We start from the raw sequence: 57,671 nt of genomic DNA on the forward strand, positions 1-57,671 counted from the left end.
TTATACAACAATCCAACAATTAATACTGCATCAAAAATTGCATTTTGGAATAAATTATCTCATAATGAGCTTAGTTGTGCCTAAAAACTAAAAGAGCGCCTCAATTATTTTTGAGACGCCCTCTTTTCTTTTTTATACCTACTCCCCAATTATTTCAAACCATATTTCTGCTCATACTTCTCATTCAACTGTTTCTGTTTATTATCCAGGTTGATTTCCCTTCCCTGGATAAATGCCTGGGTAATGACACTCGACTTCATATCCAGCATATCCCCGTTACTCACCGCAATGTTGGCGTCTTTACCGGGTTCCAGCGAACCAGCGATGTTATCAATACCCAGTATTTTAGCTGCGTTTAGCGTAACCGCCGACAGCGCTTGTTCCTTGCTCAGGCCATAAGTAGCTGCGGTACCCGCTTCAAATCCCAGGTTACGTTGCTGCCAGAACCCTTCGTTGCTCAGGCAATACAACACGCCGGCTTTCTGTAGCAGCGCAGCTGTTTTATAAGGCTGATCCACATCATCGTCTTGCATGAGCGGCAAGCTATGCGGCTGGGTTAACACTACCGGGATATTATTTTTCTGCAGGATATCGGCAATCAGCCAGGCATCAGTACCTCCTACAATGGCCACCTCTATATTAAACTCTTTTGCAAAATCTATGGCCAGCAACATTTCCTTTACCAGGTCGCAGTGAATGAACAACTTTTGTTCTTTATTAAACAGGCGACGCATGGATTCAAATTTGAGATTGGTAGCGCTGTGCTTCCCTTCTTTCAGCCAGGCATTGGCTTCCCGGAAAAACGTTCTTACCTTTTCTATCTGCTCCAGGGCTGCTTTGGTTCTGTCGTTAGTGGCGGGACCACTACCGCTGCCCACTGGTATCAAACGGGGCATAAAGAAGTGCAGCGCATTATCTGTTTTATAGGCCGCATCTTCCCAGTTCCAGGCATCCAGCTGCACCACGGATGAGGCGCCGCTAACGATGCCGCCCTGTGGAGTTATCTGTGCCAGTAATATCCCATTGGAGCGCAGGGTATTAATTACTTTGGAATCGGCATTATACGCAATAATGGAACGAACGGACGGGTTGATTTCACCCACTTCCCGGAGATCGATAGTGGCACGTACACTTTCAAATTCTACCAGCCCCACGCTGGTTTCCGGTGCTATGATACCCGGGTATACATGCTGCCCTTTCAAATCTATTACGGTAGCATCGCCGGCAGCTGCAATGTTATTTCCAACAGCAGTGATTTTTCCCTGGCTGAAGGCGATGGTACCATTTTCAATCACCTGCCCATTACCTACATGAATGGTGGCATGAGTAAGGTAAACCGGTTTGCGTTGGGCGGGTGCGGGAGAAATTGTTTCCTGTGCATAGGCGGAATGAAGTCCCATGGCCAGACCCAGCAAAATAATATTTTTATTCATCGATCATTTGCTTAAAGTGTTTCAAAATAATGGGCGGCTAGTAGCCGATTGCCTGTTGGTGTCCTCCCTGCAGATCTTCGCAGTGGTACATTTCATCTGGCACAAAAGTGGCTTTCTGCGTAGGCGTACCTTTCTTCTTTTCCGCCAGCATGCGTTGTATCAGGCGATTTCGCTCAGCGGCAATGCGGGCGCGCAGTTGCAGGTCGTATTCCCTGTCAAATTCCACAATACCATCTACAATCGTTTTTTCCGCTTTCGCATAAATACTCAGCGGGTTATCACTCCACAGCACTACGTCTCCATCTTTACCCACCTTGATACTTCCCATGCGGCTGTCTATATGCAGGAGCTTCGCCGGGTTCAGGGTCACCATTTTGAGGGCATCTTCTTCGCTTACACCACCATACTTAACGGTTTTGGCAGCCTCCTGGTTGAGGCGACGGGCCATTTCTGCGTCATCTGAGTTGATGGCAGTCACTACACCCACCTTATGCATAATGGCGGCGTTATAAGGAATAGCGTCCTGTACTTCCATTTTATAAGCCCACCAGTCAGCGAATGTACCTGCGCCGGCGCCATGAACCTTCATTTTATCTGCTACCTTATATCCTTCAAGGATATGGGTGAAAGTGTTAACCCTGAAATGGAAACTGTCTGCCACATACATGAGCATATTGATTTCGCTCTGTACATAAGAGTGACAGGTAATAAACCGCTGTTGGTGCAGGATCTCTACCAGCGCATCCAGCTCCAGGTCGCGGCGTTTACCGGCGCCTTGCTTTTCGTAGTCACGGGCACGGGTAAACGCATCTATGTATATTTGTTCTACGCCCATCCTGGTTTGTGGAAAGCGAACGGTATTCCGCTCTCCCCAGTTGGATTGCTTCACATTTTCGCCCAATGCAAACTTGATAAACGGGTCCCAGCTGGTTACTTTCAGACCTTCCGCATTTTGCCCCCAGCGGAGTTTAACTAACTGGGATTGTCCGCCGATAGCATTGGCGCTGCCGTGCAGTAAGTGAGAAGCAGTGACGCCGCCGCTGAGTTGCCGGTAAATATTAACATCTTCCGGGTTCAGCACATCTGCAATGCTCACTTCCGATGTCACAGACTGGGACGATTCATTGACACCTTTGCTGATGGCGATATGGGAATGTTCATCAATAATGCCGGCAGATAAGTGTTTGCCTGTGCCATCTATCACCCGGGCGCTGCCGGCAGGCAGCCCTTTGCCTATCTGTGCAATTTTACCATTGCGGATCAATACGTCAGTATTTTCCAGTTTACCGTCTTTTTCACCAGTCCAAACAGTAGCATTCTTAATAAGCAAGTCCTGTTGCTGCGGGAGTTTTTCCCAGCCATAGCCATTGAATGGATAGTACATGGGGCCAACGGTTACGGGTACTTTTGCTTTCGTTGTATCTCCTTTTTCAGGTGTTGCTTTGACGAATACCGCATTCCATTTTACCAGGTTACCACTGGTATCAGATCCGGTGCCCGTCCAGCTATTGTCACTGATAACTCCACTCAGGCGTATGCTGCTTTTACTGCTTTTACTCAGTGGCAGAGACAAGGCTATGAGTTTACCGTTGATATCGATATGTCCGGACAGGGTATCCTGTTGTAATACCGTAAGGGCAGGCGATACCGGGCTCCCTTTGATATTTACCGTATAACTGGCCCCATTGCTGAGACTAACGGTGTACACCCCACGAACATCATTCCATCCATCAGCTTTGATGATATAGCGATTGCCCTGCACCCAGTTTTGATAAAGAATAGTTTTATCGTTGAAGATAGGACCAGAGGCAATGAGGAAATTAGCCAGTTTACCTGTTTCCAGGCTACCTACTTTATCATATGCTTTTATCAGGGAGGCCGGTGTTTTGGTTAATGCTTCCAATGCTTTCTGTTCGCTGAGTCCATAGTCGATGGCTTTACGCACATTGGCCAGGAATTGTTTTACGTCCTTCAGATCCGCGGCGGTGAGGCAAAAAGGGATGTTCGCTTTCTCGAAGGCGGCAGGCGAAGTGGGCGCCATTTCCCAGTGTTTCATATCGGCCAGTGCTACGAAGCGGGCGTCGTTAGGGTCTTCTACATCAATCGCATTGGGGAAGTTAAGCGGCACTATAAATGTTGCTTTGGTAGCGGCCATTTCAGCGATGCGCTGGTATTCGTTTCCACTGGCTTTGATGATATATTGTACACCAAATTCGTCCCCGATTTTATCGGCTCTCAATACATCCCATTTATCGGCGGCTTCAAAAAGCTGTGGTAAGGACTGGTTGGCATTCCATGCCTGCAGGCTAAGGTTGATTCCTTCTTTTGCCGGTTGTGATTTATACCACTGCGCATCCAGGTAAGTCTGCCTCAGCAGGGCTATGCAGCCCATCAGCGAGTTGGGATAGTTTTGTGTAGAAGTGCCTTTATCGAAGGAGTATGCTGCTGCAGCTCTTTCGCGGAGCATGACTTTATTTTCTTTCGCAGTGGCCAACGTTACCAGGGCGGCAGTGCCGCGGGCAATGCCATCAGGTTGCTGTATCAGTACAGTGCCAAAGCCTGCTTCCCGCAGGGGGGCTGCCTTGCCATCGTCTGCTACAAACAGGTCGGCCGCATTGATTTCGCTTCTGATTGCCTGGTTCCAACCGTATGCCCCTTTGGTGTTAGAGAGAAATTGCGGGGCTGCATTCCAGGCAGAGCCACCACGTTTGGACTCGGATAAACCGTAGTTGCTGTATAGATCTACAAAAGAAGGATAAATATACTTTCCTTTACAATCCAATACCACCGCGTCTTTCGGGATGGCTACCGCAGTACCTGCCTCCACAATTTTTCCGTCCCTGATCAACAGTGTAGCGTTATTCAACGTAGTTTGTGCATCCCTGATGATCGTAGCATGTGTAAAGGCAAAACAGCCTTCCCGGGGATCTGCGATGCCATTTGCTGGAAAAGTTTCCTGGGCATGCACATAAGAGCCGGTCGACAGTAACAACAACAGCAGCCATTTGCTGCGATGCCGGTTCAGCGCATAGGTTATACACCGCGATAGCAGAGCGCGCACGGGTTTCTCAAAAGCTTTTTTCATGTAAATCGATAGTTTTCGGTTCAGATTCCGTTGATCGGCTAAAAATAGTAAATCATTGAGGTGGCTGTTAATAAAACGGCATATTTTTTATGAGTGGTAATGCCGGATTCCAAATTTTGGATTCACACGAAAAAGGGATAATTTGACAGGGGATTACACCTTAAGTTTGTTTAAATTCGTATAATACTAGCTGATTATGAAGATTATTTCCGCTTATATACTGTTACTGCTGGTCTGCCTGGTGGCAGTAACCACCGGTGTTCACGCACAGGCAAACGACACGGCTGCTGTTTCAAGAGGCCGCTGGACAATAGAAGGACGCGCCAGCAAGATAACCGATAAAATCTCTCATAAACTGAACCTCAACAGGGCCCAAACAGAGAAGATTTATGTTATTAATGAGGACATTGTTCGCCGGATGGATGCGGTAAAAAAGAATGCATCGCTCTCTAAAAAAGAGCGCATGACCCAGTTTAAAGCACTGGATTCAGAACGTAGCCAACGCTTTAAAACCGTATTTACCGCAACACAATACAAAAAGTGGAATGACTGGGAAATGAATAAGAAGGAGCACCTGGAAGCAAGAATGGAAAAAAAGCGGCAGAAGAAAGAGCTGAAAAATGGACAATAACGCCTGATATACCAGGCAAAAATATACACCGTTGAAGCGAATGATCTTGGCAAGTACGCTGAGATCATTCGCTTCAATAGCTTTTAAACCTATCGTATGGATACACCCGTTCACGATATTCAACAGATTTTCCGGCATGCGGTGGCGGCAGTACACCCGGCCAACCTCGTGCAACAACATGTAGCCGTATTACCCGGCACCAGCAACATCCGGGTGGCCGATCATACCTATGCGCTACCGGCAGGGGGAAAAGTATGGATATTGGGCGCAGGAAAAGCCGCTGCCGCTATGGCCGCGGAGCTGGAAAAGATATTGAGTAAACACTTCCCTCTACAGGGGCTGGTGGTGACCAAATATGGCCATGCATTGCCTTTACAACAACTGTCGCTCCTGGAAGCAGGACATCCTGTACCAGATGAAAACAGTGTAACCGCCACCGTGAAGCTGCAGGAAATAGCCCGCCAGGTGCATGCAAACGACCTGGTGTTCTTCCTCCTATCCGGCGGCGCTTCGGCATTGCTGGCCGATGTACCGGCAGGAAGTACACTTCCTGAAGTGCAACAGCTATTTGAAGCATTGCTTAAAAGCGGGGCAGATATCCGGGAGATGAATACCGTACGTAAACATCTCTCTTCGGTGAAAGGCGGTCAGCTGGCGCAGCTCATTCGCCCTGCCAGGCTATGTACCCTGATTTTAAGCGATGTGGTGGGCGATGACCTGAGCGTTATCGGCTCCGGTCCTACAGTGGCCGATCCATCTACGTTCCAGGATACCTTGTCCATTCTTACACAATACCATTTGCAAAACCAGCTACCGGCATCACTATGGCAATACCTCCAACAGGGCGCCGCGGGCCTCATTCCTGAAACACCAAAGCCTGGTGATGCCGACTTTAGCCATGTGTATAACTACCTGGCGGGTACCAACCGCATTGCCCTGGAAGCTGCGGCTGCCAAGGCACAGGCACTGGGCTACCATCCCTTGTTTTTATCTGATACCGTTACCGGAGATGTACACGCAGTAGCCGCTATGCTCACCGAAACAGCGGAACGTTATCACGGGCCTTTACCCGCCTGTTTACTGGCAGGTGGCGAAACCACCGTTAAAATAACCGGAACCGGCCTGGGAGGCCGCAACCAGCAGCTGGCGCTGGAGGTGGGTATCGCCATTGCGGAAGATCCCAGGCTAACGTTTTTAAGCGGAGGCACCGATGGCGGCGACGGCCCTACTAATGCCGCCGGGGCTATCGTAAACGCATCTACGATAGAAAATGCAGTCCGTCAGCAGCTGGACCCAAATAGTTTTCTGCGTAACAACGATGCCTGGCACTTCTTCTCAAAAGCAGGCGGGTTAATGATTACAGGGCCTACACAAACTAACGTAATGGATCTCATGATCTTACTGATCTATCCGGTCCCGCCTAAAATTTAAAATCAAAGTTTGTATATGTGTAGATAGATTATATTTTTGGGGTTTGGAATTAAAAATTCTGGATTTACAATAAACGTATTGCATTATGCTGAGAATGGAACAGACATGGCGATGGTACGGGCCTAACGATCCGGTTAGCCTGTCTGATATTAAACAGGCAGGAGCTACAGGTGTAGTAACAGCATTGCACCATGTACCCAATGGCGTGGTATGGACGAAGGAGGAGATATTAAAGCGAAAGGCCACCGTAGAAGCTGCTGGTCTTACCTGGTCGGTAGTAGAGAGCGTACCGGTACATGAAGATATTAAAACACAGCGTGGCCGTTTCCGGGATTATATCAGCAACTACCAGCAGACCTTGCGTAACCTGGCCGCTTGTGATATACGTACCGTTACCTATAATTTCATGCCGGTACTGGACTGGACCCGCACCGACCTGTCATATACCGTGGAAGATGGTTCCAAAGCCCTGCGCTTTGAAAAAGCAGCTTTCATGGCATTCGACCTGTTCATGCTACAAAGGCCTGATGCAGAAAAGGATTATACCGAAGAGGAAATTGCCCGCGCCAAAGAGCATTTCGACAGCATGACCGAAGAGGATAAAGTATTACTCCAGAAAAATGTTATCGCCGGTTTACCCGGATCTGAGGAAAGTTTTACCCTGCAACAGTTTCAGGCAGCATTGGATACTTACAAAGGTATAGATGCCACCCAGCTGAAGCTGCATCTCTTTTATTTTTTACAGCAAATAGCACCTATCGCAGACGAAGTGGGCATTAAGCTGGCCATCCACCCGGATGATCCTCCTTTCCCTATCTTCGGGCTGCCCCGTATCGTAAGTACAGAGCAGGATGCCAGGGAACTGCTGATTGCCGCTCCCTATACTGCCAATGGGCTGTGCTTTTGCACCGGCTCTTACGGTGTACGGGCCGACAACGACCTTCCCGGTATGATAGAGCGATTGGGCGACCATATTCATTTTATTCACCTCCGCAGTACACAACGGGATGCTTTAGGCAACTTCCATGAAGCCAACCACCTGGAAGGCGATGTAGACATGTTTGCCGTAGTAAAAAACATCCTCCTGACCATGAAACGCCGCAATGTATCCATTCCAATGCGTCCCGATCATGGTCACCAGATGCTGGATGATTTGCATAAAAAAACCAATCCTGGCTACAGCGCCATTGGCCGTTTACGCGGACTGGCAGAACTGAGAGGCCTGGAAATGGGAATAGCCGGGGCCTTAGGCTCTGATTGACTGACGTCTACCAGCATCAGGTCTGCACAACGAGTAAAGGTGGGGATAAGCAATACCATCGTCGGACTGAGATGCTACACCAGGGCAGAAAGCGTATTTGAACACATACCGTAATGGCTGATTACGCGTACAATTTACACTGCTCTATCTAAAATACTAAAAGACCCGCCGCTGTGGTGGGTCTTTCTTTTATATCCCTGCCAGCAATAGCTTTCCAGAAAGCATAGCAAAAAACCGTTGCTTTTTTGTAGCATTGTACCAGGATACGAGATTTTATCAACTGCACATTTTTACTAAACCTACAATACGATGAGCGCAACAATAGATGCGAGATACGAGGCATGCCTGACTAAAAGACCTGATAGCCTCGCCCGCCTGATCAACCAGTTCAAAAAAGACATGGACCAGCGCATTACAGAAAGAATACAGGAACGCGGCTACAAAAATTTTAAACTCGGCGACATGGTCCTGCTGGTACACATAGATCCACATGGCACCATCAATAACGACCTGGCCAGGAAAGCACGCATCAGCAAGCAAGCCATGAGCAAAGTGGTAAAAAACCTGGAAGCAGAAAATTATATCAGCAGCCGTAAACACGATACCGACAACCGTGCCAGCCTCATTTTCCTGACTGAAAAAGGTAAGGAATTTATGATCAATGTATACGAAGCCGTATATGAAATACAGGCAGGATATGAAGCAATTATCGGAGCCGACGCATTATCCGATCTTAAAACTATTCTCAAAAAATTAAATGCGGGCTTAAACCTTACCTGATACCAACCTACTTAACGGTAACATAATACCTGTTGGCACTGTCTTTTACAATAGGCGTGTTCAATGTTTTATGTAACAGCGCCAGCATTTCAGCGGCTGACTTGTTCTCAAAGTCAGCCGTCAACCGCCGTTTATACAACTGATATGCCGACGGCGGTACGAGGATTTCGAGGCCGTAATAACCATTTACTGCATCCAGTACTTCCTCAAGTGGAACATTCCGGAACTTCAACCGGCCTGTTTTCCAGGCCAGTAAGGAGGCGCCTTTCAAGGTCTTCTTCTGTATAGATTGGTGTAATTCCCGTTTGGCCTGCATATTGGCGGTTAGCTGCAGCTTATTTCCCTTATCCGGGACCAGCATTACACTGCCTTTTATCACATACACCTGGAAAACAGCCGGAGTGCGGTGTACGCTGAATACGGCATTGGCAGTGTATAATACCGTATGTTCATCTAACCTCATCCGGATACGGTGTACCCGGTGTATGTTAAAATATGCATCTCCGGTAATCACGCTTACCTCGGGCGTAGCCTCAAACTGCGCAGCATAGGTAAGCGCAGTACCCTTATTGGTAATAATGCTACTTCCTTTTTCCAATTGCAAGGTATCTATGCGTCCTGTATGATTGGTGTATAACAGCATCCTCGCAGGCTGGTTTTCCCACAATAACCAGGCTCCTGCTATGATCATCAGCACTACGACAGCTGCCGCCAGCCATTTCCAGGGGAAAGACCGATGGCGACTTACCGACATCACCGGGGCGGATGGCATGGGCCTCACAAACCGCCCTTCCTCTAACCAGGCTGAGAGACGGCTTTCCACATAAACAGCCTGCCCAGGATCAGCAGCCACAAAAGCTGCCACCTGTTCCCGTAAAAGCGGATCTTGTGGAGATGCGATAAAACTTGATATCAGTTGGCTGATATCTTCATCAGGTTGATACATATTCACTGGGTACTGTCGACTATAGCTGCTATGTTTGGCAAGATACTTAACTTCCTTGCAAGTTCCACCGCATAGGCATTGCATTTGCTGCTTATCCAATAAATAATTAGGCTACATCGACAAGGTTTAATATTTTTAGTAGAGAGGAACCCGGCAAAAACGATATGTATGTCACCTGAACTAATATCTAACGACCAGGAATATATTGAGGGATTGCTTCGCCATCAACCTGCTGTAATCGAGAATATCTATCAGCGGTTTGCCACCAAAGAAAAGCGGTTTATCCTGCAGAAAAGCGGCCATGTCAAAGATGCCGCTCACATCTTCGAAGAAGCATTGATGGATATTTACTTCTTCGCCCGACGCCACCCGCTTAAAGTGGCAGACTTCGAACCCTTTCTTCAACTGCTGTGTAAGCGCATCTGGGAACAGGAACTGGAAAGACGTGGACAACGTATCCCGGGACTGGAAGCAGAAGAATTGTCGACCATGAGCCGGGACGATATCCAGGATGTGGAGGATGTATTAAAGGAAGGTGAAAAAAGAAGACTGGCTTACCACTACTACCTCTCATTGCCAGACGAATGTAAAGAATTGCTGCGATGGTCGCTCACCGATGGCTGCCTGCAGGCAGATATCTCTGCAGAAACCAACATCCCGCTGGCAGAGTTACCAGCAAGACGGGTTTCCTGCTTTCGCAGCCTGTTCCGGGATATCGACAATAAATTGAAAGCGCATAGCCTGTCAGACCCAAACCTGGAGGATACCGACCGTTTTCTTAGCGGACAAATGAATGAACCAGAGCGTAAAGCGTTTACAGCCAGGCTCCAGAACGATGTAGCCTTTTCGCAGCAGGTAAAACGATTCGATATTATCCGGCAGCTGCTGGCCCAGAAAATATGCCCCGATGCAGACCGCGATGAAATACAACACTTGCTCTTTACCCATCGCAATGCCTGGTATACACTGAAAGATAATTCGGCGATACCTATCCGTAATTATGTAATCCTGACAGCGCTGATAGCTGCAGGCATAGCCATCTTATTGTATATAAGTCCCTGGAGAAAGAATATTTACCGGCAATTTGCTTCCACAGAAATGCAAATCCCGGATATTGACAGCCTGCGTTTGCCGGAAGAAGCTATCCGACAATTCAACCGTGGCCATTTTAATGAAGCTGTTATCCTGCTGAACAATGCGTTGACAACTAATCCCGGCAACCTGTATGCACGATTTTACCGGGGTGTGGCACGCATCGATCAAAACCAGCTGAATGATGCACGGGAAGACCTGCTCACTGTTTTTAACAACAGCCATGATCTCCGCAATGATGCAGCATTCTATATGGCATTGAGTTATCTGAAAGAGGGCCGCAAGCAGCAGTGCCGGGAATGGTTATCAAAAATACCTCCCGAAGCCCCCAATTACCCTAAAGTGCAGAAACTGATAGAAGAATTAAAATAATTAACTCAGGTATTGTCCTTTACTACAATGGATAATGTTTTCTACCTCTCCCTTAATCAACTCGTAAACAGGCGCTTTGTCTGTTTTAATCTGTACCAGCTGTTGTAATACCAGGAAATAAATTTCGCCACGTTTACAACCGTCTATCTGGGCTTTTAAAATGTTATGTTTTACCTCTTCACAACCGGTGGCATCCAGTTTCTGGTAAATCACATACAAGTCATCCATCCAACTCATATCTCTAAAGTTTAAGCATAGTGTATAGTTATCCTAAAGTTAATCATTTATATTAACAAAATAAATCATTTAAATCTTAAATAATTGTAAATTTTAACCGATTCAGAACCATATCACTGGATTACGGACGGGGAGGTTCCGGATCACCTCTTCCGTTGCAGGATCCTGGTCGAGAGAAAGCCATAAACGATAGTAATTCGTTTGGTGTAATGCAGCTGCACCAAATACGAGGAAAGGCTGTGCTACCGGCCAGTTATACCAGTACATCACGTCTTGTGCATAAGGCCAGCGCTGTTTATTTTTTACATAGGGAAACAGGAACGCGATACCTTTTACCATGCTGCAACCCTTGTCAGTAGTATATTGCCACAAGTTGTTATCAGTAGTACTCAGCAGCTGACAGATCGTGCACATGGCATCCAGGTTAAACAACGAGTAGCCGTAAGGTTTAGTACGTTTCAGTTCCCTGGGGAAACTGCCATCCTCCGCCATCTGCATGGGTAACAATACCGTCTTATATCGCTCGCTGCAAAATGTGAGTAGTTGTTGGTCGCCTGTAAACCGGGCAAAAGCAGCCACCTGCATTACCCAGCAGGTACCATGATTGTTGGCCGCATTCATTTCTTCTTTACCATACGGATGCGTAGTAAGCCATTGCAGGTATTCCCGGAACCAGTTTTTAAACGCCTGCAGATCCCGGTCAGGAATAGCTCCTGCCCCTTCCATGATACCCAGGGCCTGCACTACTTCCATCAACTGAATGGTATCAATGATACCTATTCCCCGCCCGGTAGCACGGCCTTTGATAGCCTGTGCGTATAAAAGAGAAGGATTCATGCGGGTAGCCGGATCTTCCAGCCATGCCCGCGCATGCAATAACGCGTGCAGCAGGTAGGTATTGTCGCGGGTAGCGATATACCCTGCTGCCAGTGCTCCCATTACGCGGCTAAACCGGATCATTACCTGCCGGTGCGCTACAAAATTATCGGGGTTGGTTTGCCCGTCGCGCTGAATATAGGGACTATCCGGATGCGCCGGATCCGGCCACCAGTAATCCCCTTCCGAATAAAAGTCATGCAACCCTCCGGCGCTACGTTCACAACGAAACGCCGTGATGGTTTGAGGCGCCTGTTGCAATGCCCATTGCGCCCGGCGCATGATAGCGGGGCGGGTATCTTTCAGTAACTGTTGTACGTCGGGGACCTGCCCCTGTGCCGCTATCGTTATATATAACAGTAACGACCATACGAAATAACGCATCTCACTACTTTTTAGTAATCTTTTTGCTTAGTTCATAAAACCTGGTAAATTTTACCAGGCGCAGTTGGAACATCATACTCAAATACTTTTCCCAACTGCAGCGCTGGCAATTTCGTTGCATCTTTTACGACTGTCTTCCCCGGCGTTTGCAGCGCGTAAAATGGATTGGCATTTTGGCCAGTTGCGGGGTGGGTAGCTTTTCCATTGATGGTAACGGGAACGTGCGTACGAATACGGCAATTACCTCCCAGCAGCGATTTAATGGTAGCATGTGTGAGCTGTCCGTTACGCCACTCCATATCTACTTCAAATCCGCCTCTTGCCTTCAATCCTTTTACACTGCCGGACGGCCATGCGTCGGGAAGCGCCGGCAACAGGTATATTACGCCATCATGGCTTTGCAGCAACATTTCTGTAATACCGGAAGTAACCCCAAAGTTGCCGTCTATCTGGAAAGGAGGATGAGCATCAAATAAATTGGGGTAAGAACCACCGCTGTTATCTGCTACACTTACGGTTTGCCCGCCGGCAAGAAATAATTGTTTATTCAGCATAGTATAAGCGTGGTTACCATCTTCGAGGCGTGCCCACCAGTTTATTTTCCACGACTTAGACCATCCGGTGCCGCCATCGCCGCGCAGCAGTAGGCTACGTTTAGCAGCCGCCGATAATATGGTATCCCTTCTGGGCGTGATAAAGTTACCGGGAAACAGGCCATAAAGGTGAGATACGTGCCGGTGGCTGTCTTCCGGGTCATCCCAGTCTTTGTACCATTCCTGCAATTGACCATATTGCCCGGTGTGGAACGGGTATATATCTGTCATAGTACGACGGATACGGGCTACCAGTGCAGTATCGCGCTGTAATACGGTGGCAGCCTGTATTACATTATTAAACAAGTCGTGGAGGATGGAAAGATCCATGGTGGAGGCAATGCTCACAGTGCCGGCGCGTTTACCATTGATCCTGAAATTATTCTCCGGCGACGTAGAAGGATTCGTTACCCATTGTCCGGCATCGTTTTTCACGAGCCAGTCGAGCATGAATACCGCAGCGTCCTTCAGATCGGGATACGCTTGCAGCAGCATTTTTTTATCGCCGGTAAACAGGTAATGTTCCCATAGGTGGCGACTAAGCCAGGCGCCTCCCATGGGCCAGATGGCCCAGGTGGGATTTCCGCTTGGATCGGCGAAATCGAAGCCCCCGGCAGGATTGGTCATTCCCCATATATCAGCATTATGATGTGCTACCCATCCGCCAGCCCCATAGTTAACAGCAGCGGTTACCCGTCCGTGTTGAGCCAGGCGGTGAATAAATTCAAATAGCGGTGCGCCGCAATCGGATAAATTAGCCGTTTCGGAAGGCCAGTAGTTCATTTCTGTATTGATATTAATCGTGTAGTTGGAGCCCCAGGGTGGTTGCATTTCCTTATTCCAAAGCCCTTGTAGGTTCATAGCGGGGCCATTTTTGCGGGAGCCGGCAATCATCAGGTAGCGGCCATATTGATATAGCAGGGTGGTTAACTGGGGATCGCTGTTACCGCCGCGTGCAGTATATGTTTTCAGGCGTTCGTCCGTAGGATACGCTGCCATACTATCGATGCCCAGGTGCAATGATACCCGGCTGAATAATTCCGTATAGTCTTTAACGTGATTATTTTTCAATTGTGCATATCCGGCGGCTTTTTGCAAGGGAGCTGCGGCAGCCTGGTGCGGGTCTTTCCCATTGGGTTCGCCATCTTTAAAGCTGGTGCCCACAGACAATAAGAGTACGGCGGCTGTAGCGCCTGATACCTGTATACCACTGGTATCGGCTGTTATTTTTCCGCCGGTGCTGCTGGCCTCCAGGTGTACTTCATAGTTGATGCCTTTATCGCCATATACCATTTGTTTGGTTTCATAAGCCCTGGCGGCCACATACTCCGGGCAGCGACCTTTCATTACCAGGTAATGATTATTCACCACGCTATTGGTATGCGGCATGCCATTATCGAAGCGGGTGCGGAAGCTGAGTTGTCCGGCTTTCGTGGAGGTATAGCGTATTACCAGCAATTGCTGAGGGTAGCTGCAAAATACTTCTCTCGTATAGGCGACGCCGTTTACCTGGTAGCTAATGCGGGCGATGCCATCGTTAAGGTCCAGCTCCCGGCGGTACTGTGTGGCATCTCCGGGGATATCGTTGTCAATCAGCAGGCTGCCGAGGGTGAGGTACCGGGCGCTGTAAGTGCCCATCATCTGGCGGGCCAGTTTGGTAGCAGCGGTATAGTCTTCCTGGAACAGGAGTTGCCGCATCTGCGGCAATAACTCTTTTGCCTGGGGATTGTTCCCGTTACGGGGTACGCCCGACCAGAGGAAACCTTCGTTGAGCTGTAGCTGTTCCTGTTGTACGCCGCCAAATACCATGGCGCCGATGCGGCCATTGCCCACCGGCAGGGCTTCCACCCATTGCTGCGCTGGCTGCCGGTACCAGAGTTTCAGCAAGGAGTCTTCCGGCAAACCGGCAAAGGCATGTCCGGTGAGCAACAACAGGGTAGATGCCAATAGATACTTCATCATTAACTGCTTATTTTTTTAACTGCGTGAAATGCTGGTCCAGCAAACGTTTGCAAAATGTATACGTTTTTCATCCGTGGTCTGTTTATCTTCTTCAGGTATATAGTTGCCTGGTTGTGATTATTTTCCGAAAATATGCAATCGATTGTATTAAAACAGATGTAATTTTATCTATTTCAGGTATCTTTTTCAAACCGGGGCACAATAATTAACCCGCTTATTCGTCTGCCTATTATATCGCTATGAGAAAAAACAAACAACCCGTCATTGCATCTTACCGGCTTGAAGATTTACTGATTGACCCTGGTTTGTTGATTGACGTTCATTATAAAGCTACCGGAGAAATAAGTCATGCACCACATGCCGACTTAAACAAAGCGCACCGGCACGAGTTTTACACACTGATTGTTGCCCGTAAGCAACGTAGTCAGCATATGGTGGATTTTCAGCAGGTAGTGCTGCCTCCGGAAAGTGTGTTTCTTTTATCGCCCTGGCAGGTGCACGTGCCGGGGGATATCGAAACAACAGAAGATCTTTTCCTGATTTCTTTCATGCCTGACTTTATACCGGCAGATATAGCTATATCCCCGTTTTCGATGAAGGAAGCCATTATTCCATCCACCGCGGCATTTAACGAAATATGGCATCTATGCGAGGTGTTACGCCAGGAAGTCGGCAACCGTTGCGCGCAACAGGAACAGCTCCTGCAACATTACCTGGCAATATTGCTGATAAAATTTATGCGTTGTTTACCCGATCAAAGCGCCAGTAACGCCCCACCGCCTGCATTGCTCACCCGCTACCGGGAATTGATGGAGGTGCATTTGCGCCACTGGATCAGCCCTGCCGACTATGCAGATGCCTTACATGTGAGCGCAGGTTACCTGAATGAAGTAGTGAAACAGGAAACTGGTCAAACTGCATCCGCCCTGCTGGCTGCCCGGCGTGTATTGGAAGCCAAACGGATGTTATTGCATTCGGCACTGGGCATTAAGGAAATCGCCTGGCACCTGCGATTCAATGAGGTCACTTATTTCAACCGTTTTTTTAAAAAGCATACCCATCAAACACCTATGGCTTTTCGCATCACCAGTCGTGAAAAGTATAATTATAACCCGGAATAGTATAATAATGGGGACCTCCAGGTCCGGTAGCTTTGCTGCCATTAATCCCGCCGGCCCTACCTATTCATTGCCGGTGAATTATTTAACATCCAAAAAGTAGCTTACATGTTTTCAATTAAAGACAGGGCGACTCATTTATTAATGTCTCGTATACGGAAAACCGCCCAAGTAACCATTGCCAAACGAATTGGCAATTTTCTTTTACAACTTGACCTGCAATTACCAGAACCTTTACCCTGCCGCTGTACACAACATCTTAAGTGCGAGGTGGGTACGCATGCTTACCGCGATTATACGGTAGCCAACTGGAATGCCGACACGCAAACGGCCACCTTACTGGTCAATTGCGACCATGAAGGAACCGGTAGCTATTGGGCCATGGACCTGAAACCCGGGGAAGACGTATTTTATGTAGGACCTGGAGGTGGCAGCGCACAACCAGCTACCAGGCATGTGATATGCGTTGGCGATGCATGTGCGGCAGGCCATTTTCATTCCCTTTATCAACATATCAGCCCAGAACAGGATTTCCATTGCTTTCTACAGCTGGATGAACCGAATACTACCCAGGTGTTGCAAATGCCGGTACAGCCGTTATCTAATAACGAACATTATTTTACAGATTTGCAGGAATGGCTGTATCATTATCAATTTCCCGTAACAAACACTACTTACTATGTGGCAGGCAATCATCAGCTGGTCAGGTTGGTACGCGCGTCGTTACGTGGACAAGGGGCCTCCGTAAAGTCGCAGGGCTTCTGGGGCTAGTGCCTGGTGGCCTTACACCAGGTGCTCTTTCATCGCCTTTACAATGGCATTGGAACGGGAGTTGACATCCAGTTTACGGTAAATATTCATGATATGGGAACGTACGGTTCCCACGCTGATATGACATCCATCAGCCACCTGTTTATAGGTGTCGCCATTTACCAGGCATCGTAAAATTTCTTTTTCCCGCGGCGATAACCCATAAGGGTCCTGGTGCACTTGCTTTTCCTTCCGGAAATAAGCCAGTACCTTGTTGACCGCCACTAAATTCGACTGCAAAGCCGTCTCATAGACCTGAGAAATAAACTCTGACAAAGAAACCGGGGGCACATAATCCGGTTCAAATTCTTTTGTAACTGCCGACACCGTTGTTAGTTCCTGTTCCTTCTCATTCAACGTAAGCAATAGTACATTAATGTCAGGGTACGCTGCTTTTACTATGCTGGCGGCTTCTATCGCAGTCAATCCAGGTATCTCTATATCCATAAAAACCAGGTTGCAGATATCTTTTGCTAATTGTTGTAACATTTCTGATGATTCGCTGTGCAATCCAGACACTTCCAAGACGCGCGTTTCTCCCAAACTACCAGGATTTATAGGCCGCACTTTTTTCATAATATTCCTTTTGGGTTATGTATATTCATATGAAATCTCCCATTGATAACTGCAAGTTTTCGGAAGCTGGTATGGTTGATAATTAAAAATGGAAAGATCACACGGTTTCCATACCCGTAACAAATTTGAAACAATTACATGCAGCAGTCAATCGGATAACTATATGGTTTTTCAATAAATATTAATATACAATTTGTTTTATATTACAAATAAAACAAACGTATAACGTGGTACTCTTCAGTTTTTTGTCGGATTAACAGGAATGTAAAGGTTTCTCAATCAACTCTTTAAAAGTTGGCACTCTCCTCATTTAAAACAAATTATATTTAAATACATATATTACTATTGTACCTTTCCGGCTGCTCTCCGCTCTGTTCCTTTCGCGCCGGTAAGGTCATCGCCTAAATCGTGCCGGTATTTTTCTGCTACCGCCAGCAGCGACTTCACCACTTCCGGGAACTGTTGCTGTACATCCAGCGTTTCTCCGGGATCACGACGCATATCGTACAAAGCTAAAGGCACAGCTACCTCCGGTTGTGCACCGGGGAAACCATCATAGCCTGGCAAATTCAACTTATAAGTTCTGGCCCTATGCGGCAATACCAGCTTCCAGGGGCCTTTGCGAATAGCCTGCAAGCTATTTACCTGGTAATATACGGCCAGCTCGTCGCGTGGGTTTGCATCCGGGTCATTAAATAACAATGACTTCACATCTACCCCATCAATTTTTCTAACCGGCAAACTTGCACCGCACAAGTTGGCAATGGTAGGCAGTAAATCGATGGTGGCCGCCATTTTATTGCACACCGTCCCCGCAGGAATCTTACCGGGCCAGCGCATAATACAGGGAACCCTGATACCGCCTTCCCAGGAAGTACCTTTGCCCTCCCGCAGTCCACCAGTATTTCCGGCATGATTGCCATACGATAACCAGGGACCATTATCACTGGTAAACACCACCAGTGTATTATCAGCCAGTCCATTTTCTTCGAGGGTTTTTAACACCTCTCCTACCGACCAGTCAATTTCTGTTATCACATCTCCAAATAAACCATCTTTACTTTTTCCTTTATGCTTATCAGATACGGCAATAGGCACATGCGGCATACTATGCGCCAGGTAAAGGAAAAAAGGCTGCTGCTTGTTGGCTTTAATAAACTTGCAGGCCCGCTCTGTATAGATAGTTGTCAGTTGCGCCTGATCTTCGAGCGTGCGGATGTATTTCAATGGCTTATTTCCTTCTATTAAAGGTAAAGGCGGATAATTTTTACGTGAATTGGTAGATGTGTCTGCATAAGGCTTTCCATCATAGTGTACTGGCCACATATCATTTGAATAAGGCAATCCCAGGTATTCATCAAACCCATGTTGCAAAGGCAGCCAGGGTACTTTACTACCCAAATGCCATTTACCCACCATACCGGTATGATATCCCCGCTGTTTCAGGATGGTCGCAATAGTTTGTTCCGTTGTATCCAATGCAATAGGCGCAGTGGGCCACAAAGCACCATTAATCCCCACCCGGTTGGGATAGCAGCCGGTCAGCAAACCTGCCCTGGAAGCAGAACATACCGCCTGCGCCACATAAAAGTAAGTGAATCGCATGCCCTGAGCGGCCATGCGGTTAATGTGAGGCGTATGCCAGGGTGTACCGGCATAACATTCAAGATCCCCATATCCCATATCATCCATGAAGATGATCACAATATTCGGAGGCTTAGCGGCTGGTGATGGCTTTGTAAAACTAAAGGATACCACCGTCAATAACAGCAATACAGCCGTGCAATAATAAGCTCTTCTCATCCGGGATGTTTGACAATAAAAAATGGTGAGCATAAAAATATACATCTTCCGCAAACTTTCTACAAAAATCTTTCTATGCCCGATTTTAAAAAAAATGGGGAAACAAAAACAGCCGACGCCATTTCCATCTCCCCGATAGCTAACAAAAAACTTTCTATTGCAATACGAGCTCTATTACCGGTATTTCATCATTAGGCTTGCGCACCGGCAAATCCAGCGCCAGGTCTCCTTTATCCGTACCATGCATTTTTATTTCAGAACCATCGCTGAGCAATTGCGCATACTTCACTTTGCCTTTTAAACCCGGCAACTCGAAACGCTGCAAGGGATAATCCAACAGGTGTACATACAATCTTTTTGTGGTAGGATTGTAGGTCAACAGGCTGTTATCCGGACGTTTAAATTCTGCCGGCGCCTCTGTACATCCGTAAATAGCGCGGCCATTCACCTGCATCCATTCTCCCATTCCTTTCAGTCTTTCCTGTGCACGGGCATCGAAAGTGCCGCGGGAAGTAGGACCTACGTTCAGCAACAGGTTACCTCCTTTGCTTACTGATTCAATCAGGAGTACCAGTAATTGTTTGTTGTCTTTCCAGGAAGTTTCATCACGGTAATATCCCCAGGATCCGGAGAAAGTTTGACAGGTTTCCCAGTGAACGCGCTTACCATTACGGGTAGGCCATTCAGATACCTTGTACTGCTCTGGTGTAGCAAAGTCGCCACCATCCTCGTATTCGCCCAGATCGAGGCGATCGTTGATGATAATGCCAGGCTGCAGTTTGCGGATCATTTTAATCAGATCCAGTGAATTCCAGTCGTTATGATCTTTTCCATGCTCGCCTGGGAAAGAGAAGTCCGTCCACAGGATATCAATCTTACCATAGTTGGTCATCAACTCTTTCAACTGATTTTTCAGGTAGGCGCGATATTTTTCCATATCCCGGCCTTTGTTCAGCCTGTCGTAATCTTTCGGATCGTTGGGGCGCTGCGGATGCACATGATCAATCGTATAATCAGGATGATGCCAGTCGATCAGCGAATAGTAGAATCCAACTTTCAGGCCTTCGGCACGAAATGCTTCCACCCATTCTTTTATCAGGTCTTTTTTGGCAGCTGTATTAGTGGCCTTATAGTCGGTAAATTTTGAATCGAACAGACAAAAACCTTCATGATGCTTGGTGGTGATCACCGCATACTTCATCCCGGCCGCTTTCGCCTGGCGGGCCCATTCCCGCGGATTATACAGGTCGGGATTATAGAGATCAAAATATTTTTGGTAAGCACTGTCTGTTATACGCTCATAGTTCCTTATCCATTCATGACGGGCAGGCATCGAATACAGTCCCCAGTGAATAAACATACCGAAGCGGTCATTTACCCACCAGGCCAGCCTGGCCTCTTTTTGTGCGTCTGTTTCGTCAAAAATTTTCTTTTCCTGGGCCTTCCCCTGCAGGAAAAGACTCAGCAACATGGCAACACAAATTGATAGTTTCTTCATAATGATAATTTATACAGATTTGGTTTGATACACGGTTTATTCTGCTACCAGCCAGGTATATCCACCTGCCGGTATCTTCACCTTTACGTGCGCACAGTACTCACGGTCAAGTGTATACGTTTTTAGGGCGCCTTCTTTCTCCCGGATACGTACCTGGTTTGTTAAGCCGCTGTAATACAGGGGCAACACTATTTCCCTAGTGATGTCCTCCCCGGTGGGGTTGTACAACATGGCCAGCGCTTTTTGCGGCAACGTTGGGCTAACATGCATAATGCCATCCCAATCGCGCCCATCCGCCCTGCGCAGGTGAATAACATCCGTGTTCAAAATATCGCGGTACTTTTTATACCAGCTGATCATATTTTTTACCAGGGCTTTTGTACTATCGGTGTCGTATAAACGTGGTCCGCGGTAACAGGCCTGTATCCCGGCGCCGTAGTATTGCGCCATCAGTTGTTCGTAGGTGCCCAGGTGATCTTTCAGCGGTTCCAGCGTAGCCGCTGCGCCACCGCCCTGGTATTCGCTGAGCGGTACAAATCCCCAGCCCATGGGAGACGTTTTTTCCCAGGTGCCATCAAAAATATTTTGCCTGTTGAGAATGAGCTGCTCCGCCCTGGGTAATGAAAAGTTTACTTCCCGATAGCCCAATGCTATTTTGTTGGTACCATCCAGGAAATACCAGTCAGGTGCATTTACATATACGCCTCTTTCATTCATCCAATGGTACAACCCTTTCTGAAGCAGCATTTGCTTCCATTGGGAATCGTCCAGGCCAGTATGCCCGGGGTGGGTCACTGAAGCGCATACATCGCCCGGGTAAGGACCATCGTTTTCGAAAATGTCGAAGCCAGTACTGCCGAAAAAGTACTTTATCTTCTCCAGGTAACTAAGTCCCCACTTACTCCCCAGGCAGGGAGCATTGCCAAAGAATGCGCCACCTGTTTTGCCCGTAACGGGGTTGATAACATCATCTTCCTCACTGATACGCCTGCTTGAAAAGAGCGAGTAACCGCCCAGCATCACCTGCTTACTATGTGCATAATCCGCCAGGGCTTTAAACTTAGCGATATTCGCGGCGCTGGTATCTTCCATATTCAGGCCGCTACCGAAACTCAGGATCACGCCCTCGTAGCCGGTGGCTGCACATTGGTCGATAATATTTTTTACTTTAACCGGGTCGCTGTTGACCAGGTGCATGAAGATGGGATTTTCGGTGGTCCATGGCGCTACGGTACGGTAGAAACGGCGCTTGCTCAGGCCATTGCGTTCCCGGTCGTAACTATCCAGCAGTAATTCGTAGGTACGGATAGATTCATAGTGTTCCCCTGCTGCCATGCTGATACCTACGGGTACAGTGGGATACACTTCCAGCAAACAAGGCGTTTGATAATCGTAATTCACCTGGGATGTATAAGTGCTGTCGGCCTTCCAGTGGGTGGTTTGGTCACTGAGATTGGCCTTCATGGCATTATTGAAAGCGTAGTTACTTTCAATATAAATGTTGTGTGGTACCTGCATTTTGGTGACGCTGCCTACCACCGCCGATTCTTCTTCCGGTGTAGCCAGTATTTCGTTAACTACCTGGTGCAGCTTAATAGGCTGTCCGCTTCCATTGGTGATCTCCAGCCATTTAGCCAGCAAGGGAATGCCATCGAATATTTCGTAATGCACTTTTACCCCGATGCCTTTTAATTCCGGTGCGGCTGCCTGATAACTGAATATCAGCGCCTTCCCGGTAGGTTGATGCGGGTTGCTATTCCAACCGCCGGCTTTCCATTTCAGGTACGGCTGTATAGTGGTTACCTGGTGGCCGGTATACTTAAAATCTTTATCGCCTGCTGTCAGTTTGTCGAGCCATGCGGGTAGCAGGTAAGCCTGCTGCGGCTGTCCATAAGCTCCACCAATCATATAGTCGTGCCCGTTAACCGTAATACGCGCTTCTGGCTTCACCGCGCGCAGCAACTGGTCGCCGTTTACCAGGTTGCGATAGTCGGTGCAAACAACGTTGGGGGTTATACGAAAACTACGGCTCAGCAAACCATTGCTGAGGGTAATTGTCTTATCTTTTTCCGCTACTGTGGCCACATAGGGCCGGTGATCAATCAACCAGTCCTTTGCGGGGGCTTTCACCTGTGCGTGGGCCATACTGGCATGCAGGCCAAACGCCCATCCCAGGAAGAGAATTCTTTTTTTCATGTTCTTGTACTGCTTAAAAATTATTTCACGGGCTGCAGGATTACTTTCCTCAACCAACATAGCTCATTTTTATTCCCTGATACCGGCTTCACCGTCAGGTTTTGTTTACCCGCTTTGTCAATATGTATAATGCCAACCGAATGCTGAATAAAGGGCATAGGCAGGTGACTGTTATAGGTGCCGGTGGTCAGGGTGAGGAAAGGCAGCTGCTGCCCTCCTACCGTTACCAGTCCCTGCTGGGATGCGTTGCCTGGCTCGCAGGCATAGTCCAGGATCACCTTATAGTCGCCTGCATCCTGGATATCGAGTGGGAATACCACTGCATCATCGGGCGTAGTCATACCAGTGATGCAATTATCGTGTTTCCAGTCGCCGAAATAATGTGAATAGGTAAACAGTTTAGTTTTGGCGTTGCCATTGAAAACCGCCCATACCGCGGGAATTTCCGCTGTGGGATATTCACTGCTAACAGTTTGTGTACGGAGCTGGGACAGGTCGGATTGTTGTCCGCTGTATTCCATCACCAATACTGTATTGCGTGTATCCGGGAGCGTTACCGGCAGCTGTACGATAGTTTCTTCCGGTAATTGTTTCCAGGAGAGGGCCGTGTTGCTTCCCATTATCTTCACCGACTTCACTTTTGCCGTAATGCCGGGTACCCGTAGTTGCCTGTTGGCTGGCATTTGCCATACATGCAGGAATAGTTTACCGGGCTTGCTGGTGGTAACACCCCAGGGCTGGGCGGGGATAAGCCCCCAGGTAGTGCCATAAATGCTTTCGCCGTAGGTTTGCAGCCATTTGCCGGTAGCTTTCAGGTAGGCGATAGAATAGGCCGGCCATTTACCGTTGCCATCGGGACCTACGTTCAGCATCAGGTTGCCTCCTTTAGACGCCACATTGGCCAGTAGGCGGATAATTTCTGTAGGGGATTTAAAGTTGAGATCGTGTTGAATATAGCCCCAGGAGTCGTTGTGCGTATAGATCGATTCCCAGGCGCCGGCAATAGGTACCGGTGGCACTTCAGAGTCGCCGAAGTCCCGATAGTCGCCCAGGTCGTGGCCCACGCGACTGCTGAACAGGCAATTGGGCTGTAGCAGGCGAAGGCTGTCGATCATCGTTTTTGTTTGCGCGGAAGAGAGGCCTCCGGGCATATCGAACCAGATAATGCCGAGGGGGCCATAGTTGGTCAGTAGCTCCTTTAGCTGCGGGATGGATTTACTGCGGTAATATTGCTGATAATCTTTCTCGCCTTTAAAATCCCAGTTATTGCCTCCTCCATTCGGCTCGTGCCAGTCGAGGAACTGGGAATAGTAGAACCCAAACTGGATGCCTTTAGCTTTGCAGGCTGCCGACAAGGCTTTCATGGGATCTTTCTTATAAGGCGATGCGTCTACGATATCGAAGTCCGTTACTTTGGAGTCATACATGCTGAAGCCTTCGTGATGTTTGGCGGTGATCACCATGTATTTGATGCCTGCTTCCCTGGCTGTTTCTGCCCATTCGTTGGCATCGAAACCAACAGGATTAAAGGTTTCGGCTACTTTAGCATAGGTAGCTGCCGGCGCCTGGGCCCTGTACATGATCCATTCGCCGCTGCCGTAATAGCTGCTGTCGTTCCAACGGCCGCCCAGTTTGGAGTAAAGGCCCCAGTGGATAAACAATCCGAACTTGGCACCGCGAAACCATTGCAGTCCGGGATGGGTGGCATTGGCCACGGCAGATTTATTCCACATATCGGGCATGTCCTGCGCAGTGGCTGGCAGCGCAGTATACAAGCTTAGCAATAACAACAACCGGGATACGTGGTGGAACATATAAAAGGCTTTATGATAGATGATTAGCCGTAAAAAATATACATATCCTGCCGGATATACAAACGACTGGAAAAATGGTATCAGGGAAAGGGAAAATGGTACAATAACTACCACCGTTAACCAACGGTTAACGAATATTACGGCCAGTATTATCTAATTTAGTTATGCAAGAGGTCAGCCCACTGTCAGAGCAATCAATAGCGTCCTCTTCCACAAAAATTGCATAAAATAATTAACAGGCTATAATGTGTTAAAAGCATCTGACGCTATGTCGCGGATGCCATGTGAATGTTTTATCTCGCCTCTGCTGTATGTCATCAGCAGAGGCTTCTTTTTTTGGATTCACACAAAGTGATCACGCGAAGGCGCAAAGTAAATAAGCAGCAAAGGGATTTAGTTTCTTTGCTGCTTATTTACTTTGCGCCTTCACGTGCCGTTCTCGTTATTTCAATTCTTGTTTGGATTCTGTTAACTCTCCCTGGATCTCCGGCGCCTAATATTGCGATATCAGTTTCATGTCATGTTCTGGAAACTAATCATGCATACAACTAAGAAATATCTCAGCAGTCCCTGTCGGCTTTTCCAGGCCGGCAGGCTATTTTTTTCCATCAACGCTTGTTTAAACAGGTACCCCTTGTTCTGACGAACCAGGGGTTTTTGATTTAATCATCATCTAGCTATAGCGCCTTTGCAGTTTCTACTGCGGAGGTTTTTTTTCATTTTTTAAAATGAATATTTATTCACTTATATTTGTATAGTGAAACTGAAAGATGATAAAAAAGTAGTACAGATATTCCAGGCAGCGCTCAAGCTGGTGGCTAAAAAGGGGTTATCTGGCATTACGATGGGAGACATTTCCCGGGAAGCCGGCATCGCCACAGGTACGGTATATGTTTACTTCAGGGGGAAAGACGAACTGATTAACGCCCTGTTTGCCGCCTGCAGGGAAAACTCTGTAAAGGTATCTTTTAAAGGATATCAACCGCAAATGCCTTTCAAGCTGGCCTTTAAGCATATCTGGCTGAATATCCTCCGCTATAAGCTGCAAAACTTTGAAGAATGCGTTTTCCTGGAGCAATGCTACCACTCCCCTTTTATCACGGCCGAAACCCGTGAAAAGGCCCTGCAGTTATCAGCTCCCTTTTATGAACTGATGATGAGAGGACAACAGGAACAGCTCATTAAAAGTACAGACATCGGGCTGTTACTCACCTTCATTATCGGTACCATCAATGAGCTGGTAAAGCAAACGCACTATGGCGGTATTACCCTCAACCGGAGTAAGATCAACACCTCTTTCGACCTCTGCTGGGATGGCCTGAAAGCGTAAATTAAAAATGAATAATCGTTCACAATAAATACATCGGCATATGTCAGACATTATGATCGCAGTAGACCTGAGCAGCTTTTCAGAACAATTGATCACCACCGGATTGGAATGGGCCCGTAAAATGAATGCCAACGTAACCCTTTTTTCTGTTGTAGAAATAGGGATGGGTATAGGTTTGCCGGAAGGCGGTCCTGTATTTACGGATGATATCCCTGCCCGTATCCGGGAAGTAGAAGAAAGACTGGAAACGTACAGACAAAATTACCCGGACAGCGACCGGATTAAAATCCTGGTAACCGCCGGCAGCCCCAAAAATGAAACATTAGACCAGGCACACAGTAGCAACATTTCCATGCTGGTGGTAGGCACCCACGGCAGAACCGGCCTGGACCACATGCTGCTGGGCAGCAATGCCGAATACATTATCCGGCACTCCCGCATCCCGGTACTTGTGATACCTTACAACCAATATGAGCACTAACGCTTTAACACTCAACAATCAATAAAACAGTTGAACCTGTTACCACATCCCGGCTAAATAAGCCGGGATTTTTTATAGCCCTGGCCAACATCACAAGATAATTTCAAGAAAAAAAGTATGCCGCCACTGCAGTAATGCAAAGGAAGCGCGCCACATTAAAATACCCTTAAACTCCTGCCTGTGCCGGATCTGCTTAAAGAAAGTTGATGTAACTTAGCTGGTTAGTGCGAACAACTATCTACAACGAAACCTAAGACTTTTGAGAACGAAATTTTTTACTGCAGCATTTTTACGTAAGCTCCACCTGAAAGAGCTGTTAGCAGTGCTATTTATACTTTTAGCTATCTATTTCTTCCGTTCCCAACGCCACGAACTTTACTCGCTGATTCCTGCTATCGAAAAAGCAGACCAGGGCTGGGTAGTGATCGGTGTACTGGTAACGGCGGCTTATATATTATTGCAGGCGGGCATGTACGTATTTAGCTTCCGGGCCGTGGGAGCAAGACTGGATACAGTTAAGAGCACGGAACTATTCCTGAAACGCAATTTATTGTCTGTATTCCTGCCAGCAGGAGGCATCAGCTCGCTGGCCTATCTGCCTCAAAGCCTGCGCCGTACCGGGCTACATAAACAACAAATTCACCAGGCTTCCGGTATTTATGGATTTGTCGGCATTTTGTCGGTTTTCCTCGTAGGCATTCCGGTAGTAGGGTATGCCATGTTTCACGCTGCCACCATGAAAGACGCTGCATGGGGGCTGGTGGCCATTTGTGCGCTGCTGGCAGGGGTAGTTTGGCTGGTGCGGTCTATGCAGTCGAAAGGGAAAGCATACCAGTTGCTGGTAAAGTATTTTCCGGGCGCCGCCCACCAGGTGGACGACATCTTTACCTTTCATTTGTCTGTACCCGCTTTCATGAATACGGTATTGGCTTCTGTACTGATAGAAGTGGCCGGTGTGGCGCATTTATACCTGAGTATGCTGGCAGTAGGGGTTACCCCTTCGCTGGAAGCGGCTTGTGTAGGCTATATTGTGGCTACCATCTTCCTGATCATTTCTCCGTTCCTGCGCGGACTGGGCGCTATAGAGCTATCCCTGGCGTATATACTCAACAGTTATGGTTACAGTACATTACAGGCACTGGAAATCACGCTGCTATTCCGACTTTTTGAGTTCTGGCTTCCGTTGATTGCCGGCATCCTGGCATTTGCACTGAAAGGCCGGGAGCTGGTATTAAGATTGGTCCCTCCTGTGCTGATTTTCCTGTTGGGAATGGTCAATATATTTTCAGTGCTTACGCCGCCGTTGTCTTATCGTATGCACATATTACGGGCTTATATTCCCGGCACGTCTATACATGCTACTAACCTGTTGGTGGTTTTCCTGGGGTTGGTACTGTTGGTAACGGCTACCTTCCTGATCCGGGGACTGCGAAGTGCATGGATAGTGGCTTTGTCGGTGTCGTTGTTGTCAGTACTGGGTCATATCGGGAAAGCACTCGACTATGAAGAAGCCTCTCTGGCATTGGTTACCAGCATTATATTGTTGATTACCGCCAAACAGTACCGGGTAAAAAGTAATCCCCAACTGGTGAATATCGGTGTAGTAACGGCATTGGCAACTTTGCTGGCGGTATTGATTTTCGGGACCATTGGCTTTTATTTTCTGAATGTGCGGCATTTTGGAATTGACTTTACCTGGCAGCAATCTATCCGGCATGCGTTCCACTGTTTTATGTTGCTGGAAGATGATGGACTGCAACCTGTAACCCGTTTCGGGAAAGAGTTTATGTCGGCCATCCGCGTATTGGGGGTCAGCTCCTGGGCATTTCTTTTCTATACCATTATACGCCCTTACCTGCATGTAGCGCAGCAAACCAATACCAGCCTGGAGAAAGCACGTTTTTACCTGAGCCAGTACGGCGATTCTCCTATGGATTATTTCAAAGTGGGGCAAGACAAATTGTTATTTATTTCCGAAAAATACGAAGGTTTTATTGCCTACCGGGTAGCGGGCAGCTTTGCGATTGTGCTGGAAGAACCGGTGTGCAGCGAAGATAATAAGCTGACATTGTTGATTGAATTTGAGCAACAATGCCGCAAGATGGGCCTGCGGCCTGCTTTTTACCGGGTAGATGAAGACAGCACCTATTATTTCAGCCACCTGAAAAAGAAAAAGATGCTGATAGGCCAGGAAGCCATCATGGACATCCGCGATTTTACCCTGAGTGGCAAGGACAAGAAATCATTGCGTAATGGACTCAACAGCCTGGCCAATAAAGGCTATGTGACCAATTTTCATGCGGCGCCGCAAACGCCGGCCATGCTGGCGGAGCTCCGGGCGGTGAGCGATGAATGGCTGCACCAATACGAGGTGAAAGAGCTTACTTTTTCGCAGGGATTATTTGACGAGTCCAGCGTTCGTGAGCAGGACATTATTACTGTGAGCGATGCCGAAGGAAAGATCGCTGCCTTTTTGAATATTATTCCCGACTATGCCCCCGGGGAATGCACCTATGACCTGATCCGCAAGCGTTCCGACGCTCCGGGAGGCGTAATGGATGCCTTGATTATTGCATTGATACAAGATGCGCAGCAGAAGGAATTACAGTTCCTCAACCTGGGCATGGTACCTATGTCCGGCATTGTACAACCAGCAAATACCGCGGAAAAAATGGTGAAATATGCCTATGAAAAATTGCGCTTCTTCCGTCATTACCAGGGATTACGCGAGTTCAAGGAAAAATATGCCACCGAGTGGACCAACAAATACCTGGTGTACGAGCATGACTTTGACCTGATACAATTACCTGCTGCCCTGAGCAAAGTGATGCAGCCCTGATGACGGACGAACAATCACGGAATGGAATTTGTTTTATAGACAGGTGTTAATTTAGCGTATGTTATTACCAGGAGGATTGTCCGGATTCCGGAAATTATTGACTTGTTTGCTGTTATTAACAGCTTTACAGGCAAATGCACAAAATGGGACAGGTAACTTGCCCGTGGTTACCAAAGCGCCGGCTACTGCCACTACGGCTCCCTTAATTCTCTACATTACCGGTGACGGGGGTATGAAAAAGTTTTCGGCTAATGTTATTGAGTCATTTCATCAACAAAACTACCCGGTAGTGGCGCTCAATGCGCTCAAGTACTTCTGGAATAAGAAAACCCCTCAGCAGGCGGCCAGGGATGTCGCCAATTTGATCAGCTACTACCAGTCGCAATGGGGTCAGAAGCAAGGCGTCGTATTAATAGGCTACTCACTGGGCGCCGATGTACTGCCATTCATTTATAACAGTTTGCCCGCCAATATCGCCGCGGAGGTGAAGCACGTGGTGCTTTTATCTCCCTCACTTTATACTGATCTGGAAGTACATGTATCGGATATGTTGGGCAAGTCGAGTACCCGTGGCATGAGTGTGCCCGCCGAAATCAATAAGATGACCGGCAAGCCGTTGCTATTGGTTTTTGGGGCAGAAGAAAAGGATTTTAATTTTTCCGCGCTGAATATACAGTATCAAAAGCTGATACTTCCGGGAGGGCATGCCTATGATGAAGATGCCAGTGGGGTGGCTGGTAAAATCCTTACTTCGCTGCAGCCCTGAGCCCTTTCCTTTAATAAGGTAGTTTATACCGTTTGGCCAGTTCATTCCTCATCTCTGTGGTGAGCGCAATCCTGGCGTCTCCGATCATTACATGATCCTGGTCGAGATGTGTAATATGGCGAAAGCCTACCACAAACCAACGATGTACTCTCATAAAGGCGTTGACGGGTAGTTGTGCAATAATCCAGTCCAATGTTTCTGTTGTTACCAGTTTCTGATCTACCATATGCAGGGTAATATGGTCATCCAGTACTTCTACATATTGCAGGTCATCATACACTACTTTTTCGTGGCGATGTTGTGTTTTAAGCATAAAGTAGGAAGCGGGTAATTGAGTGGGGGGCGTAGTTGCGCTCATGTCGATGATATTATAAATGTAATCGAATATGTTATCCAGGTCGGTTTGGGTAAGGGGTGCATGCAGTAATGCTGCAGGCAGCACGTCGTAGCGGAACGACGGTGACGCCTCATACGTCATCAGCATTACGGGTAATACATTCCAATGTACTTGTTCCTTTGGGAGCTGATCGGGGTAATGTCCTACCAACAGTACATGGATAGTGCCGGTTTGCAGCCAGAATGTAGCTTCTTCGATCGTGTTAAATCGTCCGGCCAGGTAAACGTAGGGAATCCGGGACAAGTAATTTTCCAGGTCTTCAAATCCGGCAGGATCATTCCCTATTATGATGCAGTTTAGTACCATAGTGCCTTAGGTTTATTACAGGTACGAAAAAACAACGGTATCAGTTGCCCGCGGCGACGGATGATTAAACAGGGCAGGTGACTGAACAGAAACCCGCGTATTATCTAAAATCTAATCTAAACCGCGTGATGAAAAAAAGGTTGTTTGCATAATACTTTATTAAAGTTGACAAAATCTGTTGGCGTTAAAGGTGGATTTATTTAAGGAGGGAACAGTTAATCGAATGTTAAGTATTCCGGAAAAAGAAGGGTGAGCAGTAAAGTGGTGGCTGTAGCAGCCATACTTTGCCTGTCCACCCTTTCAGGAAGATTACATAAAAGATCCTCTAACAACTGTTGTCCAGTTGTGTAAACGGATCTAAAGCCCGGAAATGGGCAACGATGGCGCAGTGGGAGCTAACGCGAATGCCGGTTAACTGGTCAATGCGCAGACCATGTTTACCAAATGTGCAGGAATAAAAGTAGCATAGTACTCACGGTGATCAGGCTTTTCGAAAACCTGACATTGAAACCACCTTTTTCTGAGTAATAATAACTTTCCTTGTACCGGTCGTACTCAATGGGAGCACCTAACTCCTTCATCATTTTGAGGAATTCATAGAGTGTTCTTTCGGAAATACGAAGCCGCTTGGCTAACTGAGCTGGCTTACCGGTCCCTTTGATCCTGATAAGGTAATCAATGGTCTGTAGTCTGTCAAAATAACGCTTTGGCATGTGGCATAGAGGGGTCTTAACGGTTATTTACTGAATATACGATATGTGCCTTGATTAAACCAGTATTCTCATATATATATTTTAATGTAAATATTAACATTCTGGTTTAAACGGGTTTTCTAAAATTTTAGCTGCGGAACAATGGCGCTGATGCGGTTTAGCTGCGTACTTTTACTAAACGTTTTACTCATCGTTTTATTGGACATTCCACCTAAAAATACTCACTGCGACAATGCTTCATAGATAATGTTAGCCAGCGCGGTACCGTGATCCACTGCGGGATCCGGCGGCCTGGTAGCAAATATTTTCCCGTTCTTTCCCACTACAATTAAGGTAGGATATCTACTGATATTGTATTGCGTAAGTACCTCCCGATGCTGTTCATCCATATGTAGTAACCAACCCGGCAAATCCTTTACAGTATTACCATTGCAGCAGATATTCACAAACGTTACCGCGGTTTCATCAAAGCAGTTTTTTATTTCTGCAAGGGCATGCAGCAGCGGATCGTTACCACTGTAGAAATGCAACAGCACTACCTTTCCGCTGAATTGCTGCAGGCTTACCTGCCTGCCTTGCTGATCAGCGAAACTGAAAGGTGGTGCTACACTTCCCCTGCTGATACCTTTACGTGAACGTCCGTAAAGCTTTGCCACCACCTGTTTACAGGCTTCGTCCTGGACTATTTGCAGGTAGTCGCGCACACAGCCCTCCTGCTCTTCCTGCTGGTTACCTGCCGCAAATCCCAACATCAGTTCATGCGCCAGCAGTTTATCACGCAACCGGCCACTGTAATGGGTTTTAAGCCATTCATAAATAGCCCGGTTACTGCACTCATACCGGTGTTGTACAAAATAATCTACTTCCGCTTTTTGCAACAGGTATCCCAAATAGCGTATAGACGTAGCTGTTATATCTGACGGAACAACATCGGGCCATGCCGGCGCCAGGGCTGTTTTATAAAACAACAGCTGCCGGTCTTCCAGGGTACTGTCGGGGTCCGGTGATAACTTCCAGAACGTGCCCGCCAGTTTGGCCGCCGTTTCGCCGTATATATGCGCACGGATCATTTGCCAGGTTTTCATATCCATACTATCACGGTAACGGTTCAACACCTGCCCGGCCACCTCCAGTTGCTGCCGGTAAGCCGCTGCCAGTTTGCCGGCATTGGATACCACGGGCATGGGTATCCGCTCCTGCTCCCGCTTTGCGTTATAAACCGCCCTGCATACCGCCGCGCCGGCGCCGCTAAAGGCCAGGCTATCGGCACGCATTTTCATACATATGCTGTCGCCGCTGCGGATCAATCCATAAAAGTTATAGCCCGTTCCGGCATCTGCATAAAAAAACACGGCCGCACCTGCCGGCAGCGGTATCCGGAAATAAAAGGAATCAGGAACCAGTAAGGTATCCTGCGTAATGGCAGGGGAAATACCGGGGTCCGTCCAGTAAGTAAGGGACACCCGCGGAATATGGCGATCGGCTACCTTGCCGGTAATAACTGCCGTGGTTTGGGCGGCAGCGCCACTTGTCAGTACCAATAATATGCAGCATAGCCCCAGCAGCTGCTTAAAGGGATGAGGGTTCATAAAAAATAATTTAAATGGTAAAATCCCCATGGTAAACACCACAGGGAGATAAAATTCACAACGATAGTAAATGAAAACTTCCTAATATTTGATAACAGGTATAACTGCCCTTTTACTCGCACATTTAATGCAATGATACCGGGAATAAATATTGGAAGTGTTAATGCATTCTTAACAGTTAATACAAAATCGGATTATCAGATATTAAACCAGTATACCAACTTGAGCACCAGCGCCCTGTTTTTCACATAAAATGGCTCAGGAAGGTAGTTATCCGTATATACGATAAAAAGGTCGGAAGCGGGTTTATAACGCCATTGAAAACGGGTATTAAGGTTCATGTTCTTCTGCTGACCGTTATACTGCATAAAACCGGTAAAAAACAGGGTATTGGTCATGGTAACATCCAGGCGGGGGCCTACCAGCCAGAACGAGGTATTACCCCAGGGTTTGGGCAAATCAATCTGGTTATAATTAGCGCTGAGTGCAATGCTCACGTAGGGTTGGAAGCGGTAGCCCAGCTCTGTATTGGTCATTAGCCGGGTTCCATCTGCATAATAACCTCCATAGCGAGCCGACAGTGCATACGTAAATAAACTCTGGGGCTTGGATACATAATCCACCCCCACCGTATTCCAGTTGTGCCGGGTGCCATTGCCCAGGCTATCTTTATGTGAATTGGTAGGATCAAAGGGTTGCAACAGCTGGATATAGGTATTGGAGGCCCATATATTCAGGGTGTTGCGCTTACGGAATACGATACCATAGTTCAGCATGGTTTCATTGTCGGTACGGTGCAGGTCTTTTTCATCGAAGAACCAGGTACTGGTTATCTGCGGTCCATGGCTCAACACCTGGCCCGACAAAGGGAAAAATAAGCGGGTTACCTGTGGCACGATCTTCACATAACCCTGGCGGGGTACATATCCGACTTCCGCATTGTAATTACGGCCCACATATTCATGCTGCCAGCTTACATTCCATACCTTACTGGTGTACTGCAGGTTGGTGGCATGTGCAATGTCGTGACCGGATTTACCGGGACTATACGACTTCAGGAACATGGCTTTGCCGGTCCAGAAATTGTTAGACGAGGCCAGGTTGTACTCCAGCCCCATATTCCGGTTATATTTATTATACACCGGCATATCCGTTACCTTTCCGGGATCGTAGTTAACGGATTCCTTGTTAATAAAAATGAAACCTACATTAGACCGGGAAAATACCCTACGCTGTAATGCCGCTACGGTGAAGTTCTGCGCCGGCAGGCCGGTTTCTTCCTGCTTACCGGTTTGCATATTCATGATGCCTAAACGCCAGTCCTTATTCAGCTTCCCACTCAACCTGGCGCCGAAGCGGATAGGTACCCCTCCCAGTCCTATACGGCGGGAGAAAAAAGGCCGGATCGTAGCATAGCCGAAATTGGACATCTGGTCCCCGTTTTCCAGGAAAAACTGCCGTTTCTCCGGATAAAATAATTCAAACCTATCCAGGTTGGTTACCTGTTTATCCACATCTACCTGCGAGAAATCAGGATTTACAGTGAGGTCCAGGTTCAGGGAGGAAGTTACCGCTACTTTGGCATCCAGTCCTGCATCCCGGCGGTATTTTTCGCTGGTTCCCTTCTCATAATCTTTGGCGATACCGCCCAGCAGGTAAGGAACCAGGGATACATTGGCGCCTGCTTCCGGGGGCGCAACATCCCATAACAGGTTGCCGGTATACGCCAGAGAAGCGGTAGGAAATTGCCGGGGGACCGGCGCCCAGGCAGATTTTTCAGTTGTTTTCAGGTCATTGCGGCTGAAATTAATACCCCATTTGGTAATTCCTTTTTTATAGCGAATGGTTTTAAACGGAATGGCCGCTTCAAACACCCATTTATCGGGATAATTTTTAACAACGGATACCCATTTGTTGTCCCAGCTCAGGTCTACTTTTCCACCATCATACATTAGCCCGTCCCATTGTGCACCGGCGGCATTAGCGCCGAAAGAAAAGCCATTGGTCTGATCATCGAAAGGATCCATGAACAAGAGGAAGTTGTCGTTTTTCAGAAATGCAAAGTCCCTCCTCAGCGATTCTACCATGTATGGCCCCTCCCCGGTAGTATAGTTTTCCACTACCAGGTACAGGTTTTTATCATCGTAAGTCATGCGAACATCTGTACGCAGCCTGGCCATGCTGGTATCCATGGGCAATACCATGTAAAAATTGGTAGCCACACCGGCCTGTATCCAGGCAGCTTCATCGATCACACCGTCTATCTTCACCGGGGAAACAGCCTTGCGTATTTGCAGCTGATACGATTCGTTTTTCTTTTGTGCCAGTACAGTTACAGTGATGAGCAGCCCGCACAGCAATAGTGGAATTTTGCGAAACATCGGGTCCTTATGGATTTAACGAACAAAATACAAAAATCAAAAAAGCAGGGGGTAAAAAATGGATGAAGGGTAAATACCCGTGATACAACATCTCTATAAAATAAAAATGACCAGATGCAGGTACTCACTGCCTCTGGTCATTTTTATTTTATAGAGATGTTTTACAATTTATTATTCTTCAGCTGCGTGTCTGCAACCGGTACTTTCACGGTAGTTGTTCTGCTGCTGCGGCCGCGCGGGCTGAACACTTTCAGCTTTACTACCTTGCCGCCTGCCTGTACAGGGCCATTATATGCCGGGCTTTTCAACGTAGGCTCTTCACCGTTAGTCGTATACCGGATAATCAAACCGGGCATTTGCACATTGGCTGTCAGCACACCGTTATCAACAGTAGCGCCGGCAGTAGGGATCCGCCAGTTAAATCCTCCTTCATAATAATCCAGGCGGGGCATTTCGCGTTTACCCATTACGTTGCTGAAAACGCTCCAGGCCTGTGCATACATGGCATCTGCTTTGGTGGCGTCTTTTTCAGTAGCCCATGCCGGGTCCTGCGCCCAGGCACGTTCAGCGAGCCCCAATAACTTAGGCAGTATCATATATTCCATACGATCGGAGCTGGTCACCGTTTCACTCCACAACAAACCCTGTATACCAGGAATATTGGAAGCACCAAAACCGGTTAAACGATCCTTACCTACAAACAGTTCCGGCGTTACAGGATTACCTCTGCCATCTACTTTTTGATTTTTGTAGTAGTCGAAAGGAATAAAGTAAAATGGCTTATCCACATCTACGAAACCGCCCCAGTAGAAGCCCGGTTCATCGAACGACTTCATGTAAGCCATGTCAAAATAAAAGTTACTCACGCCTGATAATACTACTTTGTAGCCGGCATTGGCCAGTCGATAGGATAAATCTTCCTGTCCTCCGCCAATTACGTTGTTCCATACATTGAGCTGGAAATTGTCATTCACGAAGTCAGGATTCGGAATGCTTTGTGCTTCCCCATTGATGGATGTTTTACGCATACCAGCTTCCTCCCAACCCGCTACCGATAAGCCATGGGCTTTGAGCAGGTCGTTTACCTTACGGTAGTAATAATACCAGAGATCATTCACGCCGGTGAGCGATTTATCCTGCTGCATCAGTGCCAGGCAGGCAGGCGATTTTTCAAACACGCCGCCGGGAACTTCATCCCCACCCATATGTACTGCTGCCAAAGGTGCGCCGGCCTCTTTGTACATGGCCTGCAGTTCTTCCACTACTTTATCCAGGAAGTGATAGGTAGAAGGCAGGGCTACGTTCATTACGTTGTCGCTCCAGTTTTGCACAGAACTATAAGTCGATTTATCATCGAGATCGGTGAGTAAGTACTCCCTGGCCTCCTGCTCTTTACCAGCTGCTTTCAGCCGGTAGTAGCGCGACTCCATCGACTTCACCGCAGCGCGGGCATGGCCGGGAGATTCAATTTCCGGTAATACGCGTATATGCCTGGCCGTTGCATAGCGTAGAATTTCGATAAAGTCGTTGCGGGAAAAATAGCCGGTACCGGCAGTATTGGTGGTATCGGGGCCGGAGCCATAGGAAGGTGGCAGCATATTTTTCCAGTCGGTGCTGTGTCCCCGTTTTCCGCCAACGCTGGTGAGTTCAGGCAGGGAAGGTATTTCCAGGCGCCAGCCTTCATCATCGCTGAAATGGAAATGTAATACGTTTAATTTATAGAGGGCCATGAGGTCCAGTATGCGCAGCATATCGCGTTTGTTATGGAAGTTACGGGCCACATCGATCATGAAGGCGCGGTAGCCGAAGCGGGGAGCATCGGTTACATCCACACCGGGAATGGTAACGGATTTCTGTGCACTGGCCCAGGCGGTAGGCGGGATCAGCGTTTTCAGAGACTGGATACCATAAAAGGCGCCTGCTTCCGTACCCGCGGTAATTACCACGCCTTCGGGATTTACCTTCAAAGTATATCCTTCCGGTTTATCCTGTGTCATGGCAGCATCAAACACAAATTTCACGGTAGTTTTACCCGTTGTTTTTTTGCTGAGGAACTTTTGCAAATCTGCTTTCAGCATATCGGCGCTGGCCGCCAGCTGCGGATCTGCGCTGATCACCGGTAAATCGGTCAACACCAGGTTGTTGCCGGTAGCTGCATAAGATAGTGGCGTAGGGAATACCAGCGGCAGCTGGGATGCGGGAATGTCCTTCACCGCGGCATTCTGTTTAAATATATCCGTTGGCGTTATAACGGCGGTTTTATCGCCCGGGTAACGCATCAGCTGTTTGGCCGTGGTAGAGGGGCGGATACTATAGTCTTTGATCGAAAAACCTTTTTCCGGCATTTGTTCCCATACCAAGTACAAACCGGCCGGGGCGTCGGTAAAGTTTACCGCCCAGGCATCGCCGGTAATGGCCAGCTTGAGCGAATCGCCGGGTGCGATGCCGGCAAAACCTTCCGCGGGAGTAAAGCGGTACAAGTCACCATTGATATGATCCACTTTCACATGACCGGGTAACTCGCCCGGAGTCACCATTCGTATAAAGTTGAAATACAGCTGCCATCCTTTGGCCGGGAAGGGCTTATTGGAGGTATTCACAAATGTGAAGGCAGACAGGAAGTTGTCTTTTCCCTGGTAGTGGTTTTCTACCACTTCCCAACTGGTTTTAAGGCGGGACGCATCGTATGGGGTTTGTTGTGCCTGGGCCCCTGCTACCGTACCAAACAGGAACATGCCCGTTGCAATCATCTTACCAAGATAGTTGTATCTTTTCATGTGGTGGATTAATTAGAAAATTGGCGATTTTGAAAGATAATAAAATAATTTAAAAACTGATCGGAGAAGGGATGATTAATTTCTTTTTTCAGGATGAACGGAAGCGGGGAAAATTCCACCGGGAGAAAAACTACCGCGAGGCGAAAGATATTTAACAAATTTATCTGGCAGAGGTTAAGTAGATTTATACACTAATGGATAAGGAAGCTATAGCATCAAAAAAACTCAAATCTCACAGCCATGGTTAAAGCATTTATCGGATTTTCATGTATTAGTTTAGGCATTGTCATCGTATTAGGTTTATTTTTTCCCTGGGTTTTCTGGTTATTAATCCTCGTAGTACCCATTGTCATTATGGGCGTGTTGGACATGCTGCAAACCAGGCATGCCATTATCCGCAACTACCCGATCGTAGGTCGTATGCGCTATTGGATGGAAGCGTTGCGGCCCAAGATCTACCAATATTTTGTAGAAAGTGATATCGACGGCAGTCCCATTAACCGGGTAGACCGCTCCACCATTTACCAGCGCGCCAAGCGGGAATTGAACTCACAACCTTTTGGTACGCAGTTCAACGTATATGCGGAAGGGTATGAATGGATGGCACACTCTATCCAACCACAGGATTTCGGTAACCTGGATAAGGATCCCAGGGTCACCTTCGGGGGGCGCGACTGCCAGCAGCCCTATTCCGCCAGTATCCTCAACGTAAGCGCCATGAGCTATGGCTCATTGAGCAACAACGCAGTACAGGCATTAAATGGCGGCGCTAAAATTGGCGGGTTTGCACACAACACCGGGGAAGGCGGCATCAGCGATGCACATCTGACCCAAGGCGGCGATATCATTTGGCAAATTGGTACCGGCTATTTCGGATGTCGCGATGAAGACGGAAATTTTTCTGACAGCCTGTTTGCGGAGAAAAGCGCCTTACCTGCTGTTAAAATGATAGAGCTGAAAATATCACAAGGGGCCAAACCCGGCCATGGTGGTATTTTACCGGCCGCTAAAAATACGCCGGAAATTGCGGCGATCCGCCATGTAAAACCGCATACCACAGTATTTTCACCTCCCTACCATAAAGCCTTTGGCACTCCGCGGGAAATGATGTTGTTCATTCAGCGGCTGCGTCACCTGAGCAAGGGTAAGCCTGTTGGTTTCAAACTATGTATAGGACAGCCCAGGGAATTTTACGCGCTATGTAAAGCCATGATAGAAACAGATATCTACCCCGACTTCATCACCATAGATGGCGGAGAAGGTGGAACCGGTGCGGCGCCACCAGAATTCTCCAATTCCGTGGGCATGCCATTAATGGATGGACTTTCTTTTGCCCATGATACCCTTACCGGCTTTAATATCCGGCATCATATGAAGTTGATCGCTTCCGGGAAAATCCTGACAGGGTTTCATATTTTACGGGCCATGGCATTAGGTGCAGATACCTGCAACAGTGCCCGTGCTATGATGATGGCCCTGGGCTGTATACAGGCATTGGTGTGCAACACCAATAAATGTCCAACAGGCGTGGCTACGCAGGACAAATGGCTGGCGGCCGGCCTGGTCATCGATGATAAAAAACAACGGGTAGCCAACTACCACCGCGATACCATTGAAAGCGCCATAGAACTAGCCGGAGCGGCAGGGTTAAGAGATCCGCACGAAGTAACCAGGCGGCATATATTCCGCCGGGTATTTATGAACCTGGTAAAAACATTTGAAGACATCTATCCCAGCGCAGCGCCTGGCGTATTGTTGAATGGTCATATGCCGGAGCATCTGAGGAAAGAAATGGAAACCGTGGCGATTGATAGCTGGAATTAAATTTAAAGTATAGTGCATAAAGCAACAGCCCCTCCGCTTATAGCAGAGGGGCTGTTGCTTTTATAAGTTGCTGGTTTATGCCTGTTGCCTGGGCTGGTACAATGCCAGGGCATTCTCCCTGCATATTTTAGCAGCTATATCTGCCGGAAAATTTTCCAGGACCAGTTGCAGGTCTTTTACATCAAATGGCCTGGGTGCACGGGTAGACGGCAGATCGGTGCCAAATAACAGGGCGCCTGGATTAACGGCGGTAATCTGCCGCATGGCAGTGAGCACATCAAAATCGCAGCGACTAAACCCCGTAGCTTTTACGCGGGCACCTTTTTCCACCAACTGCAATAAGTGTTTAAATCCTGATTTGGACAGCCCCAGGTGATCAATCACTACTGCAGGCAACTTTCGCAACGTGGTCGATAATCCCGGTAGCTGGCGGGAATCTACATATAATTCCACATGCCACTTTACCAGGTCATATACCCGAAGTCCTAATTGCTCCAGGTATTTTACACTTTCAGAACCACCGCGTTGTACATTAAATCTAACGGCGCGAACGCCTGCTTCGTGCAGGGCTATAATCTCTTCATCGGTTGTACTGGCGGGTATCTGCGTAACACCAACGTAAGCCGGACCTAATTGTTTCAATGCCTCCAGTAAATACTGCTGGTCAAATCCCTGGAATGATCCTGACACCACTGCGCCGCCACTTACATGGAGGGGGGCTACCTGTTGCTGGTAATCTGCTACCGAAAATTCGGAAGGCAGAAATCCCTGGTTAGGTTGCAGTGGAAACCGGTGATCAATAATATGTAGGTGTGCGTCAAATATGGGCTTATCAAACATAATCTCATCGTTGTTGTTACCATCACAAGCTACTGAAAATAGGTGAGAAAAAGCCCTCTTTTTTACACTTCCATCGCTCCTGCAGCCGCTTCATCTACAAACCAATGCAGTTCGCCTTCTTCCGGGCGAATGAGTTGGGATGGGAACTTTTCCGCATCGAAAGTACCTTCTATTACATTTTTGAGTGTAATGGCTTTATTGGCGCCGGTAGTCAGGAACAGTACACAGGCTGCCCTGTTAACGACAGGGGCTGTTAGGGTAATACGGTACATGTTCTGTGCTTCCAGGAAGAAAGAAGTTACCCAGGCTTTCTTTTCATGCACTACGGGCGTACCAGGAAACAGGGACAGGGTATGTCCATCATCTCCCATACCCAGTAATACCAGGTCGAACGTGGTATTTTCTTTTCCGAAATAGGATTTCAGCGTTTGCTCGTAAGCAGTTGCCGATGCTTCCGGACTGATGTCGGTACGCATTATATGGATATTGTCCGGGTTTACGGCCACTTTATCCAGCAGTTCTTCAAACGCCATACGGGCATTATTCCGGTCATCTTCAAAGGGTACATCTCTTTCATCTCCCCAGAAAAAATGAATTTTCTCCCAGGGAATCATCATGTTATAAGGTGCTTTGGCCAGCAGGCTATAGAGCTGTTTAGGCGTATTACCTCCCGACAACACAAAAGTGAAACGTTCCTGTGTTTGTAATACTTCCAGTATGTAGTTACTGATCCATGCGGCTACGTTTTCACTGAGCTGGGCAGGATCTTTGGCGATATGTAGTTCCATAAGATAAAAGAATTACGGACCATGGTGAGATGGTCCGTAATTTTTATTTAGTAGGTAAATTAATCCAGGTATGACCATCGCGGGCCACGAGTGCATCGGCATCGTCAGGGCCCCATGAATCCGGTGCATAATTCGGGAAGTCTTGCGGTGTGCGGTTTTCCCATGTTTCCAGGATAGGCATAATCACTTTCCACGCAGCATCTACCTGGTCGCCACGCATAAACAGGGTAGCATCGCCCTCCATCACGTCCAGCAGCAATGTTTCATATGCTTCCGGTGCATGCTCGCCGCTGGCGGCATCGTAGTTGAAAGTCATATCTACCGGGTCCAGCGTCATGGTTTGTCCGGGACGTTTTGCCTGGAAGCGGATACGGATATCCATTTCCGGCTGTATGCTGATGGTGAGCCTGTTAGGGCGCCATGTTTGTGCCGCTTCTATCGGGAAGGAATAAGGAGGCGCTTCTTTGAATGTGATAATAATATTGGTCGCCTTCTGGTGCAGGTATTTACCGGTACGTACATATATCGGAACGCCTTGCCAGCGCCAGTTATCGATGAAGAATTTCACCGCGGCATAAGTTTCCACATTCGATTTGGGATCAACGCCCTTTTCTTCGCGGTAACCTACTACCTTATCACCTTTCATCCAGCCGGATGAATATTGGCCACGTACGGCGTATTCATGCACTTTTTCGGGTGTAAGACGGCGGATGGCATTTAGCACATCTACCTTTTTATTACGTACCTCGTTGGCATCAAACGAAACAGGAGCTTCCATGGCCAGGATACACATAATCTGCAGGATATGGTTCTGCACCATATCACGCAATGCGCCGGCCCTTTCATAGTAGCCACCGCGACCTTCCAGTCCCACGCTTTCAGCGGCAGTAATCTGGATATTATCGATGTAGTTGCGGTTCCATACCGGCTCAAACAATGCGTTGGCAAAGCGGAAGGCCAGGATGTTCTGTATTGTTTCTTTACCGAGGTAGTGGTCAATACGGTAAATCTGTTCTTCTGTGAATTTCTTCGCCAGCAGCTCATTCAGTTCATGAGCACTTTGCAGGTCATGACCAAATGGCTTTTCCACCACAATACGGGTGCAGTGTTTATCGCTGCACAGGTTCAGTTCCCCGAGGCGGGTGGCAATATTAGGCACCAGCTGTGGCGCTACTGCGAGGTAAAAGATCACCGTAGGGTGTACGCCCCATTCTTTTTCTTTTTCTGTTACAAAATCGGTGATTTTGTTATAGGCAGCCGGATCTTCTGCATCCATTTGCAAGTAGGAAACATGGTTACTGAAATCTTTCCAGTGACCATTTTGTTCACCTTTACGGCGGGAAAATTTACTAATTCCTTCCAACAGGTGTTTATTGTAATCCTCGTTGGTATAGGGACTACGTCCTAAACCCGCAATGGCAAATTGTTCCGGCATCCACTCATCCAGGAAAAGATTGTATAACGCAGGCGTTAGTTTCCGGTAGTTTAAATCGCCACTGCCTCCGAAAATGAAGAGTATGGAAGCAGGAGGGCGTTTATGGATCTGCATATATTTAATTGAAGATGAATATTTTTTAGTGCTGTTGCCATTCCGTATGGAAGGTACCCGGTATATCAATACGCTGATAGGTATGTGCGCCAAAGTAATCGCGTTGTGCCTGGATCAGGTTAGTAGGCATACGACCGGTACGGAAAGCATCGAAATAAGACAGTGCCGACATAAAGCCTGCTATTGGTACGCCGGCTGCTGCTGCTTGCGCTACTACGCTACGGGTGTTGGCAATGACAGATTCTACGAGGTAAGCAATATTTTCATCGAGCAGGATATTGCCCAGGTCTGCATTCTTCTGGTAAGCCTGTGTAAATACTTCCAGGAGGGTAGAACGGATAATACAGCCGCCTCTCCATACTTTCACCACTTCCGGTAATGGAATTTCCATTTTCAGGTCGTTGGAAGCTTCGCGAAGCATGGCCAGTCCCTGTGCATAGCTCAGGATGGTAGCGAAATACAATGCATCGTGTACCTGTTTGATCCACATATCAGCGGGAACGTGCAGGGCATTTTCCGGCGCTTTATATAAGGTTTCTGCCTGTAAGCGTTGCTCTTTGTAACCGGAGAGGGTACGCATGGCTACCGCTGTATCAATCACGGGTACTGCCACCGGCAATTCCATGGCATCCTGGGAAGTCCACTTACCAGTACCTTTCGAACCGGCTTTATCGGAGATAACATCTACCAGGCGTTTGTCTGTTTTATCGTCGTTCTGCAGGAAAATATCTGCTGTAATTTCTACGAGGAAAGACTGTAAAGCGCCCTGGTTCCAGTTTTTAAACACTTCGTGCAACTGGTCGTTGTTCAGGCCAGCCCCTTTTTGCAACAGGGCATAGCTTTCACTGATCAACTGCATAATGGCATATTCGATACCGTTGTGCACCATTTTCACGTAGTGGCCGGCGCCTTCTTTACCGAGGTAAGCTACGCAAGGTACTCCCTTTACTTTGGCGGCAATAGCCTCCAGCATAGGTTTTACCTTGGCATATGCATCCAGGTCGCCTCCGGGCATAATGCTGGGGCCTGTACGAGCGCCCTGCTCGCCACCGGAAACACCCATACCCATAAAATGGATACCTTTCGGACGGAGTTCCTGTACGCGGCGTAAAGTGTCGGTGTAGTGGGAATTACCACCATCTATCACCACGTCGCCCTGCTCCAGCAGCGGCAACAGGGATGCTATCACGTCATCTACCGGCTGACCGGCAGGTACCAGCATCATCAATTTGCGGGGACGTTCGAGCAACTGAACCATAGTGGCCAGCTCTGCTACGCCTTTAACAGTAGTACCGGGGGTAGCGGCTGCTTCCAGTGCGCTGTTCTTAGCAGCGTCTTTGTCAAAGCCGATAACGGAAAAGCCATGATCTGCCATGTTGAGTAACAGGTTTCTGCCCATTACGCCGAGGCCGATCATTCCAAAGTCATATAAGCTGTTTGCCATATATAGAGAAGTTACTTAAGGAGGTGTAAAAGTAGGGAAGAATTAGGAAAAAGATTGTCTGAAGTATGTTTTTTGTCGGGAACCAGCGTTTATCCACTCCCCAATAAAAAGAGGCTATATCAGTTGTTGATATAGCCTCCAGCTATTTTTGACCCTAAGCAGAATTCCTGCCGGCGTTGATAATTCCGAAGGAACAACGCATGATGAGCTTTTCATAAGTTTCGCGCTCTTTACCATTGTCGGCGTGTGAATCAAGTTCGCGGATACGGGTCAGTGCATACTGTTGTGTAGTGAGCAATGGTAGTATCATACGTTCTCTCATTTGTATCGACAGCTGGTCAATAGGACTGCCTGCCATCAGCTCCGATTCGTTGGTGAGGCGGAGCAGGTATTTTTTAGTCAGTTCAAATTCATCATAGATCATCTGCCATACTTCTCCATATTGTGGATGCTTGGCCAGGTAGGCAGTGAGTGGGAAATAGCTTTTCTTCATCGCCATTTCGCAGTTGTCGAGCAGGGTTCTGAAAAACAGGGAATGCCGGTACAATGCGGCTACGGCTTCCCATTTGCCTTGTTTATCCAGCGCCTGTAATGCGCTACCCACACCATAATACCCGGGAACATTTTGTTTCAGCTGGCTCCAGGCGCCTACATAAGGCACGGCTCTCAGATCGTTCAGGTTCAGCTTGGCCGAAGAGTTGCGCTTGCTCGGGCGGCTGCCGATATTGGCTTCTGCATAATAGCGCAGCGGGCTGGCGTGATCCAGGTAGGCCAGGAAGTGCGGATGCGTTTTCAGTTTATTATAAGCGGTATATCCTTCGTCCGACAAAGATTGCAACAGGTCTTCCTCGGCTTTGCTGAGGGTTACCTCCCGGGAAGAAAACAGTTCGTTGCTGATACCTGCGTGAATCAGTTGCTCCATGTTGAACTGTGCAGCATCCACGGTCCCAAAGTTGGAGCTGATGGTTTGTCCCTGGATGGTTTGCTGGATTTCCTGGTTGGCAATATTCCTTCCCATGGAAGCGTAGAACTGGTGCGTTTTTCCACCGCCGCGAGCTGGGGGACCTCCCCTGCCATCAAAAAACACTACGCTGATACCATATTGTTCAGAGATGGTAGTCAGCTCTTCTTTGGCTTTATAGATGCTCCAGTTGGCCATCAGGTAGCCACCATCTTTGGTGCCGTCTGAGAAGCCAAGCATGATGGTTTGTTTGCACTGGCGGCGTTGCAGGTGCTGGCGATAATCTGCATTTTCATATAGCAGCTTCATTACCTGCCCTGCGTGGCGAAGATCGTCGATGGTTTCGAACAGCGGCACAATGTCTACTGTCATTTCTTCCCTTTTCCAGCCACTCAGCAGGAACATGCCATATACTTCAATTACGCTGAGCACGCTGGTACTGTGACTAATGATATAGCGGTTGCAGCCTTCTTCTCCGTTGGCTGCCTGTATTTGTTTAATTGCTGCGATGGTTTGCAGGGCGTCCTGGTGCAGGGGATTTTCCAGCTGCTGTGGATCTATGGCTTGTTGAATGTTCAACAGCGCCTGGATCTTATCGGCAGCGGCGAGTGAGGTATAGTTATCCGGCAGGGCGGATGTTTTAGCTGCCACGGCTTCGAGTAAGGCTTCATGCACAGAGCTGTCCTGGCGGATATCCAGCGATGCGAAGAACAGGCCGAATATTTCGACTTTGCTGATCAGATTTTCTACCAGGTGTACAAATAATCCATTGTGTTCTTCGAGGATTGTTTTTCGTATGCCCGCCAACGTATCCAGGATTTCCTGGCGGCTGATATCGGCTTTATGGCCGGGCACAAAGAGGTTGCGGGATAATTTGGCTTCCAGTAGGGCCACCACGTTTTCCACTCCTTTAAAGGTGAGGCGGCGGCGCAGGTTGCGTACTTCACGAAAATAGCATTTCATCACAGAAGAACGCAGCGCAGCAGCCACTTCAATAGTGGTAGGCGCTTTCACAAAAGGATTGCCGTCCCGGTCGCCGCCAGGCCAGAAGCCCATGCGGATCAGGGAATTATCGCTGCTGATGGCGCCGGGAAACTGTGCCCGGATAAAGGACAGGATACGGCCGGCGGACTGATAAAATATATTTTCCAGGAACCACACCAGGCTGATGGCTTCATCATATGGGGTGGGTTTTTCTTTTTTGAAGAAAGGTGTTTTACCCAGCTGTTGCAGGTACATGTTTACCTGGCTGGTATTTTCATCGATGAGGGCTTTAGACAAGTCATTGATAATGCCTAACACCTCGCCGGGATAAAACTGCGTAGGATGCGCGGTAAGCACCAGTCGTACGGAGAAGTCCTTCAGTTTTTCTTTCAGTGCATCCTGGGCTTGCTCCTGGATAACTTCCGACTGGAGATGGCGCAAGGTACCAGTCCCTTGCAGGTCGCGGATATTCCGGAAGGCGGCGTCTTCAAGTGCATCAAATAATACCACCTGTCTTTCTGCATACTGCACAAAGCGGAACAGCAAGTCCGTTCGCTGCTTATCGTCTGTATAGGTAGTATACTGTTGAAAGAAGGAGTCCATGATTTCCTGGGGGCTGCTGCCTTTGGCGTATCCTTCTTCGCAGTGAAGCAGGAACAGCGACAGGAATACCCCTGTCTTTTCCACCCGGTGGAAAGGCAATGAAGTGAAGAGGCTATTGTATAGCTGAAACTTTGTACCAACGAGGTTCTTGAACTGTTGCAGCGAGTTATTTACCGGCGCTTCCATACTAATTATCCGTTTATAGTGCTAAAGAAGAAGACTAAGCGGCCGTTAAATTAATAATTATTATATTAATTTCTTAGTTTTTTGATTTTTGTTTTACATAAATAGATAAAATTTAAATATTATCTAACAAACAGCTTTAAAAAAGCCAATCCCGGCCACTTTTGGTGAACCGGGACTGTATTCAGGATTAGAATGCGCGGTTAAATGGATGCAGGCCGGGGATAAACAGGCATTGACAAATTCTGACGGGGTATGATATCATGATGGATTACTGCTGCCCCAGTACAAACCGGATGGGCAGATTAAAGAGTACAGGAACACTTTGGCCATTTTGCCGGCCGGGTTTCCATTTTGGCATGGCATTCACCACCCGCTTTGCTTCGTCTTCCAGGCCGGCGCCCTTGGCAGCGCCTACTGTTTTCACATCTGTGATGCTGCCATCGCGGTTTACTACAAACTGAACGAACACCGTGCCTTGTACATCATTGTCCTGGGCCTGCGACGGGTATCTCATGTGGTTTTTGAGATATTTGGCCAATGCTGCGTCTCCTCCGGGAAACTCAGGCATAATCTCTACAAAGATCCGGGGGCCTTTATCCTCTTCTGCAGGCGCTTCCACTTTTACCACGCCGGAGCCGCCAATACCGCTGGCTCCCAGGTCTACCTGCGCTCCATCTTCTACGCCATCAGCGGTCTTAAACCCGATCACCTTATTTTCCATGTCGGTTTGTTTTGGAGGCATTTCATCCGGTGGCACATCTTTGTCAACAATCACCGGTGTGGTATTCCTGATGGAAGCAGCCATAGGTGGTGGCGCAGAAGTTACCGGCGGAGGTGGCGGGGTAAATTTTTCTTTTTCCGGGATGTCGATGGGTTTCAACACGGTCGGATCTTTGGTAATCACAAGTGGACGTACATTATCAGCGGCTTTCAGGGTGTTGTCCAGTACGTAACCACCTATTACGACCAGTATAACAGAAGCGGTGCCGATGATTGAATTACGAACGCGCCTGTCGTAACGGTTGCGCAATTCATAGGCGCCATAATCTTTATTCCTTCCGGAGAAGAGAATGTCAAGGAACGGTGTTCCCTGGATTTTAGTTGAGTCCATGGCAATTTGTTTTTTAAATAGATGTAGCAGTAAAATATTTTCCATACGCTTCCGGAAAATATTTTTTTGGAGAGAAGGAGATATAAAAATAGAAGTCCCGACTGGACGTCGGGACTTGCTGGCACTGGGGACCTAACCTGGAAACAAGTGGTTCCTTTTTTCAATCAGGCTTTCCGAAAATAGTATATACGTGTACGTTAGTATACCCGGTTCCGGATCAATGTTTTTATTGTAACAGCTATATCAGCCGGTATTTATTTTATGTTACTTCAGTCGTTGGGGCTACCGACCAACAAAACCCACCAGAATTGTTTGAGGCAGCGCCCCTTTGAACTGAAGTTGATTTTACATTTTCATTGGATAGTAATACGTATAATCGTTTACGTTATATTTTAAGCACTGTTATCAACAGTTGCCTGGTATTCTTTTATAAGATTAAAATGAGAAGGTATCTGATACAGGTGTTGGTTGAAATGCCAGGAGGATGCGGGTAGATATGTTACGGATAAATTTACCACCAATAAATTTTTGCAACACACCTATCCCGCAGGCCCAACCGGGCATTCTATTTACAGCTTACAGAACGCAAGATCTTTTCAACAACAGCCCATGGCTGTTTTATAATAACGGGAACAGGTGATATATATCCTTGACAGTTGCGTTTGGGAACGCCCTCCATTTAATAGCGTGTGCCTTTTCATAGTGTATGTTTATTTACACGTTTTCGATAATGATGGCAGCAACACCTTGCTGGTGGATCAAAGGATGCCGGAAGCGTTTGCCTGATGCTTCCCTGGTGGCGGTAGACTTTATTAGTCTACTTAATTGGTAGACAAATATACATCCAGTTTTATTAATTCCAAATAATCAGCCTACTTTTTTTCTGGTTTTTTTATATCTCCTATCCGGTTGGGAAGTGATGGGAAGCAGGACAAAAGCTTATTTTTGCGGCATGAAAGAGCATGTGAAAAACATTTTACTCCTCATGGCGGGTGCGCTGATCTTTGCAGCGGGCATTAACTACCTGGCTATTCCCAACAAATTATCGGAAGGTGGCGTGATTGGTATTACCATAGTAACCTATTATTATTTTGGATGGTCGCCGGGTATTACCAACCTGATCATCAATGCCATCCTGATTGTTACGGGGTATAAACTGCTGGACAAACGGGGCATGCTATATACGTTACTGGGCATATTCTTTTGTTCCCTGTTCCTGTATCTCACGGAAAACAAACTAACCCCGGTAACAACCAATCCCCTGCTGGCAGCCATCTTTGCCGGTTTATTAGTGGGTATTGGTATTGGCCTGGTATTCCTTTCCGGGGGCACCACCGGCGGATCGGCCATAGTAGCCCGCATGGCCAACAAATACCTGGGCTGGACCCTGGGCAATGCCATGCTTATTTTCGACATCGTTGTCATCCTCGCTTCCTCCTTTATTATCGGAATTGAAAAAACCATGTACACTTTTATCGCAGTATACATTGGTGCAAGGGCGGTAGATTATATCGTAGATGGCCTCAATACCAAAAGGGCTATTACCATTATTTCTAATCATACCACCGCCATTGCTGATAGAATTACCGGGGAAATGAAACGGGGCGCTACGGTACTACATGGCCATGGCGCCTATACCAAAGCCACCAAGGAAGTGTTGTATGTAGTAATTGGCAAACAGGAACTGATGCGGCTCAAATCGCTGGTACAGGAAACCGATCCCGAAGCCTTTGTGGTCATCCACGAGGTACACGAAGTACTGGGACGCGGCTTTTCTATGTAATATTGCCCGAGGTGGGCCTGTATGGCCCACCTGTTAAGACTTTCCGGATCTGGAAACAACTTTTGTTACTGCCACCGCATTATAACCTTTTGCACTCTTTTCTTTTATAAAAGAAACACTATCTCTCTCTTTAACAGGTTCAGATAATTGGTTAACATGGAAGAATACACTTTCACCGGACTTATCGTCCGTAATGAATCCAAATCCCTTTAAGGTATTGAAGAACGTGATAATTCCCGTTCTGGTGTTATCCTCGGGAGGCCGGGGGGTGGCGCCAATCCGGATGTCCTTCGGATCTATTTCTGCTCTATGCGTCTGTTTCGGGGGCTCACTACTCAGGTTGCCATCTTCGTCTACATACGCCAGCATATCTTCCAGGCTCTTACCTTTGCTATTATTCACTTTCCGTTCTTCCTTTTTTTGCGCTTTATCTTCTTTCGCCTTCATTTTCTTGTTCCTGTTTTCTTTTTTTGAGAAAGACTCTCCCATAATTATGTCATTTTAGTTAAATCGCATTATTGCGTAGTTATTTCACTTCGTATATATTCAGAAACTGATTCATAAAATTGAGATTATTCAGCCCTGTAATAGCAGATCTGCCCTCCTTGTTGTCTTTCATGTATACATAACCATACCCCAACGATTTCCCGTTAGCATCGGTATACATTTCTATCCATAGCACCATACCGAATGCAACAAAAAGATCATAGAGTTCTTTTTCAGAAGCCTTACAATGCAAGTTTCCAATATAAATTTTCATTGTACATAACAAAAAAACATAAGGAATGGCCTAATATCTTGGTTTTGGGAAACGCTCTTTTTCTGTCCGTGGCCTGGCTTCATTGACTACAATTACCTGTGCGTCCATCAAAGTGCTGTTCAGCTCCCTGATAGCCCGTTCTGCTTCAGCATCAACCGGCATCTCCACAAAACCGAAGCCTTTAGAACGTCCTGTATAATTATCCATAATTACTTTAGTACTCCGTATCATACCAAACGGAGAAAACAGCGCCGTTAACTGTTGTTCAGTAGTCTGGCTGCTTAAATTGCCAACAAAAATGTTCATACAATAAAATTTAAACGTGAGAAATGCGGCGGCTGGGAAAGCGAAGACTGAGGGAGAAAAGGAATAATCCAAACTAAGTCAGAAGAAGCTAAGGCAGAGCCTAGTGCTTATGAAGATAGGCTTTAAAATCGAACAAATGCGGGATTATCTTAAAATTGCCTGAAATATCCCGGTAAGGGTACCCAAAAGATGAACTACTCATCCTTATTTTAAATGATTGCGGCAAAGGATATTTGGATTTTGCATTTTAGATGTATATATTGTAGGCAGCTCAACGCTCTTTCATTCCTTACCATCTTATCAACCAATAATAATTAAAGGGAAATGACACAAAGCCCACAACGCTTTTTACCGCTGGATGTACTCCGCGGCATGACCGTCTGTTTCATGATCATTGTGAATACAGGCGGCACAGGTGGTACCTATTGGCCCCTGGACCATGCAGCCTGGCATGGATGGACCCCCACCGACCTGGTATTCCCTTCCTTTCTCTTTGCAGTGGGTAACGCCATGAGCTTCAGCATGAGAAAGTACGAACAGCTTGGAAATTCCGCAGTGCTGGGAAAAATTTTCAAACGTACGTTGATTATTTTCCTGCTCGGCTTCCTCATGTACTGGTTCCCGTTTGTGCACCTGACTGATCACGGATATGAACTAAGACCCTTTGATCATACCCGTATATTGGGCGTACTACAACGTATTGCACTCTGCTACTGTATTGCCTCCCTGCTGATTCATTACTGTTCTAAAAAAGTGGTATGGGGTATCAGCGCCCTGTTCCTGTTGGGATATTGGCTGGTGATGTGGCAGTTTGGCATTCCTGGCCAACAATATACCATGACCGGTAACGCCGGTATCCTGCTGGATAAATTAGTGATGGGAGAAAACCACATGTATCATGGTGAAGGCCTTGCCTTTGACCCGGAAGGTATTCTCAGTACTATCCCTGCGGTGGTAAACGTGGTTGCCGGTTATTACACCGGGTTGTTTGTTCAGCAGCAAGGCCGCACCAAACAAGGCATTCAACGCATGATACTGGCGGGTATCGTATGTTTTGCCCTGGCCTATGCCTGGAATACCGTTTTCCCCATCAACAAAAAACTTTGGACCAGCTCCTATGTGCTATTAACCGTTGGTATAGATTTATTATTATTAGCACTGCTCATCTTCGTTATTGACATCGCCGGTTTTACTAAGGGCACGGGCTTCTTCACCGTATTCGGGAAAAACCCGTTGTTCCTTTACCTGCTATCAGAGATATTGGCCATCCTGTTCTATTTCTTCCAGGTAGGCAATGTATCGCTGTATCAATGGATCAACGACACCGTGTTCCAGGCATTGTCGCCGGGAAAATTCGGGTCGTTGCTATTTTCACTGGCCTTCATGCTTACCTGCTGGCTGGTGGGCTTTATCCTCGATAAAAGGAAAATATACGTCAGGGTGTAAATAGCTGTTGAGCAGAAAGCAAAAAGCTATTACGGAGAATGATTAAAGCGAATTTTAAATACTCGCTGAGTTCTTCTCCGTAATAGCTTTTCGCTTTCTGCTTTTTTCCTAACTTGTCCTTAAAAAAATAGCATGGACCTTTCACTCAAAGGGAAAACGGCACTGGTGTGTGGCAGTACCCAGGGCATAGGCCTGGCAACAGCGGTAGAGCTGGCCCTGCTGGGCGCTACCTGTATATTATTAGCCAGGAATGAAGACCGGTTAAAAGCAGTATTACCTACATTGGCTACCGGGGAAGGACAACAGCATCGTTATGAAGTAGCTGACTTTTCAGACATGGCACAGGTAACAGCCGTTGCCGCAAAAATAGCCGCCAGCGGACCTGTACATATACTTATTAATAATACCGGCGGACCGGCAGGAGGTCCTGTCATCGAAGCCAATACGACTGCTTTTACAGCCGCGTTTTCCCAACATTTACTTTGCAACCAGGTGTTGGCGCAAGCCCTTGTACCAGGTATGATACAGGCCCGCTTTGGCCGGATCATCAACATCATTTCAACTTCCGTAAAAACGCCGATAAAAAACCTGGGAGTATCCAATACCACCCGCTGGGCGGTTGCTGCCTGGTCTAAAACCCTGGCTACAGAGTTGGCGCCGCATGGCATAACGGTCAACAATGTATTGCCAGGATCCACTTCTACGGCACGATTGGAAGGATTATTCAACAGCAGCGCTGTTACCAGGAATGTTTCGCGGGAAGTGGTAGAAGCCGAATGGCTGAAAGAAATTCCTATGCAACGGTTTGGCGAAGCCAAAGAAATAGCCGCTTTAGCCGCGTTCCTGGCCTCTCCTGCCGCCGGGTACATTACCGGTACCAGTACCGCGGTAGACGGAGGGAAAACACCGGTGATGTAATGATACGCGGGCCGGCTTAAAAAGTATTTTTCCCGCCTTCGCGAGAAAAAAAACTTTTTAAGCCGGCTTCCGATTTAATGAATGTATCCCTGTAATTATCAACAGGGGATAAAGTTGACCACGCGGGCCAGCCTTCCGTTTTCGAAATACAATTGTACCTGGCTATCCCCATCTTTCAGGAAAGAGTCCCTTAGTTTAATCACATCTGTTCTGCCTTCATTCTCTGCCTGGATGGCCGCATGGGGAAATATCTTCCGGATATCTTCCCAGGTGGTATTCCCGGTCAGCGTAATATTATCCACCGTCAGGGAGTTACTGGTAGTAAACACAAACTCATCGCAGGCGAGCGAATCGCGGCAAAGCTCGAATGTAGCGCCGTCTTTATAAAAATAGTGGAAGTCTTCTACAAACTGGGAACCGCTTACATCACCATCAGCAATAGCAACAATACTGTCGGCTTTTCCAATAGCCGCTTCCAGGTGCTGGCGTGTAGTAAACAACGGCACTTTATGATTAATGAGGGCCCGGGAAAAAGGGAACACTTCAATCTGATCCCAATTAATATCCCGGCGAGGTTCCGGCAGGGAATCATCATCTTCCATCAGTGGTTTTACAATGACACCAGGCGCCGCTACCGCGATGGTGTCCAGCTCATCTTGTTTCTGTTGCTGACAGGCTGTGAGCAGGGTTACTGCACACGCTAAAAGGACGTTTTTCATAGGCTGTATAGCTTCGTATGGCTAATACCGTATAGGGATAGTTATTAAATCACATGCTAACACATAGTTAAAATAATTTATATTAATTCCCAAGAAAATTTATGCAATCGTTTGCATTACAGCCAGGATATTGCTATATTGTTGGAATAAACCACGTACCCGTTATGAAAAAACTCAACTTCCTGTTAGCCCTGGGATTGGCGCTTCCTTTTCCCGGTTACACCCAGGCTCCTCCTGCCGATGCAGATGTGGTAAAAAAGATGGCCGACTATGTAATAGCCCATGCCGCCTTCACCTTTACCGGCAATAATCAAACCTATGCTACCAGCAAAGAAATCCCGGTTGGCGTAAATGCCACTATTTCCGACCATCTCAGCGCCTGGCACTATCCCAACGGGGTTTTAAATATTGCCATGATAGACCTGGGTAACTATCTCAAAGAAGAAAAGTATAGCGCCTTCGCGAAGAAGCATGTGGCGTTTGCCTTCGACAATGTGACTTATTTTGAAGCCCTCAGCAAAAAAGGCGTGAAGTACAAAGAATTTCCGTTCAACCAGCTAATCCACACCCGGGTGCTGGACGACTGCGGCGCTATGGGCGCCAGCTTACTGGACGTATATCAAACCGTAAAAAGGGCCGATTACAGGGCTTATATCGACAAAGCGGCCAACCATATCAGCAAGATACAGGAAAGACTGCCGGACGGCACGCTATGTCGCCCTAATCCCTATAAATGGACACTCTGGGGCGATGATCTCTACATGAGTGTGCCCTTCCTGGCCCGTATGGGAAAACTGACAGGCGACAACGCTTACTTCGATGATGCCGTAGCACAGATCAAACACTTCACCCATTATCTCTGGGATCCGGGAGCCGGTCTATATGTACATTACTATTACGAAGACCTGCAACGGCAGGGTGTAGCCCACTGGGGCCGGGCCAATGGCTGGATTATGCTGGCCAAAGTACAACTGCTCAATGATCTCCCCGCCAATCATCCTGGCAGAAATGAAGTGATTGCCGATCTGACCCAGCAAATACTGGGTGTAGCCCGCTACCAATCTGCCTCCGGTCTGTTTCACCAGGTACTCGATCGTACCGACTCTTATACAGAAACCTCCTGCACCGCCATGTTTGTGTATTCCATTGCCCGCGCCGTCAACGAGGGCTGGCTGGACAAACGCTATATCTCCATCGCAGAACAAGCCTGGAATGGACTGGTAAGAGAAAAAATTACGCCCGATGGTCAACTGAAAGATGTGTGTATAGGCACTAATACCGCCGCCGATCTTACGGCTTATTATAACCGTCCCGCTGAACTAAACGATTTTCATGGATGGGGCCCCATGATAGAAGCAGGTATTGAAATCATGCGGTACAGGGAGAGCAAAAAGAAATAAAGGTGCACGCAAAGAAGCGAAGGAGCAAAGCAGCCAAGATGTTATAAATTTCTTAGCTGCTTTGCTCCTTCGCTTCTTTGCGTGCTAACGCCGTTTAATATATATCAAACCATACTTTGGTCGTCAGTAAGTCGGCACCCTGGCGAGCTACTGCTGCTTTATAGTTGGCGCCATTCAGCGCCTGTTCGCTGGAAGGATAAGTTAAACGCAATGGCATCTTGCCTTGCAACGCGCCGGTATAAGCGGGTGTAAGTCTAGGATAATCCAGCCTTCTCCATTCTGCAAACGCTTCCAATCCTTCACTGAAAAGGGCCAGCCATTTCTGTTCGCCAATAGATTTCTTGTAATTAGTGGGATCGTAGGCTATTGCCGGCTGCGCCAGGTAATCATCTACCGACTTGCCGGTAATGCCATACTGTTTAAATGAAGCACGGATGGCCTGTGCATACAGATCTGCTGCGTTGCCGCTGATCAGGCCCCGCTGCGCGGCTTCTGCCAATATAAACAGCTGCTCGGCATAAGTAAATACCCAGGCAGGCGACTGAGAAGCGGTAAAAGCGGCCCCTACATCGGATGTTCTGCTGAAGCCCAGCCTGGACGCTGAATCGGCCGACAGGCCATTGGTTACGCCCACGTAATCGGTGGAACCCGGCTCTGTAGGCAATGCAGCGTATACACTTAACCGTGGGTCTTTTAACGCCTTCAGTTTATCTACAATTGTTTTGCTGATACGATAATCATTACGCGTTTCGCGGTTACGTCCTACCGGGTTCTGGTTAGGAGAAGTGAGATAATTCAGCTTCGCTTCCCGGTCGCCCGCACCCAATAAAATATTTCCTTCAGCTGCCAGCTCAGTAAATACCGCTTTAGCAGCTGCCGGATCGCGGTCGGCAATACGCAACGCAATGCGGGTACGCAAGCCATTGGCAAATTTCTTCCAGCTGTTCATGTTGTTGGCCAGCAAAGAATCTCCCTGTATGGCATTATCAGCCGGGGAAATAATTTGCACAGCGCCTTTCAGCTCCGACAGCAACCCACGATACACAGTAGCCTGGCTATCATATACCGGCGTCAGGTAACGCTGGATATTGGCTGCCTGGGTATAAGGAATATCGCCGTATAAATCGGTAAGCACCTGGAATATCCATGAGCGCATGATAATACCTACCGCTTTATAGTTGGGATTATGCAGGCTATCTCCCAACTGCGCCAGGGTAGTAAAATCTTCTATCCCCTGGGCATAAAAATTATTCCATACGTTTTGAATGTTGGTACTGGCCGGGATGTAACGATCCGGGTCGGGATACTGGATTTTAGCCCAGTACTGAACATACAGCAGCGATGTTTCCATGGTTGCATCGGTACCCCAATAGGTATCCACATTGGCCTTGATACCGTTGCTCAACAGGTAATCCGGTTGTACTTCGGTGGGCTCGTTCGGATTGATATTAACACGCTCCAGTTCTTTCTGGCAGCTCGCCAGCAAGGTAGCAGCAAATATGATATAGAAAGGAATCAGCAACTTTTTCATGATCGGTCAATAGTTAAAATGAAACATTCAGGTTAAAGCCA

The 57,671-nt window shown here is 47.6% G+C and carries 45 protein-coding genes (1 of these 45 running past the window's edge); 17 read left to right on the top strand and 28 right to left on the bottom strand.

Annotation, left to right across the window (positions count from 1 at the left end; genetic code table 11):
- Positions 1-149: 149 nt before the first annotated feature.
- Both HGH91_RS29110 and HGH91_RS29115 read right to left on the bottom strand, forming a co-directional pair.
- Positions 150-1,433, bottom strand: a complete 1,284-nt coding sequence (locus HGH91_RS29110; protein WP_168742766.1) for an amidohydrolase family protein — start codon at positions 1,431-1,433, stop codon at positions 150-152.
- A 37-nt stretch (positions 1,434-1,470) separates the two neighbouring features.
- Positions 1,471-4,518 (bottom strand): amidohydrolase family protein, encoded by a 3,048-nt coding sequence (locus HGH91_RS29115; RefSeq protein ID WP_168742767.1) that lies wholly within the window; start codon positions 4,516-4,518, stop codon positions 1,471-1,473.
- Positions 4,519-4,714: 196 nt separating this feature from the next.
- Here HGH91_RS29115 and HGH91_RS29120 point away from each other — a divergent pair, with 196 nt between their 5' ends.
- The 4 genes from HGH91_RS29120 to HGH91_RS29135 all read left to right on the top strand — a co-directional run bounded on the left by HGH91_RS29120 (position 4,715) and on the right by HGH91_RS29135 (position 8,621).
- Positions 4,715-5,149 carry a hypothetical protein gene (locus HGH91_RS29120; protein ID WP_168742768.1) on the top strand — a complete coding sequence of 145 codons (435 nt, stop codon included), beginning with the start codon at positions 4,715-4,717 and terminating at the stop codon, positions 5,147-5,149.
- Between the two features lie 96 nt (positions 5,150-5,245).
- Complete coding sequence (locus tag HGH91_RS29125; RefSeq protein ID WP_168742769.1) at positions 5,246-6,580, top strand: glycerate kinase; 1,335 nt, start codon at positions 5,246-5,248, stop codon at positions 6,578-6,580.
- An 85-nt stretch (positions 6,581-6,665) separates the two neighbouring features.
- Complete coding sequence (gene uxuA / locus HGH91_RS29130; protein ID WP_168742770.1) at positions 6,666-7,841, top strand: mannonate dehydratase; 1,176 nt, start codon at positions 6,666-6,668, stop codon at positions 7,839-7,841.
- A 309-nt stretch (positions 7,842-8,150) separates the two neighbouring features.
- Entirely contained in the window at positions 8,151-8,621 is a 471-nt protein-coding gene (locus HGH91_RS29135; RefSeq protein WP_168742771.1) for a MarR family winged helix-turn-helix transcriptional regulator, read from the top strand.
- 7 nt (positions 8,622-8,628) lie between these two features.
- Here HGH91_RS29135 and HGH91_RS29140 read toward each other — a convergent pair whose 3' ends face one another.
- Complete coding sequence (locus HGH91_RS29140; RefSeq protein ID WP_168742772.1) at positions 8,629-9,567, bottom strand: FecR family protein; 939 nt, start codon at positions 9,565-9,567, stop codon at positions 8,629-8,631.
- A 168-nt stretch (positions 9,568-9,735) separates the two neighbouring features.
- Here HGH91_RS29140 and HGH91_RS29145 point away from each other — a divergent pair, with 168 nt between their 5' ends.
- Entirely contained in the window at positions 9,736-11,031 is a 1,296-nt protein-coding gene (locus HGH91_RS29145) for a hypothetical protein (RefSeq protein ID WP_168742773.1), read from the top strand.
- Here the strand turns inward: HGH91_RS29145 and HGH91_RS29150 are convergent, their stop codons facing one another.
- The 3 genes from HGH91_RS29150 to HGH91_RS29160 form a co-directional block, all read right to left on the bottom strand.
- Complete coding sequence (locus HGH91_RS29150; protein WP_168742774.1) at positions 11,032-11,268, bottom strand: hypothetical protein; 237 nt, start codon at positions 11,266-11,268, stop codon at positions 11,032-11,034.
- A 102-nt stretch (positions 11,269-11,370) separates the two neighbouring features.
- Positions 11,371-12,528 carry an alginate lyase family protein gene (locus tag HGH91_RS29155; protein ID WP_168742775.1) on the bottom strand — a complete coding sequence of 386 codons (1,158 nt, stop codon included), beginning with the start codon at positions 12,526-12,528 and terminating at the stop codon, positions 11,371-11,373.
- A 32-nt stretch (positions 12,529-12,560) separates the two neighbouring features.
- Positions 12,561-15,083 (bottom strand): glycosyl hydrolase family 95 catalytic domain-containing protein, encoded by a 2,523-nt coding sequence (locus HGH91_RS29160; RefSeq protein ID WP_168742776.1) that lies wholly within the window; start codon positions 15,081-15,083, stop codon positions 12,561-12,563.
- 239 nt (positions 15,084-15,322) lie between these two features.
- Here HGH91_RS29160 and HGH91_RS29165 point away from each other — a divergent pair, with 239 nt between their 5' ends.
- Together HGH91_RS29165 and HGH91_RS29170 are read left to right on the top strand one after the other, a co-directional pair.
- A complete protein-coding gene (locus HGH91_RS29165; RefSeq protein WP_168742777.1) occupies positions 15,323-16,204 on the top strand; it encodes a helix-turn-helix domain-containing protein in 882 nt (293 codons plus the stop codon).
- Between the two features lie 105 nt (positions 16,205-16,309).
- Positions 16,310-16,972, top strand: coding sequence for a siderophore-interacting protein (locus HGH91_RS29170; protein WP_211092467.1), 663 nt, complete (start codon positions 16,310-16,312; stop codon positions 16,970-16,972).
- A gap of 12 nt (positions 16,973-16,984) precedes the next feature.
- Here HGH91_RS29170 and HGH91_RS29175 read toward each other — a convergent pair whose 3' ends face one another.
- The 5 genes from HGH91_RS29175 to HGH91_RS29195 form a co-directional block, all read right to left on the bottom strand.
- Positions 16,985-17,500 carry a response regulator transcription factor gene (locus HGH91_RS29175; protein ID WP_168742779.1) on the bottom strand — a complete coding sequence of 172 codons (516 nt, stop codon included), beginning with the start codon at positions 17,498-17,500 and terminating at the stop codon, positions 16,985-16,987.
- Between the two features lie 429 nt (positions 17,501-17,929).
- The gene (locus HGH91_RS29180; RefSeq protein WP_168742780.1) at positions 17,930-19,390 is read right to left on the bottom strand and encodes a sulfatase; all 1,461 of its coding nucleotides are present in this window, start codon (positions 19,388-19,390) and stop codon (positions 17,930-17,932) included.
- A gap of 154 nt (positions 19,391-19,544) precedes the next feature.
- A complete protein-coding gene (locus HGH91_RS29185; protein WP_168742781.1) occupies positions 19,545-20,888 on the bottom strand; it encodes an alpha-L-fucosidase in 1,344 nt (447 codons plus the stop codon).
- A gap of 36 nt (positions 20,889-20,924) precedes the next feature.
- Positions 20,925-23,084, bottom strand: coding sequence for an alpha-galactosidase (locus HGH91_RS29190; RefSeq protein ID WP_168742782.1), 2,160 nt, complete (start codon positions 23,082-23,084; stop codon positions 20,925-20,927).
- Between the two features lie 20 nt (positions 23,085-23,104).
- Positions 23,105-24,898, bottom strand: coding sequence for an alpha-L-fucosidase (locus tag HGH91_RS29195; protein WP_168742783.1), 1,794 nt, complete (start codon positions 24,896-24,898; stop codon positions 23,105-23,107).
- A gap of 19 nt (positions 24,899-24,917) precedes the next feature.
- Between HGH91_RS29195 and HGH91_RS29200 the strand changes: the two genes are divergently transcribed.
- The 5 genes from HGH91_RS29200 (at position 24,918) to HGH91_RS29220 (ending at position 30,314) form a co-directional block, all read left to right on the top strand.
- Entirely contained in the window at positions 24,918-25,055 is a 138-nt protein-coding gene (locus tag HGH91_RS29200) for a hypothetical protein (protein WP_168742784.1), read from the top strand.
- 600 nt (positions 25,056-25,655) lie between these two features.
- On the top strand, positions 25,656-26,228 hold the full coding sequence (locus HGH91_RS29205) for a TetR/AcrR family transcriptional regulator (RefSeq protein WP_168742785.1): 573 nt from the start codon (positions 25,656-25,658) through the stop codon (positions 26,226-26,228).
- Between the two features lie 40 nt (positions 26,229-26,268).
- Positions 26,269-26,709, top strand: coding sequence for a universal stress protein (locus tag HGH91_RS29210; protein WP_168742786.1), 441 nt, complete (start codon positions 26,269-26,271; stop codon positions 26,707-26,709).
- Positions 26,710-26,968: 259 nt separating this feature from the next.
- Positions 26,969-29,548 carry a phosphatidylglycerol lysyltransferase domain-containing protein gene (locus tag HGH91_RS29215; protein WP_168742787.1) on the top strand — a complete coding sequence of 860 codons (2,580 nt, stop codon included), beginning with the start codon at positions 26,969-26,971 and terminating at the stop codon, positions 29,546-29,548.
- A gap of 58 nt (positions 29,549-29,606) precedes the next feature.
- Positions 29,607-30,314 (top strand): AcvB/VirJ family lysyl-phosphatidylglycerol hydrolase, encoded by a 708-nt coding sequence (locus tag HGH91_RS29220; protein WP_168742788.1) that lies wholly within the window; start codon positions 29,607-29,609, stop codon positions 30,312-30,314.
- Between the two features lie 10 nt (positions 30,315-30,324).
- Here HGH91_RS29220 and HGH91_RS29225 read toward each other — a convergent pair whose 3' ends face one another.
- The 5 genes from HGH91_RS29225 to HGH91_RS29245 all read right to left on the bottom strand — a co-directional run bounded on the left by HGH91_RS29225 (position 30,325) and on the right by HGH91_RS29245 (position 38,477).
- Complete coding sequence (locus HGH91_RS29225; RefSeq protein ID WP_168742789.1) at positions 30,325-31,017, bottom strand: LytR/AlgR family response regulator transcription factor; 693 nt, start codon at positions 31,015-31,017, stop codon at positions 30,325-30,327.
- 437 nt (positions 31,018-31,454) lie between these two features.
- Entirely contained in the window at positions 31,455-31,730 is a 276-nt protein-coding gene (locus HGH91_RS29230; RefSeq protein ID WP_145674224.1) for an HTH domain-containing protein, read from the bottom strand.
- Positions 31,731-31,951: 221 nt separating this feature from the next.
- Positions 31,952-33,319, bottom strand: a complete 1,368-nt coding sequence (locus HGH91_RS29235; RefSeq protein ID WP_168742790.1) for a TlpA family protein disulfide reductase — start codon at positions 33,317-33,319, stop codon at positions 31,952-31,954.
- 197 nt (positions 33,320-33,516) lie between these two features.
- Positions 33,517-35,700 (bottom strand): DUF5916 domain-containing protein, encoded by a 2,184-nt coding sequence (locus HGH91_RS29240; RefSeq protein WP_168742791.1) that lies wholly within the window; start codon positions 35,698-35,700, stop codon positions 33,517-33,519.
- Between the two features lie 161 nt (positions 35,701-35,861).
- On the bottom strand, positions 35,862-38,477 hold the full coding sequence (locus tag HGH91_RS29245) for a family 20 glycosylhydrolase (RefSeq protein WP_247651875.1): 2,616 nt from the start codon (positions 38,475-38,477) through the stop codon (positions 35,862-35,864).
- Positions 38,478-38,717: 240 nt separating this feature from the next.
- Between HGH91_RS29245 and HGH91_RS29250 the strand changes: the two genes are divergently transcribed.
- Positions 38,718-40,301, top strand: a complete 1,584-nt coding sequence (locus HGH91_RS29250; protein ID WP_168742792.1) for an FMN-binding glutamate synthase family protein — start codon at positions 38,718-38,720, stop codon at positions 40,299-40,301.
- 75 nt (positions 40,302-40,376) lie between these two features.
- Here HGH91_RS29250 and HGH91_RS29255 read toward each other — a convergent pair whose 3' ends face one another.
- The 6 genes from HGH91_RS29255 to HGH91_RS29280 form a co-directional block, all read right to left on the bottom strand.
- Positions 40,377-41,141 carry an amidohydrolase family protein gene (locus HGH91_RS29255; protein WP_168742793.1) on the bottom strand — a complete coding sequence of 255 codons (765 nt, stop codon included), beginning with the start codon at positions 41,139-41,141 and terminating at the stop codon, positions 40,377-40,379.
- 62 nt (positions 41,142-41,203) lie between these two features.
- The gene (pgl, locus tag HGH91_RS29260; RefSeq protein WP_168742794.1) at positions 41,204-41,929 is read right to left on the bottom strand and encodes a 6-phosphogluconolactonase; all 726 of its coding nucleotides are present in this window, start codon (positions 41,927-41,929) and stop codon (positions 41,204-41,206) included.
- A 43-nt stretch (positions 41,930-41,972) separates the two neighbouring features.
- Positions 41,973-43,478, bottom strand: a complete 1,506-nt coding sequence (zwf, locus tag HGH91_RS29265) for a glucose-6-phosphate dehydrogenase (protein ID WP_168742795.1) — start codon at positions 43,476-43,478, stop codon at positions 41,973-41,975.
- 25 nt (positions 43,479-43,503) lie between these two features.
- Positions 43,504-44,922: an NADP-dependent phosphogluconate dehydrogenase gene (gene gndA, locus HGH91_RS29270; protein ID WP_168742796.1), complete on the bottom strand. Its 1,419-nt coding sequence runs from the start codon at positions 44,920-44,922 to the stop codon at positions 43,504-43,506.
- A 154-nt stretch (positions 44,923-45,076) separates the two neighbouring features.
- On the bottom strand, positions 45,077-47,656 hold the full coding sequence (locus tag HGH91_RS29275; protein WP_168742797.1) for a phosphoenolpyruvate carboxylase: 2,580 nt from the start codon (positions 47,654-47,656) through the stop codon (positions 45,077-45,079).
- 268 nt (positions 47,657-47,924) lie between these two features.
- Positions 47,925-48,767 carry an energy transducer TonB gene (locus tag HGH91_RS29280; protein WP_168742798.1) on the bottom strand — a complete coding sequence of 281 codons (843 nt, stop codon included), beginning with the start codon at positions 48,765-48,767 and terminating at the stop codon, positions 47,925-47,927.
- Positions 48,768-49,719: 952 nt separating this feature from the next.
- Here HGH91_RS29280 and HGH91_RS29285 point away from each other — a divergent pair.
- Positions 49,720-50,550 carry a YitT family protein gene (locus tag HGH91_RS29285; RefSeq protein WP_168742799.1) on the top strand — a complete coding sequence of 277 codons (831 nt, stop codon included), beginning with the start codon at positions 49,720-49,722 and terminating at the stop codon, positions 50,548-50,550.
- A gap of 33 nt (positions 50,551-50,583) precedes the next feature.
- Here HGH91_RS29285 and HGH91_RS29290 read toward each other — a convergent pair whose 3' ends face one another.
- From HGH91_RS29290 to HGH91_RS29300, 3 genes are read right to left on the bottom strand one after another with little or no spacing between them, the layout of a single operon-like run.
- Positions 50,584-51,039, bottom strand: a complete 456-nt coding sequence (locus tag HGH91_RS29290) for a cold shock domain-containing protein (protein WP_168742800.1) — start codon at positions 51,037-51,039, stop codon at positions 50,584-50,586.
- A 37-nt stretch (positions 51,040-51,076) separates the two neighbouring features.
- Entirely contained in the window at positions 51,077-51,310 is a 234-nt protein-coding gene (locus tag HGH91_RS29295) for an RNA recognition motif domain-containing protein (RefSeq protein ID WP_262888381.1), read from the bottom strand.
- A gap of 30 nt (positions 51,311-51,340) precedes the next feature.
- Complete coding sequence (locus HGH91_RS29300) at positions 51,341-51,616, bottom strand: RNA recognition motif domain-containing protein (RefSeq protein WP_168742802.1); 276 nt, start codon at positions 51,614-51,616, stop codon at positions 51,341-51,343.
- A 324-nt stretch (positions 51,617-51,940) separates the two neighbouring features.
- On the opposite strand from HGH91_RS29300, the gene HGH91_RS29305 reads away from it, so the two are divergent.
- The gene (locus tag HGH91_RS29305) at positions 51,941-53,062 is read left to right on the top strand and encodes an acyltransferase family protein (RefSeq protein ID WP_168742803.1); all 1,122 of its coding nucleotides are present in this window, start codon (positions 51,941-51,943) and stop codon (positions 53,060-53,062) included.
- A gap of 132 nt (positions 53,063-53,194) precedes the next feature.
- Positions 53,195-53,980 carry an SDR family oxidoreductase gene (locus HGH91_RS29310; protein WP_168742804.1) on the top strand — a complete coding sequence of 262 codons (786 nt, stop codon included), beginning with the start codon at positions 53,195-53,197 and terminating at the stop codon, positions 53,978-53,980.
- Between the two features lie 98 nt (positions 53,981-54,078).
- On the opposite strand, the gene HGH91_RS29315 is transcribed toward HGH91_RS29310, so the two are convergent.
- The gene (locus HGH91_RS29315; protein WP_168742805.1) at positions 54,079-54,699 is read right to left on the bottom strand and encodes a hypothetical protein; all 621 of its coding nucleotides are present in this window, start codon (positions 54,697-54,699) and stop codon (positions 54,079-54,081) included.
- Positions 54,700-54,863: 164 nt separating this feature from the next.
- Between HGH91_RS29315 and HGH91_RS29320 the strand changes: the two genes are divergently transcribed.
- The gene (locus HGH91_RS29320; protein WP_168742806.1) at positions 54,864-56,099 is read left to right on the top strand and encodes a glycoside hydrolase family 105 protein; all 1,236 of its coding nucleotides are present in this window, start codon (positions 54,864-54,866) and stop codon (positions 56,097-56,099) included.
- Between the two features lie 94 nt (positions 56,100-56,193).
- Here HGH91_RS29320 and HGH91_RS29325 read toward each other — a convergent pair whose 3' ends face one another.
- On the bottom strand, positions 56,194-57,630 hold the full coding sequence (locus tag HGH91_RS29325) for a SusD/RagB family nutrient-binding outer membrane lipoprotein (RefSeq protein WP_168742807.1): 1,437 nt from the start codon (positions 57,628-57,630) through the stop codon (positions 56,194-56,196).
- 13 nt (positions 57,631-57,643) lie between these two features.
- On the bottom strand, positions 57,644-57,671 hold the 3' portion of the coding sequence (locus tag HGH91_RS29330; protein ID WP_168742808.1) for a SusC/RagA family TonB-linked outer membrane protein. Its footprint extends 3,155 nt past the window's final position; 28 of the gene's 3,183 nt are visible here — the last part of the coding sequence; its start codon lies beyond the right edge, outside the window; its stop codon occupies positions 57,644-57,646.

Source organism: Chitinophaga eiseniae (genome assembly GCF_012641265.1).
GTDB classification, from domain to species: domain Bacteria; phylum Bacteroidota; class Bacteroidia; order Chitinophagales; family Chitinophagaceae; genus Chitinophaga; species Chitinophaga eiseniae_A.

Coding starts and splice junctions, on each gene's coding strand:
- HGH91_RS29295 (WP_262888381.1), bottom strand. CDS start 51,310: ATGAAAATTTATATTGGAAACTTGCATTGTAAGGCTTCTGAAAAAGAA.
- HGH91_RS29305 (WP_168742803.1), top strand. CDS start 51,941: ATGACACAAAGCCCACAACGCTTTTTACCGCTGGATGTACTCCGCGGC.
- HGH91_RS29140 (WP_168742772.1), bottom strand. CDS start 9,567: ATGTATCAACCTGATGAAGATATCAGCCAACTGATATCAAGTTTTATC.
- HGH91_RS29250 (WP_168742792.1), top strand. CDS start 38,718: ATGGTTAAAGCATTTATCGGATTTTCATGTATTAGTTTAGGCATTGTC.
- HGH91_RS29255 (WP_168742793.1), bottom strand. CDS start 41,141: ATGTTTGATAAGCCCATATTTGACGCACACCTACATATTATTGATCAC.
- HGH91_RS29200 (WP_168742784.1), top strand. CDS start 24,918: ATGATTAGCCGTAAAAAATATACATATCCTGCCGGATATACAAACGAC.
- HGH91_RS29290 (WP_168742800.1), bottom strand. CDS start 51,039: ATGGGAGAGTCTTTCTCAAAAAAAGAAAACAGGAACAAGAAAATGAAG.
- HGH91_RS29275 (WP_168742797.1), bottom strand. CDS start 47,656: ATGGAAGCGCCGGTAAATAACTCGCTGCAACAGTTCAAGAACCTCGTT.
- HGH91_RS29165 (WP_168742777.1), top strand. CDS start 15,323: ATGAGAAAAAACAAACAACCCGTCATTGCATCTTACCGGCTTGAAGAT.
- HGH91_RS29230 (WP_145674224.1), bottom strand. CDS start 31,730: ATGCCAAAGCGTTATTTTGACAGACTACAGACCATTGATTACCTTATC.
- pgl (WP_168742794.1), bottom strand. CDS start 41,929: ATGGAACTACATATCGCCAAAGATCCTGCCCAGCTCAGTGAAAACGTA.
- HGH91_RS29170 (WP_211092467.1), top strand. CDS start 16,310: ATGTTTTCAATTAAAGACAGGGCGACTCATTTATTAATGTCTCGTATA.
- HGH91_RS29245 (WP_247651875.1), bottom strand. CDS start 38,477: ATGAAAAGATACAACTATCTTGGTAAGATGATTGCAACGGGCATGTTC.
- HGH91_RS29220 (WP_168742788.1), top strand. CDS start 29,607: ATGTTATTACCAGGAGGATTGTCCGGATTCCGGAAATTATTGACTTGT.
- HGH91_RS29145 (WP_168742773.1), top strand. CDS start 9,736: ATGTCACCTGAACTAATATCTAACGACCAGGAATATATTGAGGGATTG.
- HGH91_RS29210 (WP_168742786.1), top strand. CDS start 26,269: ATGTCAGACATTATGATCGCAGTAGACCTGAGCAGCTTTTCAGAACAA.
- HGH91_RS29325 (WP_168742807.1), bottom strand. CDS start 57,630: ATGAAAAAGTTGCTGATTCCTTTCTATATCATATTTGCTGCTACCTTG.
- HGH91_RS29120 (WP_168742768.1), top strand. CDS start 4,715: ATGAAGATTATTTCCGCTTATATACTGTTACTGCTGGTCTGCCTGGTG.
- HGH91_RS29175 (WP_168742779.1), bottom strand. CDS start 17,500: ATGTTACAACAATTAGCAAAAGATATCTGCAACCTGGTTTTTATGGAT.
- HGH91_RS29115 (WP_168742767.1), bottom strand. CDS start 4,518: ATGAAAAAAGCTTTTGAGAAACCCGTGCGCGCTCTGCTATCGCGGTGT.
- HGH91_RS29190 (WP_168742782.1), bottom strand. CDS start 23,084: ATGAAAAAAAGAATTCTCTTCCTGGGATGGGCGTTTGGCCTGCATGCC.
- HGH91_RS29300 (WP_168742802.1), bottom strand. CDS start 51,616: ATGAACATTTTTGTTGGCAATTTAAGCAGCCAGACTACTGAACAACAG.
- HGH91_RS29110 (WP_168742766.1), bottom strand. CDS start 1,433: ATGAATAAAAATATTATTTTGCTGGGTCTGGCCATGGGACTTCATTCC.
- HGH91_RS29180 (WP_168742780.1), bottom strand. CDS start 19,390: ATGAGAAGAGCTTATTATTGCACGGCTGTATTGCTGTTATTGACGGTG.
- HGH91_RS29150 (WP_168742774.1), bottom strand. CDS start 11,268: ATGAGTTGGATGGATGACTTGTATGTGATTTACCAGAAACTGGATGCC.
- uxuA (WP_168742770.1), top strand. CDS start 6,666: ATGCTGAGAATGGAACAGACATGGCGATGGTACGGGCCTAACGATCCG.
- HGH91_RS29315 (WP_168742805.1), bottom strand. CDS start 54,699: ATGAAAAACGTCCTTTTAGCGTGTGCAGTAACCCTGCTCACAGCCTGT.
- HGH91_RS29185 (WP_168742781.1), bottom strand. CDS start 20,888: ATGAAGAAACTATCAATTTGTGTTGCCATGTTGCTGAGTCTTTTCCTG.
- HGH91_RS29225 (WP_168742789.1), bottom strand. CDS start 31,017: ATGGTACTAAACTGCATCATAATAGGGAATGATCCTGCCGGATTTGAA.
- HGH91_RS29135 (WP_168742771.1), top strand. CDS start 8,151: ATGAGCGCAACAATAGATGCGAGATACGAGGCATGCCTGACTAAAAGA.
- HGH91_RS29320 (WP_168742806.1), top strand. CDS start 54,864: ATGAAAAAACTCAACTTCCTGTTAGCCCTGGGATTGGCGCTTCCTTTT.
- HGH91_RS29235 (WP_168742790.1), bottom strand. CDS start 33,319: ATGAACCCTCATCCCTTTAAGCAGCTGCTGGGGCTATGCTGCATATTA.
- gndA (WP_168742796.1), bottom strand. CDS start 44,922: ATGGCAAACAGCTTATATGACTTTGGAATGATCGGCCTCGGCGTAATG.
- zwf (WP_168742795.1), bottom strand. CDS start 43,478: ATGCAGATCCATAAACGCCCTCCTGCTTCCATACTCTTCATTTTCGGA.
- HGH91_RS29280 (WP_168742798.1), bottom strand. CDS start 48,767: ATGGACTCAACTAAAATCCAGGGAACACCGTTCCTTGACATTCTCTTC.
- HGH91_RS29240 (WP_168742791.1), bottom strand. CDS start 35,700: ATGTTTCGCAAAATTCCACTATTGCTGTGCGGGCTGCTCATCACTGTA.
- HGH91_RS29125 (WP_168742769.1), top strand. CDS start 5,246: ATGGATACACCCGTTCACGATATTCAACAGATTTTCCGGCATGCGGTG.
- HGH91_RS29160 (WP_168742776.1), bottom strand. CDS start 15,083: ATGATGAAGTATCTATTGGCATCTACCCTGTTGTTGCTCACCGGACAT.
- HGH91_RS29310 (WP_168742804.1), top strand. CDS start 53,195: ATGGACCTTTCACTCAAAGGGAAAACGGCACTGGTGTGTGGCAGTACC.
- HGH91_RS29285 (WP_168742799.1), top strand. CDS start 49,720: ATGAAAGAGCATGTGAAAAACATTTTACTCCTCATGGCGGGTGCGCTG.
- HGH91_RS29195 (WP_168742783.1), bottom strand. CDS start 24,898: ATGTTCCACCACGTATCCCGGTTGTTGTTATTGCTAAGCTTGTATACT.
- HGH91_RS29155 (WP_168742775.1), bottom strand. CDS start 12,528: ATGCGTTATTTCGTATGGTCGTTACTGTTATATATAACGATAGCGGCA.